This is a genomic window from Vreelandella sp. L-15, from assembly GCF_056857635.1.
On the sequence record NZ_JBSXNN010000105.1, the window covers coordinates 55,319 to 112,989 of the forward strand.

The 57,671-nt window shown below is 56.0% G+C and carries 49 protein-coding genes (2 of these 49 running past the window's edge); 17 read left to right on the forward strand and 32 right to left on the reverse strand.

Annotated features, from left to right (window positions below):
- Nucleotides 1-510, reverse strand: partial view of a type III pantothenate kinase gene (locus AC13CY_RS17565; protein WP_054644986.1) — the 5' portion only. 330 nt of this gene lie to the left of the window's left edge; only the first 510 of its 840 coding nucleotides appear in the window; its start codon is at nucleotides 508-510; the stop codon falls past the left edge of the window.
- Nucleotides 507-1,490, reverse strand: coding sequence for a biotin--[acetyl-CoA-carboxylase] ligase (locus AC13CY_RS17570; protein ID WP_074211191.1), 984 nt, complete (start codon nucleotides 1,488-1,490; stop codon nucleotides 507-509). Before AC13CY_RS17570 ends, AC13CY_RS17565 begins: the two co-directional genes overlap by 4 nt.
- Nucleotides 1,491-1,653: 163 nt before the next feature.
- Between AC13CY_RS17570 and typA the strand changes: the two genes are divergently transcribed.
- Nucleotides 1,654-3,480, forward strand: coding sequence for a translational GTPase TypA (gene typA / locus AC13CY_RS17575; protein ID WP_062362766.1), 1,827 nt, complete (start codon nucleotides 1,654-1,656; stop codon nucleotides 3,478-3,480).
- Between the two features lie 16 nt (nucleotides 3,481-3,496).
- Here typA and AC13CY_RS17580 read toward each other — a convergent pair whose 3' ends face one another.
- Both AC13CY_RS17580 and AC13CY_RS17585 read right to left on the reverse strand, forming a co-directional pair.
- Nucleotides 3,497-3,757, reverse strand: a complete 261-nt coding sequence (locus AC13CY_RS17580; protein WP_062373733.1) for a hypothetical protein — start codon at nucleotides 3,755-3,757, stop codon at nucleotides 3,497-3,499.
- A 147-nt stretch (nucleotides 3,758-3,904) separates the two neighbouring features.
- Complete coding sequence (locus AC13CY_RS17585; RefSeq protein WP_044630330.1) at nucleotides 3,905-4,153, reverse strand: hypothetical protein; 249 nt, start codon at nucleotides 4,151-4,153, stop codon at nucleotides 3,905-3,907.
- A 66-nt stretch (nucleotides 4,154-4,219) separates the two neighbouring features.
- Here AC13CY_RS17585 and AC13CY_RS17590 point away from each other — a divergent pair, with 66 nt between their 5' ends.
- Nucleotides 4,220-5,023 (forward strand): redoxin family protein, encoded by an 804-nt coding sequence (locus tag AC13CY_RS17590; RefSeq protein ID WP_044630329.1) that lies wholly within the window; start codon nucleotides 4,220-4,222, stop codon nucleotides 5,021-5,023.
- Between the two features lie 113 nt (nucleotides 5,024-5,136).
- Nucleotides 5,137-8,082, forward strand: a complete 2,946-nt coding sequence (rapA, locus tag AC13CY_RS17595) for an RNA polymerase-associated protein RapA (protein WP_476294488.1) — start codon at nucleotides 5,137-5,139, stop codon at nucleotides 8,080-8,082.
- 25 nt (nucleotides 8,083-8,107) lie between these two features.
- Here rapA and AC13CY_RS17600 read toward each other — a convergent pair whose 3' ends face one another.
- Nucleotides 8,108-9,010 carry a TIGR01777 family oxidoreductase gene (locus AC13CY_RS17600; protein WP_062373737.1) on the reverse strand — a complete coding sequence of 301 codons (903 nt, stop codon included), beginning with the start codon at nucleotides 9,008-9,010 and terminating at the stop codon, nucleotides 8,108-8,110.
- Nucleotides 9,011-9,700: 690 nt separating this feature from the next.
- Here AC13CY_RS17600 and AC13CY_RS17605 point away from each other — a divergent pair.
- Together AC13CY_RS17605 and phrB are read left to right on the forward strand one after the other, a co-directional pair.
- Nucleotides 9,701-10,621, forward strand: coding sequence for a MerR family transcriptional regulator (locus AC13CY_RS17605; protein WP_201786213.1), 921 nt, complete (start codon nucleotides 9,701-9,703; stop codon nucleotides 10,619-10,621).
- Nucleotides 10,622-10,654: 33 nt separating this feature from the next.
- Complete coding sequence (phrB, locus tag AC13CY_RS17610) at nucleotides 10,655-12,067, forward strand: deoxyribodipyrimidine photo-lyase (protein WP_044630325.1); 1,413 nt, start codon at nucleotides 10,655-10,657, stop codon at nucleotides 12,065-12,067.
- Nucleotides 12,068-12,236: 169 nt separating this feature from the next.
- Here the strand turns inward: phrB and AC13CY_RS17615 are convergent, their stop codons facing one another.
- Nucleotides 12,237-14,075: a putative bifunctional diguanylate cyclase/phosphodiesterase gene (locus AC13CY_RS17615; RefSeq protein ID WP_213262451.1), complete on the reverse strand. Its 1,839-nt coding sequence runs from the start codon at nucleotides 14,073-14,075 to the stop codon at nucleotides 12,237-12,239.
- A 270-nt stretch (nucleotides 14,076-14,345) separates the two neighbouring features.
- On the opposite strand from AC13CY_RS17615, the gene fabA reads away from it, so the two are divergent.
- The gene (gene fabA / locus AC13CY_RS17620; protein ID WP_289136518.1) at nucleotides 14,346-14,861 is read left to right on the forward strand and encodes a 3-hydroxyacyl-[acyl-carrier-protein] dehydratase FabA; all 516 of its coding nucleotides are present in this window, start codon (nucleotides 14,346-14,348) and stop codon (nucleotides 14,859-14,861) included.
- Between the two features lie 12 nt (nucleotides 14,862-14,873).
- Complete coding sequence (gene fabB / locus AC13CY_RS17625) at nucleotides 14,874-16,091, forward strand: beta-ketoacyl-ACP synthase I (protein WP_289110571.1); 1,218 nt, start codon at nucleotides 14,874-14,876, stop codon at nucleotides 16,089-16,091.
- A 61-nt stretch (nucleotides 16,092-16,152) separates the two neighbouring features.
- Here the strand turns inward: fabB and AC13CY_RS17630 are convergent, their stop codons facing one another.
- The 4 genes from AC13CY_RS17630 to AC13CY_RS17645 all read right to left on the reverse strand — a co-directional run bounded on the left by AC13CY_RS17630 (nucleotide 16,153) and on the right by AC13CY_RS17645 (nucleotide 19,902).
- Nucleotides 16,153-16,887 (reverse strand): lysophospholipid acyltransferase family protein, encoded by a 735-nt coding sequence (locus tag AC13CY_RS17630; RefSeq protein WP_062360475.1) that lies wholly within the window; start codon nucleotides 16,885-16,887, stop codon nucleotides 16,153-16,155.
- Nucleotides 16,884-17,777, reverse strand: coding sequence for a sugar nucleotide-binding protein (locus AC13CY_RS17635; RefSeq protein ID WP_062360473.1), 894 nt, complete (start codon nucleotides 17,775-17,777; stop codon nucleotides 16,884-16,886). Before AC13CY_RS17635 ends, AC13CY_RS17630 begins: the two co-directional genes overlap by 4 nt.
- Before the next feature lie 75 nt (nucleotides 17,778-17,852).
- The gene (gene ssb, locus AC13CY_RS17640) at nucleotides 17,853-18,443 is read right to left on the reverse strand and encodes a single-stranded DNA-binding protein (protein ID WP_062360470.1); all 591 of its coding nucleotides are present in this window, start codon (nucleotides 18,441-18,443) and stop codon (nucleotides 17,853-17,855) included.
- 79 nt (nucleotides 18,444-18,522) lie between these two features.
- Nucleotides 18,523-19,902 (reverse strand): MFS transporter, encoded by a 1,380-nt coding sequence (locus AC13CY_RS17645; RefSeq protein WP_058579861.1) that lies wholly within the window; start codon nucleotides 19,900-19,902, stop codon nucleotides 18,523-18,525.
- Nucleotides 19,903-20,073: 171 nt separating this feature from the next.
- Here AC13CY_RS17645 and uvrA point away from each other — a divergent pair, with 171 nt between their 5' ends.
- From uvrA to AC13CY_RS17675, 6 genes are all read left to right on the forward strand, one after another.
- The gene (uvrA, locus tag AC13CY_RS17650; RefSeq protein WP_044630317.1) at nucleotides 20,074-22,923 is read left to right on the forward strand and encodes an excinuclease ABC subunit UvrA; all 2,850 of its coding nucleotides are present in this window, start codon (nucleotides 20,074-20,076) and stop codon (nucleotides 22,921-22,923) included.
- A 242-nt stretch (nucleotides 22,924-23,165) separates the two neighbouring features.
- The gene (locus AC13CY_RS17655; protein WP_044630316.1) at nucleotides 23,166-23,846 is read left to right on the forward strand and encodes a heteromeric transposase endonuclease subunit TnsA; all 681 of its coding nucleotides are present in this window, start codon (nucleotides 23,166-23,168) and stop codon (nucleotides 23,844-23,846) included.
- Nucleotides 23,839-25,767, forward strand: a complete 1,929-nt coding sequence (locus AC13CY_RS17660) for a Mu transposase C-terminal domain-containing protein (RefSeq protein ID WP_016916422.1) — start codon at nucleotides 23,839-23,841, stop codon at nucleotides 25,765-25,767. Before AC13CY_RS17655 ends, AC13CY_RS17660 begins: the two co-directional genes overlap by 8 nt.
- Nucleotides 25,764-26,648 (forward strand): TniB family NTP-binding protein, encoded by an 885-nt coding sequence (locus AC13CY_RS17665; RefSeq protein ID WP_044630314.1) that lies wholly within the window; start codon nucleotides 25,764-25,766, stop codon nucleotides 26,646-26,648. Before AC13CY_RS17660 ends, AC13CY_RS17665 begins: the two co-directional genes overlap by 4 nt.
- Nucleotides 26,648-27,736, forward strand: coding sequence for a TniQ family protein (locus AC13CY_RS17670; protein WP_483052837.1), 1,089 nt, complete (start codon nucleotides 26,648-26,650; stop codon nucleotides 27,734-27,736). Before AC13CY_RS17665 ends, AC13CY_RS17670 begins: the two co-directional genes overlap by 1 nt.
- An 806-nt stretch (nucleotides 27,737-28,542) precedes the next feature.
- The gene (locus AC13CY_RS17675) at nucleotides 28,543-29,160 is read left to right on the forward strand and encodes a hypothetical protein (protein WP_232068200.1); all 618 of its coding nucleotides are present in this window, start codon (nucleotides 28,543-28,545) and stop codon (nucleotides 29,158-29,160) included.
- Nucleotides 29,161-29,286: 126 nt separating this feature from the next.
- On the opposite strand, the gene AC13CY_RS17680 is transcribed toward AC13CY_RS17675, so the two are convergent.
- From AC13CY_RS17680 to AC13CY_RS17695, 4 genes are read right to left on the reverse strand one after another with little or no spacing between them, the layout of a single operon-like run.
- Nucleotides 29,287-30,330 carry a L,D-transpeptidase family protein gene (locus AC13CY_RS17680; protein WP_016916424.1) on the reverse strand — a complete coding sequence of 348 codons (1,044 nt, stop codon included), beginning with the start codon at nucleotides 30,328-30,330 and terminating at the stop codon, nucleotides 29,287-29,289.
- A gap of 53 nt (nucleotides 30,331-30,383) precedes the next feature.
- Nucleotides 30,384-31,916 (reverse strand): apolipoprotein N-acyltransferase, encoded by a 1,533-nt coding sequence (gene lnt / locus AC13CY_RS17685; protein WP_022521287.1) that lies wholly within the window; start codon nucleotides 31,914-31,916, stop codon nucleotides 30,384-30,386.
- A gap of 4 nt (nucleotides 31,917-31,920) precedes the next feature.
- Complete coding sequence (gene lspA / locus AC13CY_RS17690) at nucleotides 31,921-32,424, reverse strand: signal peptidase II (RefSeq protein ID WP_022521288.1); 504 nt, start codon at nucleotides 32,422-32,424, stop codon at nucleotides 31,921-31,923.
- Nucleotides 32,421-34,607 (reverse strand): heavy metal translocating P-type ATPase, encoded by a 2,187-nt coding sequence (locus tag AC13CY_RS17695; protein ID WP_054644987.1) that lies wholly within the window; start codon nucleotides 34,605-34,607, stop codon nucleotides 32,421-32,423. The genes lspA and AC13CY_RS17695 overlap by 4 nt, the downstream gene beginning before the upstream one ends.
- An 86-nt stretch (nucleotides 34,608-34,693) precedes the next feature.
- Between AC13CY_RS17695 and AC13CY_RS17700 the strand changes: the two genes are divergently transcribed.
- A complete protein-coding gene (locus tag AC13CY_RS17700) occupies nucleotides 34,694-35,152 on the forward strand; it encodes a MerR family transcriptional regulator (protein WP_022521290.1) in 459 nt (152 codons plus the stop codon).
- 28 nt (nucleotides 35,153-35,180) lie between these two features.
- Here the strand turns inward: AC13CY_RS17700 and AC13CY_RS17705 are convergent, their stop codons facing one another.
- From AC13CY_RS17705 to AC13CY_RS17720, 4 genes are all read right to left on the reverse strand, one after another.
- Nucleotides 35,181-35,963 (reverse strand): ZIP family metal transporter, encoded by a 783-nt coding sequence (locus tag AC13CY_RS17705; RefSeq protein ID WP_016916429.1) that lies wholly within the window; start codon nucleotides 35,961-35,963, stop codon nucleotides 35,181-35,183.
- A 112-nt stretch (nucleotides 35,964-36,075) separates the two neighbouring features.
- A complete protein-coding gene (locus AC13CY_RS17710) occupies nucleotides 36,076-37,065 on the reverse strand; it encodes a M23 family metallopeptidase (protein WP_022521291.1) in 990 nt (329 codons plus the stop codon).
- Nucleotides 37,065-37,742: a DsbA family protein gene (locus tag AC13CY_RS17715; RefSeq protein WP_035556050.1), complete on the reverse strand. Its 678-nt coding sequence runs from the start codon at nucleotides 37,740-37,742 to the stop codon at nucleotides 37,065-37,067. The genes AC13CY_RS17710 and AC13CY_RS17715 overlap by 1 nt, the downstream gene beginning before the upstream one ends.
- 113 nt (nucleotides 37,743-37,855) lie before the next feature.
- Nucleotides 37,856-38,770 (reverse strand): cation diffusion facilitator family transporter, encoded by a 915-nt coding sequence (locus AC13CY_RS17720; protein ID WP_035556048.1) that lies wholly within the window; start codon nucleotides 38,768-38,770, stop codon nucleotides 37,856-37,858.
- Nucleotides 38,771-38,974: 204 nt separating this feature from the next.
- On the opposite strand from AC13CY_RS17720, the gene AC13CY_RS17725 reads away from it, so the two are divergent.
- Nucleotides 38,975-39,895 (forward strand): bile acid:sodium symporter family protein, encoded by a 921-nt coding sequence (locus tag AC13CY_RS17725; protein ID WP_027957952.1) that lies wholly within the window; start codon nucleotides 38,975-38,977, stop codon nucleotides 39,893-39,895.
- 110 nt (nucleotides 39,896-40,005) lie between these two features.
- Here AC13CY_RS17725 and AC13CY_RS17730 read toward each other — a convergent pair whose 3' ends face one another.
- Nucleotides 40,006-41,775: a hypothetical protein gene (locus tag AC13CY_RS17730; RefSeq protein ID WP_153016730.1), complete on the reverse strand. Its 1,770-nt coding sequence runs from the start codon at nucleotides 41,773-41,775 to the stop codon at nucleotides 40,006-40,008.
- Nucleotides 41,776-41,849: 74 nt separating this feature from the next.
- Between AC13CY_RS17730 and AC13CY_RS17735 the strand changes: the two genes are divergently transcribed.
- Nucleotides 41,850-42,017, forward strand: coding sequence for a hypothetical protein (locus AC13CY_RS17735; protein WP_371827811.1), 168 nt, complete (start codon nucleotides 41,850-41,852; stop codon nucleotides 42,015-42,017).
- Between the two features lie 9 nt (nucleotides 42,018-42,026).
- Here the strand turns inward: AC13CY_RS17735 and AC13CY_RS17740 are convergent, their stop codons facing one another.
- Together AC13CY_RS17740 and AC13CY_RS17745 are read right to left on the reverse strand one after the other, a co-directional pair.
- Nucleotides 42,027-42,782, reverse strand: a complete 756-nt coding sequence (locus AC13CY_RS17740) for a hypothetical protein (protein ID WP_058577015.1) — start codon at nucleotides 42,780-42,782, stop codon at nucleotides 42,027-42,029.
- Nucleotides 42,783-42,840: 58 nt separating this feature from the next.
- Nucleotides 42,841-44,952 carry an adenosylcobalamin-dependent ribonucleoside-diphosphate reductase gene (locus AC13CY_RS17745; protein ID WP_054641156.1) on the reverse strand — a complete coding sequence of 704 codons (2,112 nt, stop codon included), beginning with the start codon at nucleotides 44,950-44,952 and terminating at the stop codon, nucleotides 42,841-42,843.
- 194 nt (nucleotides 44,953-45,146) lie between these two features.
- Between AC13CY_RS17745 and AC13CY_RS17750 the strand changes: the two genes are divergently transcribed.
- The gene (locus AC13CY_RS17750) at nucleotides 45,147-45,737 is read left to right on the forward strand and encodes a hypothetical protein (protein ID WP_058577014.1); all 591 of its coding nucleotides are present in this window, start codon (nucleotides 45,147-45,149) and stop codon (nucleotides 45,735-45,737) included.
- 143 nt (nucleotides 45,738-45,880) lie between these two features.
- On the opposite strand, the gene AC13CY_RS17755 is transcribed toward AC13CY_RS17750, so the two are convergent.
- The 11 genes from AC13CY_RS17755 to AC13CY_RS17805 all read right to left on the reverse strand — a co-directional run.
- Nucleotides 45,881-46,552, reverse strand: a complete 672-nt coding sequence (locus AC13CY_RS17755) for an OmpA/MotB family protein (protein WP_062360456.1) — start codon at nucleotides 46,550-46,552, stop codon at nucleotides 45,881-45,883.
- Between the two features lie 4 nt (nucleotides 46,553-46,556).
- Complete coding sequence (locus tag AC13CY_RS17760; RefSeq protein WP_062360455.1) at nucleotides 46,557-47,372, reverse strand: motility protein A; 816 nt, start codon at nucleotides 47,370-47,372, stop codon at nucleotides 46,557-46,559.
- 39 nt (nucleotides 47,373-47,411) lie between these two features.
- A complete protein-coding gene (locus tag AC13CY_RS17765) occupies nucleotides 47,412-48,113 on the reverse strand; it encodes an RNA polymerase sigma factor FliA (RefSeq protein ID WP_044629552.1) in 702 nt (233 codons plus the stop codon).
- A 26-nt stretch (nucleotides 48,114-48,139) separates the two neighbouring features.
- Entirely contained in the window at nucleotides 48,140-48,490 is a 351-nt protein-coding gene (locus AC13CY_RS17770; protein WP_228219021.1) for a flagellar protein FlhE, read from the reverse strand.
- A 171-nt stretch (nucleotides 48,491-48,661) separates the two neighbouring features.
- Nucleotides 48,662-49,261, reverse strand: a complete 600-nt coding sequence (locus AC13CY_RS17775; RefSeq protein WP_044629553.1) for a hypothetical protein — start codon at nucleotides 49,259-49,261, stop codon at nucleotides 48,662-48,664.
- A complete protein-coding gene (flhF, locus tag AC13CY_RS17780; protein ID WP_063610138.1) occupies nucleotides 49,258-51,447 on the reverse strand; it encodes a flagellar biosynthesis GTPase FlhF in 2,190 nt (729 codons plus the stop codon). Before flhF ends, AC13CY_RS17775 begins: the two co-directional genes overlap by 4 nt.
- A gap of 52 nt (nucleotides 51,448-51,499) precedes the next feature.
- On the reverse strand, nucleotides 51,500-53,581 hold the full coding sequence (gene flhA, locus AC13CY_RS17785) for a flagellar biosynthesis protein FlhA (RefSeq protein ID WP_058577010.1): 2,082 nt from the start codon (nucleotides 53,579-53,581) through the stop codon (nucleotides 51,500-51,502).
- Nucleotides 53,578-54,744, reverse strand: a complete 1,167-nt coding sequence (gene flhB, locus AC13CY_RS17790; RefSeq protein WP_253027596.1) for a flagellar biosynthesis protein FlhB — start codon at nucleotides 54,742-54,744, stop codon at nucleotides 53,578-53,580. The genes flhA and flhB overlap by 4 nt, the downstream gene beginning before the upstream one ends.
- Before the next feature lie 133 nt (nucleotides 54,745-54,877).
- Nucleotides 54,878-55,573, reverse strand: coding sequence for a protein phosphatase CheZ (cheZ, locus tag AC13CY_RS17795; RefSeq protein ID WP_172515209.1), 696 nt, complete (start codon nucleotides 55,571-55,573; stop codon nucleotides 54,878-54,880).
- 42 nt (nucleotides 55,574-55,615) lie between these two features.
- Nucleotides 55,616-56,005 (reverse strand): chemotaxis response regulator CheY, encoded by a 390-nt coding sequence (gene cheY, locus AC13CY_RS17800; protein WP_044629557.1) that lies wholly within the window; start codon nucleotides 56,003-56,005, stop codon nucleotides 55,616-55,618.
- Between the two features lie 53 nt (nucleotides 56,006-56,058).
- Nucleotides 56,059-57,671, reverse strand: the 3' portion of a protein-coding gene (locus AC13CY_RS17805) for a methyl-accepting chemotaxis protein (RefSeq protein ID WP_172515208.1). The gene runs 91 nt beyond the window's last position; the window shows 1,613 of its 1,704 coding nt (coding positions 92-1,704); its start codon lies beyond the right edge, outside the window; the stop codon is at nucleotides 56,059-56,061.

The following is a 57,671-nucleotide window of genomic DNA, read 5'->3' on the forward strand; positions in this document are numbered from 1 at the left end:
CAATGCATCGGCTTCGCTTTCCGGGTCGATGGCGACGTTGCGCGTTCCTAGCTTCAGACTCTCTTTCATGAGCCGTAGGCCGGGAATAATGAAACCACCCAGGTGCACACCGCCAGGTAGTACGAAGTCAATGGTAATGGCGCTACCGCAATCCACCGCGCAGCAACCACCCGCCAGCTGGTAGCCCGCCAGCGCTCCCATCCAGCGGTCAACGCCCAACCGGCCCGGCTCTTCATAACCATTGACCACGCCGAGCGCTTCTGGCGTTGAGCGCGCCACATAAACGTGACGCACCTGACGGCGTAGCAACGTCACAGTCTCATCCAGCACAGCAGCCCTGGCTACACTGGATATCCGCACGGCTTCGACGACATCCAGGTCGGGAATATCCGCCCCCGGGCGCCACTCCTCCCGTGTCCACACGGCACCTCGCGAGCGGATCTCACTGCTCTCGGCATCTTTAAGCCGCCATTTCGACAGCGTGTTGCCGATATCCAAATCCAAAATCATAAGCGCCTACGTACGCTAATCTCACCGCCCGATAGGCGTCGCGAGTGACCGTTTTCAGTAACCCACAGGTTACCACTCTCATCCACATCTCCCGCCACAGCATCGCTTGAGCGCTCACCTTGAATCACTCGGATGGGTAGGCCTGCATAAGCATGGCGCTGATTCCACGCATCAAGCCAAGGCGCAAAGCCACTGTTTTCAAAGCCCGCCAGCATATCCAACAGCCCCGACACCATATCGGCAGCCAACTGGTTGCGGGAAATACCTGCCTTGGCATCAAACAGCGCCGCCACCGGCTGGTCAATGGTGGCCCGCAGGCTATCCGGTAGCGACAGGTTCATGCCCATGCCAATCACTACTTCACAAGGGCCTGCCGCATCACCGGTCACTTCAATCAAAATACCGGCTAACTTACCAAGCTCGCTGCCCTGCTCGGCTAGTAGCACATCGTTCGGCCACTTTAGTTTGGGCGATACGCCATACTGCTCAAGCACCTGAGAGACCACCACACCCACCGCCAGGCTTAATCCCTCCAGAGCATTGATACCTGATTCGAAGCGCCAGCCCATTGACACCATGAGGCTCTGCCCCCAGGGCGTCGACCACACCCGGCCACGGCGGCCACGCCCAGCCGTTTGCAGCTCGACGAAGCAGACCTCGCCATGCCCTGCCCCTTGAGAGAAGCGCTCGCGCAGGTATTCGTTGCTTGAAGGAAGCTGATCTTCCACGAACAGTCGCGCCAGCAGGTGGCGGGCATCGGCGGGCAGTCGCTCGACGATTTTGGCGCCATCCAGCGGCTCTAACGGGTGAGCCAACCGGTAGCCACGCCCTTTCACAGCGACCAGCTCTACGCCCAGCGCCTCTAATTTTTTTAGCTGTTTCCACACGGCGGCTCGGGAAACGCCCAGCGCTTCGCCTAATTGTTCACCGGAATGAACCTCGCCATCGCTTAACAAACGCATCAGGTTACCGATGGTCATGTGCTTGCCCCAACTGGGAAAACGCCTATCTTAACGGAAGCGCCACAACAGCGAAAACTGCCGCGTTTAGGTTATTGACTTGCTGCTTTATTTAAGACAGCGCTGGTAGTGGACCACCCCCAGACCCTATAATGCCGCCCTATTTTTCCAGCAGGATCGCGTCGTGATCGAGAATCTTCGCAACATTGCCATCATCGCCCACGTTGACCACGGTAAAACTACCTTGGTAGACAAACTGTTAAGCCAGTCCGGCACGCTCGACCGTAAGGCCGAAGGCCAAGAGCGTATCATGGACTCTAATGACCAGGAGAAGGAGCGTGGCATTACCATCCTGGCCAAAAACACCGCTATTCAGTGGCAGGATGGTAATGGTACGGGCTACCACATCAACATCGTGGACACCCCTGGGCACGCCGACTTCGGTGGCGAAGTTGAGCGTGTTATGTCCATGGTGGACTCGGTTCTGCTGCTGGTTGACGCCGTAGACGGCCCGATGCCACAAACCCGCTTCGTTACCCAGAAAGCCTTCTCCCAGGGCCTGAAGCCGATCGTGGTGGTTAACAAAATCGACCGCCCCGGTGCACGCCCTGATTGGGTTATCGACCAGATTTTTGATCTGTTCGACAACCTGGGTGCCACTGACGAACAGCTCGATTTCCCGATTATCTACTGCTCGGCGCTGAACGGTATTGCTGGTATGGATCCGGAAGCGCTGGCCGACAACATGGATCCGATGTTCCAAGCGATTGTGGACATCGTTGAGCCACCGAAAGTTGAAGTAGATGGCCCCTTCCAGATGCAGATTTCTGCCCTGGACTACAACAGCTACGTCGGCGTTATCGGTCTTGGCCGCATTAAGCGCGGTTCTGTGAAGCCTAACCAGCAGATTTCAGTCATCAGTGTTGATGGTACGACTCGGAAAGGCAAAATCGGTCAGGTCATGACCCACATGGGCCTTGAGCGAGTTCAAACCACCGAAGCCACCGCTGGCGATATCGTATGCATCACAGGCATCGAAGACCTGGCCATCTCGGACACTCTGTGTGACCCGAGCGCCGTTGAAGCGCTGCCGCCGCTGTCTGTTGATGAGCCGACCGTTTCTATGACCTTCCAGGTCAACGACTCGCCATTCGCGGGTAAAGATGGCAAGTTCGTCACCAGCCGTAACATCAAAGATCGTCTGGAGCAGGAACTGATTCACAACGTCGCCCTGCGCGTCGAGCAAGGCGAAACACCCGAGAAATTCAAAGTCTCTGGCCGTGGCGAACTGCACCTGTCGGTACTGATCGAAACCATGCGTCGTGAAGGCTTCGAGCTGGCCGTTGGCCGTCCGGAAGTTATCATCAAAGAGATCGACGGTGTTAAGCAAGAGCCCTACGAAGAAGTCATCATCGACTGTGAAGAACAGCACCAGGGCTCCATCATGGAAGAGCTTGGCTACCGTAAAGGTGAGATGACCAACATGAACCCGGATGGTAAAGGCCGAGTTCGTTTGGACTTCATTATCCCGGCGCGTGGCTTGATCGGTTTCCGTGGCCAGTTCCTGACGCTAACTTCCGGCACCGGCATCCTGACCAGCCGTTTTGACCACTACGGCCCGCTGAAGCCCGATGCGTCTATCGAGCGTCGTAACGGCGTGCTGGTGTCTATGGTAGGCGGTAAAGCGCTGGCTTACGCACTGTACGCCCTTCAGGAGCGCGGCAAGCTCATCATCGACCACGCGACCGAAGTGTACGAGGGCATGCTGATCGGTATTAACAACCGTGCCAACGACATGGTGGTGAACCCGACCAAGGGTAAAAAGCTCGATAACATGCGCTCTACCGGTAACGATGAGAACATCGTTCTAACGCCGCCGATCAAGTTTACCCTTGAGCAAGCCATCGAGTTCCTGGACTCCGATGAGCTGGTAGAAGTCACGCCCAGCCACATCCGCCTGCGCAAGAAGCACCTGACCGAAAACGAGCGTAAGCGCGCTAGCAAAAAGTAAGCTAACCCCGCCTCATTCACGAGGGCGCTGATTGAGCGGTCTGAAGGTACTGGCTGTTGGCATTGCTTATCAGGATTCGCATCTTCAGCGCGAGTGGCTGTTGAGTAATGCCAAAACGCTGGAATTTTCCCGCTTTCTTATAGCTCTTTGGAATCAATTGCGGCCGTCCAAGCAGCCGCGACAGCGTGGCTTGAGACGGCCGGTCCTGGACCAGGGGCGTCATGCCGCGTGCATCGCCGTTGCATGAGGGCGTCCAGATGGATAGGCTTTCACCCATAGCGGATGGCTCTCTTGGTTCAGGTTCTTGGCGGAACACACTGAATTTTCAAGAGAATACCATTCGCTATCTTCGTTATCAGGTCGGCCTCATGAATAAGCCGGGCTTAATCTGGAACCGTCACGCCAAAAACACAAGCAACGGTTTCTAACACTCGTGGTTTTCTGACGCCGACGCGTCTAGTCGCTCTGCCAAGCGCTTCTGGCGGCGCTTGTTGCGGTACATACGCACCAGCGCAATGACCAGTGCACACGCCACCATGGCGGCCAGCACGCCGCCCTGCCAGGGGCGTGCTGCGTCGCCGAGGACGGTTTCGAGGGTAATGATGAGCGCCAGGCCAAGTGCCTGGGTACCTATGGCCAGGGCGCGCAGGGTGTCAAAAGAGGATTGCGGCATCGACATCTCCGTCATGTGAAGCGTGCATGGTATGGTTGCCCAGTGTACCTGCTTATCGGAACGACTATGAATGCCATTGCTCTCGGTCCACTGCTGATTTCCACGCCCCGCCTCTATGCCTTTGGCTGTGCACTGCTGCTGCTTGTCAGTAGTCGCTACCTGCTGGGGCTGCCCGCTAAGCAGCATGGCCGTTGGTTTAATGGCTTGCTGGTGGTGTGGCTACTGGGGGCACGCGTGGCGTTTGTGGCCCTTAACTGGGAGAGTTATAGCGCTACCCCGCTCGACGCCCTAAAAGTGTGGCAGCCGGGCTATCACGCGCTGGGTGGACTAGTCACCGGCTTGCTGTGGACCGCCTGGACGCTGCGTGCACGTCTGCTGGCGATGATCGGCGGACTCGCCATGACGGTGGGGGCCGTTAGCCTCTGGTTAGTGTTGGTCACGCTGGCCCCGCTAGGCCAGCAATTTGCCGTGGCATCGCTGCCCGACGTCACCCTGGAAGATCTCGATGGAAACGCGGTTAGTCTCTCCTCGCTGACGAATCAAGATGAGCTCATTATCGTGAATTTATGGGCCACCTGGTGTCCCCCCTGCCTGCGTGAAATGCCGCTGCTGGAAGAGGCCGACCAGCGCGAGGGCGTTACTGTCGTGGTGGCCAATCAGGGCGAGGACTTACTACCTATCGCACGCTACCTAGACGAGCAGTCGCTGAGCTTTCGCTACCCGTTGCGCGACCCACAGCAAACCCTAATGGCCCAGTTTCAAGCCCCAGGCCTCCCCACTACTGTGCTATTTGACCAGACAGGCAAGACGCTGGACGTTCATGTGGGAGAGCTCACTCGAGCGCAGTTAGAGCGCTGGTTAAGCGATTGACCACGATAGACCTTAATACCCCCGCTGCTTTGCGTTAGAATCCCCCGCCCTGTTTGCCACTGGTGACCTGCCCAGCGGCGCACGACCGATTTTGACGACTTCCTCGAGGCATCATGAGCGATTTTTCTCCCGGCCAGCGCTGGATTAGCGACGGCGAGGCTGAGCTTGGACTCGGCACCGTGCTTAACTGCGACGCCCGTAGCGTTACCATCTTGTTCAGTGCCAGCCAGGAAACCCGCACCTACAACACCCGTCAAGCACCGCTCACCCGCGTCATGTTCGGCAGCGGCGACCGCGTGCTCTCTGCCGACGGCTGGCAGATGATCGTTGATGACAGCAAAGAGACCCGCGGCCTGATCACCTACATTGGTGAAGATAGCGAAGGCAACCCGCGCGAACTGCCTGAGGCGAAGCTGGCCGACACCATGCAGTTTGACCAAGCCCGTGACCGCCTGCTGACCGGTCAGGTAGACCGTAACGACTGGTTTGATCTGCGCTTTCGTACGTTGCACCACTATCAGCGCATTGAGCAGCACAGCGCGCTGGGCTTTGCTGGGCCGCGTATTGATCTCATTCCCCACCAGCTCTATATCGCCGACGAAGTGGCCGGACGCCATGCGCCGCGGGTACTGCTGGCCGACGAGGTAGGCCTGGGCAAAACCATTGAGGCGGGCTTGATTCTCCACCGCCTGCTGCTGGCAGGCCGGGTAGAGCGCGCGCTGATTCTGGTGCCCGACAGCCTGACCCACCAGTGGCTGGTAGAGCTGCTGCGCCGTTTCTCACTAAACGTGACACTGCTGGACGAGCACCAGAGCCAAGCCCACGGCAGCACCAACCCGTTCGAGAGCGCCCAGCTCGTGCTGGCCAGCCAAGGCTGGCTGTTCGCCAACATTCATCGCCAGGACCAAGCCCTGGCCAGCCGCTTCGACCTGCTGATTGTCGATGAAGCGCATCACCTGGACTGGAGCCCAGAAAGCAGCGGCCCCGGCTACCAGTGCGTGGAACAGCTCGCCTCTGAGATCCCGGGCTTGCTGCTGCTCACCGCCACGCCAGAACAGATGGGGCTGGAGAGCCACTTCGCGCGCCTGCGCCTGCTGGATGCCGAGCGCTACCACGATATCGAGCGCTTCAAAGAGGAGGAGCAGCACTACGTGGCGGTGGCCGAGGCCATCGATGCTCTCGAGGAACTGCCCCAGACCGCGAGCGCCCGTGAACGCGTCGCCGCCGTAGCCGACGACCGAGATAGCCAAGCGCTGCTCGCCACGCTGTGCCACCCAGAGGCAAGCCCTGAGCAGCAGGACGCCGCCCGCGCCCAGCTGCGCGATGCGCTGTTAGACCGCCATGGCACCGGCCGCGTGATGTTCCGCAACAGCCGCCGTCACGTAGGCGGCTTCCCCGAGCGACGCCTGCATCAGGCATCACTGGAACTGCCGTCGGCTTACCGCCGCGTGCTGCGCCGCCTGGAGCGCGACGACGACTACCTGGACGAGCTGCTGATCGAAACCGGCATGGACCACCCGGATGTACTGATCTACCCGGACGCCATGTACCGCGAGTTAAGCAACGATCCGCTGAACACCGAGTCCTGGTGGCATATCGACCCACGCGTCAACTGGCTGCTGGAAAAACTCAGCGACGACAGTGAATCCGGCTTTGCCAACGACAAAGTGCTGGTGATTGCCCACCATCGCGAAACCGCCGAAGGGCTCGCGGAGGGCCTGCGGGTCTTGGGCGGCTACCATGCGCCGGTCTTCCACGAAGGCCTGTCACTGATAGAGCGCGACCGGGCCGCCGCCGCGTTTGCCGATGAAGAGGATGGCTGCCAGGTGTTGGTGTGTTCTGAGATTGGCTCCGAAGGGCGTAACTTCCAATTCTGCCGCCACCTGGTGATGTTTGACATGCCGCAGCATCCCGACCAGCTAGAGCAGCGCATTGGCCGTCTGGATCGGATCGGCCAGCGCCATGCCATCGAGCTGCACGTGCCCAACTTCACCGGCAGCCCCGGCGAGCGCTTGCTGCGCTGGTACCACGAAGGCATGGACGCGTTCAGCGCGCCCCATGGGGTGGGCAGCGACCTGTTCGATGCCTTTGGCGATGCCCTGGCCGATGCGCTGCTCGACGATGAAGCGCTCGACGAGATTATCGAAGAGACGCGCGAGATGTTCACTGCCAAGCTCGCCGAGCGGGATGCGGGTCGCAACCGCCTGCTGGAGCTTAATGCTTGCCGCCCAGCACGAGCACAGCAGGTGATTGAGGCGGTACGCGAGCTGGACGAGGACCCGGCACTGCCCCGCTACGTGGAGCGCGCGCTGGATATCTTCGGCGTCGATAGCCAGGAGATCGGCAATGGCCTGCTCTACCTTCAGCCCAGCCAGCACATGCTGGATGGCCTGCCGGGGCTGGTCAAAGGCGAAGAGGGCTTTTCCGCCACCTATAGCCGCGCTCAGGCGCTGGCACGGGATGATGTTCAGCGGCTCTCCTGGGAGCACCCGCTGCTGCGCGAAATGATGGGCCGCATTCTCGACGGCACCATGGGCAACACGGCGCTGGCGCTGCTGCGCCACCCAGCGATCCCCAGCGGGCGCTTAATGGCGGAACTGGTGTTCCGCACCCACTGCCCGGCACCCAAATCGCTGCACCTGAACCGCTTTTTGCCACCCACCGCCGTGCGGGTACTGTTGGATGAATCAGGGGCTAACCTGACCAGCAAGATCTCCTTCACCGGGCTGGGCAAAAATCTGCAGAAGGTGAACAAGTCGCTGGCGCGGGACTTGATCAAAAGCCGCCATGACCAGTTACGCGAACTCCTCACCCAAGGGGAAGGCGAAGCCGAACGGGAGCTGCCGAGCATTGTTGAGGCCGCTGAAACCCGTATGCGTGCCCAACTGGATGCCGAACTGGCCCGCCTGACGGCGCTGGCAGAGCACAATCCGGCAGTACGCAGCGAAGAGCTGGAAGCGCTGAAACAGGAGCGCCAAGCACTGAGCAACGCGATTGAGAATACCCGCCTGCGGCTTGACTCCGTACGGGTCATTATCACCGTCGACCCGAACGCTTAAACCAGGCAAGTACCCGCTGGTGGCGCTATAAAATTGCCGCCAGCGCTTGCTTCAGCGTCGGGTATTGGAAATGAAAGCCTGCCTCGCTCAAGCGCGCCGGGCGCATATCCGCACCGGTAAGCAGCAGTTGTGACATCTCCCCAAAGCCCGCTTTCAGCACAAAAGCGGGCACCGGAAACATGGCCGGACGATGCAGCTGCTTGGCCAGCGCTTGGGTGAATTCGGCGTTGGTCACCGGATGCGGTGCGCTGCCGTTAAAGGCACCTGACAAGGTCGGCTCGTTGATCAGAAACATAATCGCCGCTACCAAGTCATCCCGGTGAATCCAGGGCATGAACTGTGTGCCATCGCCAAATCGCCCGCCTAATCCCAGCTTGAACGGTGGCAGCATTTTCTGCAGCGTACCGCCTCCCGCCTCTAGCACTAAGCCAATCCGTAAAACTGCTAGCCTAACCCCCATGGCTTCAATCGGTTTTGCCGCGGCTTCCCATTGGGCGCAGAGCCGATGGGCGAACTCATCATGAGGGGACGTGGATTCATCCACCACTTTGCTGCCCTGATCACCGTAATAGCCCATGGCCGAACCGCTCACCATCACTTTCGGTAAGGGCTGACCATTGGCCGCCAGCTGCTCACAGAGCGCAATCAGCTGCTGAGTACTTTCCACCCGTGAACGAATCAGCCGCTCTTTCTGCTCGGCGCTCCAGCGCTTTGCCGCGATGGACTCCCCCGCTAGGTTTACCAACGCATCCGGCGGTGTATCCACAAAGGCTTGGGCACTATCACGGATATCGCATGCCTTGGGTAGTTTTCCCCGCACGTCGTGGGGCGTGCGAGATACCACCTGTACATCGTGCCCCTGGGCAATGAGCTGTTGGCAGAGCCGTTGGCCTACAAAGCCGCTTCCCCCGGTAATTAATACCCGCATGGTGTCACTCCTTTGGCGTTGGACGTCACTTGCGCCAGCGTAGTCGCCACTACTGATCCATCAGATGGTTGATATCAAAAAGTGGTCACCGCACCGTCGCGCACGTTGCATAGCGCTTAATTGTACAATATTTATACATAACTGCTACAATAAATTTAGTTGAGCACTACCTTACTCGCGAGGATTTATGGCTGAACCGGCAAGTGTAACCTTCACTCCCTCCACCGCGCCCACCTTTGCGAGCAAAGTTGCCGACTGAACAGTATGGCCACTTCGATCATGTGGTGATCAGCGCGCCGCCTCCCCAGGCAAAAGCGCTGCGGGCAGTCAGTCATTCTTATACAGCGAGCGCGGTTTATGGCTATACGGCGGCAGCTTTCGTGGCAGCCGCGTGGAGGATGCATGGCTCTCCGATGACGAGTTGGGAGAGGCATTATTAGGCCGGTCGGTCTAATGGAAGCTAACGCGAGGCTACACCCAAAGGGACACAGCAAAGGTTGTACCTAGTAGCCACAAGTTGTACAAAGGTGCCTATAATAGCGTGACCCTATCTAACCGATTAGGTGCTATTCAGCAAACCGCTACACGACTAAGTGGCCTAGCGCCGAACTGGCGCGACAACACGGCCACCGCAATTATTGACAGACCCCTGCAGCGCTTGTTGCAGGCAACCAAGAGGCAATGGCGCCCATGAGCAACAAGGCGACCCACCCACCCGATACCCCGCTCTATCCGATTCGGGAAGTTTCCCGCTTAACGGGTGTGAACTCGGTCACCCTGCGCGCCTGGGAGCGACGCTACGGATTAATTCGCCCACAGCGGACCCCTAAGGGTCACCGGCTCTATGCCCAGGACGATATCAGCCGTATTGAACGCATTCTCCAGTGGCTCAACCGAGGCGTGCCGGTCAGCCAGGTCGCCGACCTGCTTGACCAGCCCGAAACGGTAGAGGCCCCCGCCCCAGATGCCGGGGACTGGTCTAGCCAGCGCCAGCAGCTTCTGGCGGTCATTGAAGCCGTCGACCTTCCCAAGCTGGAAGCGCTCTACCATCAAAGCCTAGCGCTCTATCCGCTAAGCGTGGCGATTAACGAGCTGTGGCAGCCCGTCATTCTGACCCTAGAAGCTAAATGGGCGGCGCAGCCAGATGATTTGGTGCGCCGCACCTTTGAGGCCTTTTTGCGTAGTCAGGTGGGTACTCGCCTGCACTACGCCAACCAGGCAACCCGCGGCCCGCTGATTCTGCTCAGCGCCATGCCCGACGATCCTGGCCCGCTGTGGGTACTGATGAGTGCACTGATGGCCAGCGAGCAGGGCTACCGAGTCCAGCTGTTTGATCATTCGCTGGCACTCGAAGACCTTGCACAAGCGGTGTCTCGCCTGCACTCCTCAATGGTTCTGCTCTCTAGCGGCCAGCGGGAATGCGACAACTATATTCGCGTAGCGCTACCCAAAGCCGCTGAAGCGCTGGGCGTGCCTATCGGCGTATGCGGTGAAGTCGCGCGCCTGCGTGAGAACGATCTGCGCGATGGTCCTGTTCATATGCTGGGCGACGATCTACCCCAGGCGATCGCCCGGCTACGCCCTCTTCTGCGTGAATCAGGCATTCTTTAAGCGTACGAAAAGTCGCCACCCTAAGGACTTTGCATGAACCTGCAGCTTGTTTGGTTTCGCAGCGATCTACGTATTCATGACAATTCCGCACTCGCCGCCGCTGCCGCCAAAGGGCCGGTAGTGGCGGTTTTTTTGCGTAGCATTGAGCAGTGGCGTGACCACGGCCACGGCGCAAATAAGCTCGATTTCTGGGCGCGTGGTGTTAGCGCGCTTAAGGCCTCGCTCAATGGCTTGAATATTCCGCTGTTGCATCGCGATATTGGGCGTTTCGACGACGCCCCCAAGGCGCTTTTAGAGGTTGCCCGCGAACATGGCATCAAGCAGCTCCACTTCAATTATGAGTATCCGCTGAACGAGCAGCGCCGCGACCAGTCGGTACTGGAGGCTTTTCAGCAGGTCGGTATTACCGCCCAAGGCCATCACGACGCGGTGGCGTTTGCCCCCGGTACCTTGCTGACAGGCAAAGGCGACTACTACGGCGTCTTCACCCCGTTTTCAAAAGCGTGGCACAAGCAAGTTACCGCCGAGCAGTTAGCCCTGCGCGACACGCCCAGCGCGCAGTCACCGCTAGCCATTGACAGTGATCCATTACCAGCACTGCCAACGCTAGAGGATGAGCCGCTGGATGGGCGTCTCTGGCCTGCGGGTGAAAATGCTGCCAGCGATAACCTTGAGCGCTTTTTACGCTTTCGGGGGCGTCACTATAAAGATCAGCGTGACTTTCCTAAGGTGCGCGGCACGAGCGAGCTTTCGCCCTACTTAGCGCTGGGCGTTATTTCCCACCGCCAGTGCCTGCAAGCGGTCATGAGCGAAAATGGCGGGCACCTTGCCGATGGCGATGCAGGCCTTACCACCTGGGTAAACGAACTCATCTGGCGCGAGTTTTATCAGCATGTCGCGGTCGGCTTTCCTCAGGTATGCCGCTACCAGCCGTTTCAAGCGCACACCAAGCAGTTGCAATGGCGGGATGACGACGAAGGGTTTGCCGCCTGGTGCGAAGGCCGCACCGGTTATCCGATTGTGGATGCCGCCATGCGCCAGCTAGTGACGACCGGCTGGATGCACAATCGTCTGCGAATGATTACGGCCATGTTTCTCAGCAAGCATCTGCTGATTGACTGGCGGCGGGGCGAAGCCTTTTTTATGCGCCACTTGGTCGATGGCGAGTTTTGCGCCAATAACGGCGGCTGGCAGTGGGCAGCCTCAACGGGTACCGATGCGGCACCTTACTTCCGCATTTTCAACCCCACGACCCAATCCACGCGCTTCGACCCAGGCGGCGAATTTATTGCTCAGTGGCTACCCGAGCTCAAGACGTTGCCTGCCAAAGCGCGCCATGCGCCGCCTCAGGACATGCTCAACCCGATTGACTACCCAGCGCCCATCGTTGACCACAAAGCGGCTCGCCAGCGGGCGCTGGATGCCTTCAAAGCGCTCTCCAAATAACGTTAACCTCAGCACCTCTCCATAGCGGCGTCCCGCCGCTATTTTAGGCGGTGCAGCGCTAGCAAACGTTAGCTTGGCACCGTGGCTACTTCCAGCACAGGCCGTCATCTGGGCAGCGCTCTGCTGGGGCATCAGCCGTTACATTCAGCGTTTAGCCGCTAGCGATTAATTAATATGCGCCTTCTGCCTGCGTTAGCGGTGCCCAGCGCTGCTCAAGCTCGGCGGCGGGCATCGGTTTAGCAAAGTAAAATCCTTGTACCAGGGTGCAGCCTGCTTCTACCAGGAACTGACACTGGGCCTGGGTTTCGACTCCTTCGGCGATCACTTCCAGCCCCATGCCTTTTGCCATGGCCAGTACCGCTGTAACAATCGCGGCATCTGCTTGGTCGTTGGGCAACTCGCTAATAAAAGCGCGATCTAATTTAATTTTATCTACTGGTAGCCGCTTCAAATATCCCAGCGACGAGTAGCCGGTGCCAAAGTCGTCAATAGCGATTGAGTAGCCAAGCTCTCTTAGTGCCTGCAGACGTGGCCCCATGTCCCCTGCTCGTTCGTCTAGTAACACCGATTCGGTCAGCTCCAAACCAAGTTGTGACGGCTCTAACTGGTAACGCTCAAGACAGGTGGCAAGCTGGGTTTCTAGATCGCCCTGAAAGAGCTGAAGGGCAGAGATATTGACCCAAACAGTGGTCTTCGGCATGCCGCTATTTTGCCAATGCGCTTGCTGAGCACAGGCCTTTTCGATCACCCAACTGCCTAACTCTGCCATCAAGCCGTGACGCTCGGCCAGGGGAATAAACTCTCCCGGCGATATCATGCCACCTTTGGGGTGACGCCAGCGCAGCAGTGCTTCCATACCTACCAACTCACCGCTACCGGGATGGTGTTGGGTTTGGTAGTGAAGCTCTAACTGGTCACCGGAGATCAGCGCGGCACGCAGGTCGCTGACTAATGCTAATTGGGGATTATCCTGTTTATCCAGCGCGGGGCAAAACCGCAGGCTGTGGTTGCGACCCAGCCGCTTGGCGCTGTAAAGCGCTGACTCTAAACGCTGAAACAGCACGCTGGAATCTTGACCATCTTCCGGCGCACGGCAGCTACCAATGGTGAGGCCTAATCGTAGCGACTGTTCATTAATCTCGAAGGGGCGGCACATATGGTCGCGCAGATTCCCTAGCCACTTGTCGTGGTCATCAAAGGTGGTGGTGCGAATCACCATAAACTCATCACCACCCAGCCGCCCCACTACGCTTCCCGCCATATAGCTGGTGAGCCGCTGGGCAAATCGAGCCAGCAGCCGGTCGCCCTGCTCAACGCCTAAGCTATCGTTAACCGACTTAAGTCCGTCAATATCAATCAACGCCATATCCAAGCTTTCACCTGCACGCAGGTGGCGCAGCCTGGACGCCATTAAGTCATGCAAGCGACGCCGGTTAGGTAGGCCTGTTAGCGGGTCTTCATAGCCGATACGCCTTAAATCGTTCTCACGAGCTTTTTGTGCCGAAATATCGGAGAACCAGCTGATAAAGTGGGTGATTTTGCCTCGCTTGTCGGTGACGGCACGCACTTTGAGCCATTCAGGGTACTCATCGCCATGTTTGCGACGGTTCCACATTTCGCCTTCCCAGCGCCCAGTGGCTTTTAGGGTGCTCCAAAAGTTTTCATAAAACGCTTTGTCATGGCGCTGAGCCGCCAGGGTGTCTAGTTTTCGGCCTATCATCTCTTGGCTTTCATAACCGGTAATTTCGGTAAACGCCGGATTCACCGCTAGCACACGGTTTTGGACATCACTAATGACCACCGCATCACCAGACAACCCCAACGCATCCTGTGAAAGGCGCAGGCGCAGACGCTGCTGACGCACTTGGTTCCAAGCATCCCACAAGCCTAAAGTAACGAAGCTAGCCGCGACCATACGCAGCGCCGCACCGGGGATCCACACGCAGGCAGGTAGCGCCATCAGCGCCACCCATACCAACGGGCGATTAAGAGAGACAGGCAGCCACATGGCGATTCTTGTTGTCCTGATCAGTCACTAACAAAAACAAACGATGACGACATCATGCCGTCTCACTAAAATCTTGGATAGAGCATATTACGTCAATACACCGTTTATTGGGCGAATTCACTAATCCGAACAACACAATAAGGCAACCTGGATTATCGACAACCCATTAAAAAGTGTTAGAACGTTACGATAAGCCGCTCGCGACGTGCATTCAGCGGTTTCGGGAAGTAGACTAGGCGCAACAATCATCTTCATACTCGGAACGACTCAGTGACCAAGCAACATTCCTTTGATCGCGAAGAACTGCTGGCCTGCTCGCGCGGCGAACTATTTGGCCCCGGCAATGCACAGTTGCCAGCTCCTAACATGCTGATGCTTGATCGCATTAAGCACATTCACGAAGAGGGCGGTGAGCATGGCAAGGGCGAACTGATCGCCGAGCTGGATATCGCACCTGATCTGTGGTTTTTTGATTGCCACTTCCCAGGAGATCCAGTGATGCCCGGCTGCTTAGGGCTTGATGCGATGTGGCAGCTGGTGGGCTTCTATCTGGGATGGCTTGGCCATCCTGGCCGTGGCCGTGCGCTAGGCTGTGGCGAAGTGAAGTTCAGCGGCCAAATTTTGCCCGATGCACAAAAAGTGACGTATCGCATTAATATGAAGCGCGTCATCACTCGTCGGCTTATCCTAGGCATTGCTAACGGCACCGTGTCCGTTGACGGACGCGACATCTACCAGGCTAATGACCTGCGCGTTGGCCTATTCACCTCCACTGCGAATTTCTAACAGGAGGCTCCCATGCGACGAGTGGTAGTCACCGGCCTTGGCATCGTGTCGTGCTTAGGCAACGACCAGCAACAGGTCCTAGACGCGCTCAAAAACGGGCGCAGCGGTATTCGTTTTAAGGAAGAGTACGCTGAGCGTGGCTTCCGTAGCCATGTAGCAGGCAGCGTTGATATCGACTTGGACGCGTTAATCGACCGCAAACTGCGCCGCTTTATGGGCGACGCAGCAGCCTATGCGTATGTCTCCATGGCTCAAGCAGTCGAAGACGCCGGGCTAACTGAAGCCCAGGTTTCTGACGTGCGTACGGGGCTGATTGCAGGCTCGGGGGGGGCATCAAGCGCCAACCAAGTTGAAGCTGCCGACGCCATGCGCGAGAAAGGCCTGCGCCGCGTAGGCCCCTACCGTGTTACCCGCACCATGGGCAGCACAGTGTCTGCGTGCTTGGCAACGCCGTTTAAAATCAAAGGTGTGAATTACTCAATCTCTTCCGCCTGCGCAACCTCAGCTCACTGTATCGGCAATGCCATGGAGCAGATCCAGCTAGGCAAGCAGGACGTCGTCTTTGCTGGCGGTGGCGAAGAGGAGCACTGGACGCTGTCGTGTCTGTTCGACGCCATGGGTGCTCTCTCTACGCACTATAACGACACGCCTGACAAGGCTTCTCGCCCCTACGACCAGGCGCGCGACGGCTTTGTGATCGCTGGCGGCGGCGGCATGCTGGTGCTTGAAGAGCTGGAGCATGCCAAAGCTCGTGGCGCGAAGATTTACGGCGAGCTGGTGGGCTATGGCGCAACGTCTGATGGCTACGACATGGTGGCTCCCTCTGGCGAAGGTGCTACACGCTGTATGCAGCAAGCGATGGCGACCGTGCAGGGCGATATCGACTATATCAATACCCACGGCACCTCTACGCCGGTTGGTGATATGGCTGAGTTGAAGGCCATCCGCAATGTGTTTGGCAACTCAACGCCTGCTATGAGCTCGACCAAGTCGCTAACGGGCCACTCCCTAGGAGCAACAGGCGTACAAGAAGCCATCTACTCACTGTTGATGATGCAGCACAATTTTGTAGCTGCCTCGGCAAACGTTGATCAGCTGGATGAGCAGGCCGATGGCTTCGATATTGTGACCCAGCGTCGCGATAACGTCACCATCGACCGCGTGCTGTCTAATAGCTTTGGCTTTGGCGGTACGAACGCTTGCTTAGTCTTCCAGCGCTATAACGGTTGATCAGCACTTAAGCAGCATAAAAACGGCGCCTTTCGAGGCGCCGTTTTGCGTTATAAAACGATTAGCGAGACGCTGGCCGTGGCACCTCTGAAATTTCCTGTAGCTGACCCTCTATCCAAGCCTCTACATCTTCCAAGACTTCATCGGGCGTACGCCCGGAGGTCTCAATGGGCTCTCCAATGCGCACCCGCAGTACACCCGGGCGCTTGACCCAGTGACGACCAGGCCAGCGCTCACCGGCATTGTGAGCGACGGGAAGCACCGGCACACCGGCTCGGCAAGCAACGACACTACCGCTTTTGTTATAGCGCTTGCGCACGCCAGGATCTACCCGCGTGCCCTCTGGGAAAATCAGGACAGACAGGCCAGTGCCCAGGCGTTCGACGCCCTGCGTCAGCACCTGTTTCATGGCTCGCGCGGGCTTGGAGCGATCCAAACTGATCGGGCGTAGCAAGCGCAGCCCCCACCCAAAAACGGGAATGCGCAGCAGCTCGCGCTTGAGCACGGTGCACACCGGCGGCTTCATCACCTGCAGAAAGAGCGTCTCCCACTCACACTGGTGATTGGCTTGAATGACGCAGGGCCCTGACGGGATATTTTCCCGCCCCTGAATCTCATAGCGCACACCGCAGGCAATGCGGAACCACACCATCAAGAAGTAGTTGTAGAGATTCAACAGCCGATAGCGAGCCGCCAGTGGCAGAAACGGTGCGATGGGTAAAAAAAGCACCCCAATGAGCAGCATGGCAGTGAAATAACCTAAATAAAACAGCAGGCTGCGACCCACATTGATCAAACTGACTCTCCTGTCCCAACGTCATCACGCTGCTGGTCACGGGTTAAGCACCACGCATCTAGCATGCGTCCCACTTCCAGCCGCCAAGGTTTTTGATGCACACCAAAAACATCCAACACTCGACGGCAGTTTAATACCCGACGCAGCTTGGCGTCGTGATGATGATTAAGGGCCTGTATCTCCCCTAAATCAATATGTTCGCCACGCCCTTCTAGGTGAGTGGCCAGCTGAGTACGCACCATTGATGTAAAAGTGAACGCACTGACCGGCTCAGTGCCCGCCAAATGATAGGCTCCCCAGGCGTCAGCGCCGCAGGCCTGCTGCTGTAGCATGCCAATCAACGCCATGGCGACCGCGTCGGCAGAGGTGGGGCAAAACACTACGTCCTCTGCTGCGCGCACCGTCTGCCCCGTGATAAAGCTGTCGATAATTTCACTTAGCCAGGCGTGGCTACCTTCCAACGCAAACAGCGGCCCTAAGCGCACAATCAGATGGCGATGGTATTCGGCACGGATACGATCGCCTGTTTGCACCAATCGACGCAAACACTCATCACGTGGGGCAGGCACGACATGCTCATCAATCGGGATATCAAATCCCTCTTCATAAAGCTGATCCGAGACACACCACACCAGCGCCACGTCTTGGGCTTGGCAGGCATCCACACAGCGATCAACAGCATCCGCATGGGCTTTCACCTCGGCGGGCGTCATGCTCAGCGGGTGCGCCAGCGGGGGAATGAGCACCGCATCGGGCGCTATCGCCTGTAGCTGACTCGGCGAAACAGCAAGGCCTTGCTCAATGACTAGCTCGGTATCCGCGCGCCGGCTCGCTTCACGGGCTAGCGCTAAACTTAAGCAGTGCCCGGCATCTAGTATCAGCAGCTTCAAGACAGCCTCTCCCCCTCAACCCAAAACCGTGGCGGCAACTGCGCCACGCATCGACGAACGTGTGTAAGGTACTTTTTAGAACGGAATTTCGTCGTCGAAATCATCAAAATTACCCGGATCGGGGGCGCCATAGCTGTTGTTTTGGTTATTCGGTGCCGGCTGCTGCTGCGGCGCGGGCTGTCCACCTCGCTGAGGGGCCCCACCCTGAGGCGGGTAGCCGCCCTGCTGGGGCAGGTTTTGGCCATAGTTCTGTTGAGGAGGCGCTTGCTGAGCCGGGGCCTGCTGAGCGTAGCCACCCTGCGGGGCACCACCGCCCTGGAAGTCGCCGCCACGGCTATCCAGCATTTGCATATCGTTAGCCACGATCTCCGTGCTGTAACGATCTTGACCGTTCTGGTCCTGCCATTTGCGCGTTTGCAGGCGGCCCTCAATATACACTTTTGAGCCTTTTTTAAGGTACTGCTGGGCGATTTCAGCGGTTTTGTTGAATAGCACCACGCGATGCCACTCGGTGCGCTCCTGGCGCTGGCCACTTTGGCGATCCATCCAGGTATCGGAAGTGGCTAGGTTTAAGTTTGCTACCGCTGTGCCAGAAGGGGTGAATCGCACTTCAGGATCTTGGCCCAGGTTGCCAATCAAAATAACTTTGTTAATACCGCGCGCCATGAGGTCGCTCCTTTACGTAATCGGACAAATAACTGAGTAGGTCGCTACCTGCTGTTTTTAGCAGGTGAGCGCTCATTCTTTAGGGTCGCGGCGGTGGAATCAGTTTTGCCAGCGCCGCTTGATCGAGTTCTTTGCGGTTTACCTTCAAATACATGAGGCGCTCCTCCGGCACGACCATCACATCTTCCACACCAACCACGTCGGCAAGATGCTCCATCAATAAGTTGATCGCATCAGGCTGCGTATCGTGTAACGCCACCACCTCGCTGGAGAGCGGCGGAGGAGAAGGCATCCGCCACATGGCTACCCACCACGCCAGCGCTAGCACCGCGCAACCAATAAATACCGCGTTAAGCCCCCAGGTATTCGCCAGCAAGCCGCCCAACGTGCCACCTAAAAAAGCGCCGAGAAACTGGCTGGTGGAATACACCCCCATTGCGGTGCCCTTAGCACCCGCTGGGGCCAACTTGCTAAGCATGGAAGGCAGCGTTGCCTCCAGCAAATTAAAGCCGGTAAAGAAAACAAACAGCCAAACAAACAGCCAATGCCCCTGGGAAAGCGACAACCCTAGGCTGGCTAGGCTGGCAGCGATGGCTCCAATCGCCAATAGGCACATCAGCCTCATACGCTGGCGCTTTTCCGCTATGATCACCAGCGGCACCATCGCCACAAAAGAGAGTGCCATAATGCCTAGGTAGGCTAATCCATGGTACTCCACTGCTACCCCCGCATTGAGTAAGCGGAAGGGGATAGCCACAAAGATTGCCATGAGGACAAGATGCAGCGCAAAAATCGATAGATCAAGCCGCCACAAATCCGGCCGGGTAATCACACTTTTAAACTGCTTCCGGTCCAGCCCTACGTCACGGTGGCGTAACCGGCGCGGCGCAGGCGGCACCCAGCGCCAAAGGACTAACAGTCCCACCAATGTTAGGAGTGCGGTAAACCAAAACACCCCAGAGAGCCCCGCCCAGGAGGCTAACCAAGGACCAAGCACCATGGCAATGGCAAACGATACGCCGATCGAAAGGCCAATGGTGGCCATGGCCGCCGTGCGTACCTGCTCGCGGGTTTGATCTGCCAATAGAGCCATTATGGCGGCCGCCACGGCACCGCCCCCCTGAAGGGCGCGACCTAAAATTACCCCGCCAATGCTATCTGCCATGGCCGCTACCACGCTGCCAAAAGCAAAAATCAGCAGCCCCATCGCAATGACACGCTTACGACCAATGCGGTCAGAGAGCAAACCAAACGGGATTTGCAGCGTCGCCTGGGTTAAGCCATAAATGCCTAACGCCACGCCAACCAGTAGCGGCGTAGCGCCTGTCAACGTGTCGGCATAAAGCGCGAGCACCGGCAGAACCATGAACAGTCCCAGCATACGAGACGCATAAAGGCCGGCCAAGCCGCTGATTGCACGGCGTTCAGCGGCCAGCAGCAGTGCGGAAACCTTGCGCATAGTGCCCTTGTGTATGGTGGATGGGCCAGAACGGCCTGAGGTAACCCCCCATTCTAGCGCTTTGTCATCACGCTGGAAACGCCAAGCGCGGTGACGCAGGCAGAGACAGTTTTGCCGGGAAGGGGACAGCAATCGTATAATTACGCTTTTGCCACGCGATTCGAGGTGTTGATGGACAGCATTCTGGTCAGGGGTGCCCGCACCCACAACCTCAAGCAGATCGATGTGGAGCTGCCTCGCGACAAGCTTATCGTCATTACCGGGCTTTCCGGTTCCGGTAAGTCATCGCTGGCGTTTGACACGCTCTATGCCGAGGGGCAGCGTCGCTACGTGGAGTCGCTCTCTACCTATGCACGCCAATTCCTCTCGATGATGGAGAAGCCCGATGTGGACCACATCGAAGGTCTCTCTCCTGCGATCTCTATTGAGCAGAAATCCACCTCCCACAACCCGCGCTCAACCGTGGGCACTATCACCGAAATCTACGACTACCTGCGTCTGCTGTTTGCCCGCGCAGGCACGCCCCGTTGCCCAGAGCACGGTGAAGACTTAGAAGCCCAGACCATTTCGCAGATGGTCGATCAGGTAATGAACCTCGCCGAGGGCACCAAGCTAATGCTGCTGGCCCCTATGGTGAAGGGCCGCAAAGGCGAGCATTTACAATTGCTCAGCGAGCTGCGTGCCCAGGGGTTCGTGCGGGTGCAGATCGACGGTCAAGTGCTCGAACTCGACGACATCGCACCATTGGATAAGCGTAAAAAACACGATATCAGCGTGGTAGTGGACCGCTTTAAAGTGCGCGACGATATCGCCCAGCGCTTAGCGGAATCGTTTGAGACCGCGCTAAACCTGGCCGACGGCACGGCGATGATTCACTTTATGGATGGCGAGCAGGAAGACCTCGCCTTCTCCTCGCGCTTTGCCTGCCCGGTATGTGGCTACTCGCTCTCAGAGCTTGAGCCGCGCATGTTCTCTTTTAACAACCCTGCGGGCGCCTGCCCTACCTGTGATGGCCTCGGCGTTCAGCAGTACTTTGACCCAGATAAGCTGATTAGCCATCCAGAGCTTTCCCTCGCAGAAGGCGTCATTAAAGGCTGGGATCGGCGCAACATTTACTATTTCACCCAGTTGCAGGCACTCGCCAAGCACTACCGCTTCGAGCTGGAAACCCCCTGGCAGGAGCTGGCTCGCCACGAGCGTGAGATCATCCTCAACGGTAGCGGCAATGAGCAAATTCCGTTCGTGTACGTGGGGGATCGCGGCCGCAAAGTCACCCGGGAGCATGCCTTTGAAGGCGTGCTGCCCAACATGCAGCGCCGCTATCGGGAAACCGAATCCAACATGGTGCGTGATGATCTCGCCAAGTATATCGCCGTGCAGCCGTGTACCACCTGCGGCGGCTCGCGGCTGCGCAAAGAGTCGCGCCATGTGTACGTGGATGACCACAACATTGCGGATATCGTTCACCTGCCGATTGGCGACGCGTGGCGCTACTTTGCCGAGCTGGCCCTGCCGGGGCGTAAAGGCGAAATTGCCGACAAGATCGTCAACGAGATTCACGCGCGCCTAGAGTTCCTGGTCAACGTGGGCCTGGACTACCTGAACCTAGAGCGCAGCGCCGACACCCTCTCCGGCGGCGAAGCCCAGCGTATCCGTCTGGCTAGCCAAATCGGCGCGGGGCTGGTGGGCGTCATGTACATTCTGGACGAGCCCTCTATCGGCCTGCATCAGCGGGACAATGACCGCCTGTTGAAAACCCTGGAGCGACTGCGCGACCTGGGCAATACCGTGATTGTGGTCGAACACGACGAAGACGCCATTCGCGCGGCGGACCATGTGCTGGATATCGGCCCCGGCGCCGGTGTTCATGGCGGTGAAATCGTCGCCCAAGGCACGCCCCAGCAAGTGATGGATAACCCCAACTCGCTCACCGGTCAGTATCTTTCCGGCACTCGTGAAATCGCCGTGCCGCCCTACCGTATTCCCAGCAATCCGGAAAAGCAGTTGGTCGTGCGCGGCGCGACAGGCAATAACCTGCAAAACGTCACGCTGAGCCTGCCTTTGGGGCTGTTTATTGCCGTGACGGGGGTTTCTGGCTCGGGTAAATCAACGCTGATTAACGGCACGCTGATGCCCATTGCCGCCCGTGAGCTTAACCGCGCCACCACCTTGACCCCAGCGCCCTATGAGAAGGTTGAAGGGCTTGATCAGCTCGATAAAGTGATCGATATCGACCAGAGCCCCATTGGCCGTACGCCGCGCTCTAACCCTGCGACGTACACCGGTATTTTCACGCCCATTCGCGAGCTATTTGCGGGTACCCAAGAGGCGCGCTCGCGGGGCTATAAGCCGGGCCGCTTCAGCTTTAACGTTAAGGGCGGGCGCTGTGAAGCGTGTCAGGGCGAGGGCATGATCAAGGTAGAGATGCACTTCCTGCCGGATATCTACGTACCCTGCGATGTATGTAAAGGTAAGCGTTACAACCGCGAAACGCTGGATATTCACTATAAAGGCAAGACCATCCACGAAGTGCTGGAAATGACCGTGGAAGACGCGCTGGCATTCTTCAGCCCGGTGCCCGCCATTGCCCGCCGCCTGCAAACGCTAATGGACGTAGGGCTCTCGTATATTCGCTTAGGGCAAAGCGCCACCACGTTATCCGGCGGTGAAGCACAGCGTGTCAAACTGGCCCGAGAGCTAGCTAAGCGCGACACCGGCAAAACGCTCTACATTTTGGATGAACCTACCACAGGCCTACATTTTGAAGATATTCGCCAGCTGCTGACCGTACTCCACCGACTGCGCGATCACGGCAATACGATTGTCGTGATTGAGCACAACTTGGATGTAATCAAAACCGCCGACTGGCTCATTGATCTTGGGCCGGAAGGTGGCTCTGGCGGCGGGCAAATTATTGCTGAGGGCACGCCCGAGCAGATTGCCAAGCAGAGCGTTTCGCATACCGGGCGCTTCCTGGCGCCACTACTGGAGCGGGCCAAACGCGCATCATCCACTTCCTAGCGCTTAGCTACCCGGTGCCCGAAGCCAATCACGATATTAGTGGCCAATTCCGCCTGCCGCTCTCCCAGGAGCAGCTGGCGGACATTCTAGGCTTAAGTCCAGTTGTCATTTTCAGCAATTAGTGCGACCCTCAGGGCGTAATATCGGGCTATTATGGTAGTCTATGCAGGATTGAATGCGACAGAATTAATAGCAATTGCTGCGACAGGCCACGTTTTATTCAACATTTGGTGCGACTGCTCATGCCACTGCCTACATCTGTTCGTAAAATCGGCCCTACCCGACGAAGTGTGTCTGGCTACTATGCCTTTCGCGGGGAGGAGTCTATTGCGTTCGAGTCGACGCTCGAACGTGATTTCCTCATAAAGGCTGACTTTGATGTGAGCGTCCTTGGTGTGATATCCCAGCCGTGCGAGATCTCGTTTCATCATCCAGTGACCGGTAGGCGTTACACCTACACGCCGGATTATTTAGTTTATTACCGTCTCGGTAACCGTCATTACAAGGACTACCCGAAACCTCTCCTGGTGGAAGTCAAACCACGGGAAAAGTGGCAAGCACATTGGCGTGAATGGTCGCCTAAATGGAAGGCGGCGATACGGCATGCCAACAATGAGGGCTGGGCGTTTCGCATTCATGATGAAAGCCGCATTCGTGATAAGACCTTGGACAACATTACCTTCCTAGCGCGCTACAAGCGGATGGTGTTTCCCTCTGTCGAAAGCCAGGCAGTCCTCAACACGGTGAGGGAAATGGGGGTGGCGACCTTGGATTACCTGCTTTCTCGGCACTTTATGGGCGATATTTACCGGGCAGAGGGGATTGCGCATTTATGGCATCTACTGGCGACTCGGCAGTTAGATTGCGATATGGCCCAATCCTTCAGTCCTCTATCGGAGGTATGGGTACCCGATTATGAATAACCATCGTGGCAGCGCAACTGAACCCAATAACGGCGTCGCCCAAACACGCCAACACTTGCAGATTATGGTGGGTGAGCAGGTTCAGAAAGATGGCACCGTTTACCGAATTTCCCAGGTGCTCGATTTTGAGACAGTCATTGGCATTGCCGTTGAGTCCGGGCGTAGTTGCCCGCTTCGCATCAAAGAACTAGCGCCTCTCAATAGCGGGTCCGTATCCCCTGAGCAGGATATGTCCGAGATTGGGGATGCCGATTGGCGGGAGGCCGAGCATCGCTTTTCCATCATTAAGCCCTTGGTGGATCGCCATACGGTGGGGCGGGATGCAGCGGAGGAGCGTGCGAAACAAACGGGGGTTGATACGGCTACGATCTACCGTTGGTTGAAGCGGTATAAAGCGACGGGCTCGGTGCTCGCATTGATTCCTCAAAAGCCAGGGTGGAAGAAGGGAAAGTCGCGTATTCCCGCGCATGCCGAGGCAGTGATTCAGGAAGTCATCAAAGAGGTGTATTTGACGCTGCAGCGTCCGTCCGCACAAAAAGCGGTACAGGAAGTCATGCGGCGCTGCCATGAACGGCGCATCGACCCGCCGAGCCCTGGTACCGTTCGTGCTCGTCTGCGTGATATCCCAGAGCGTGACCGGTTGCGTGGCCATGGTTTTAGAGACAAAGCCATTAACAAGTTCCAGCCGGCTGCCGGAAAATTTCCCAATGCGGACTATCCGTTAGCCGTTATGCAGATTGACCACACGCCTGCCGATATTATTTTGGTCGATGACGTGTATCGCAAGCCGATTGGTCGCCCATGGATTACGTTGGCCATGGACGTGTTTACTCGCATGGTCACGGGGTATTACTTGTCGTTTGACCCGCCCTCTGAAACATCTGTCGGCATGTGTGTGGCGCACTCCATGCTTCCTAAAGATGAGTGGTTGCTACTGCATAATGTGGAGGCTGAGTGGCCGGTATGGGGCACACCCGCCACGATTCATGTCGATAACGGCCCAGATTTTCGCTCTGAGACGTTTCGGCGCTCATGCCTAGCCTATGGGGTCAACCTTGAGTTTCGGCCTGTTAAGCAGCCTCGTTATGGTGGCCACATTGAGCGGGTACTGGGCTCTCTTCTAAAGGAAATCCATAACCTGCCTGGGACGACCTTCTCCTCCATTAAAGAGAAAGAGGGATACGATCCAGAGAAGCACGCGGCCATGACGAAAAGCGAGTTTGAAGAGTGGCTGGTGACGTTGATTTGCAAGGTTTACCACCAGCGCCTTCATTCTGGGATTGGTATGTCGCCGATGAAAAAGTGGGAAATTGGTGTGTTTGGCAATGCGGATGTGCAGGGAGTGGGATTAGCGCCGAGGCCTGCTGACAGGCTCTCTGTATTGCTCGATTTTTTGCCCAGCTTTCAGCGTACGATCCAGACCTTTGGTGTGACCATCGATGGCATAAACTATTACGATGAAGCGCTAAGACCTTGGATCAATGCCAAAGATCCAGACATGCCAGACAAGAAACGCACCTTTGTTTTCCGGCGCGACCCTCGCGACATTAGTGTCATTTGGTTCAAAGACCCGGAGCTCGGGCACTATTTTCGCGTGCCCTTTGCCAATCTTGCCCTCCCCTCGATGAGTGTTTGGGAGTATGCCCAAGCTAAAGCGCGCCTTCGGCAGGAAGGAAGAAACTCGGTCAATGAGACTGAAATTCTACGCGCTATTAGTGAGCTGCGAACCCATGTGGAGGAGTCGCAAGCACGTACTAAGCGAAGTCGCCGTCAGGCACAACGACGTAAAGAGCATGAGAAGAAGGTGACGCCTGCAGATCCCCTTTTACATGCGCCCTCAACTGCGGCCCCTAAAGAGACACCCGCTCAAGGGGACGGTCTTTTAACGGGTGATATCGATGTGAACTGGGACATAGCATGAGCACACACCTTCATCCTGATCTTCGTCACGTCTTGGGGCTGTCCGCTAAAGAGCGAATGGAGTTTATGGATCAACCGCGCTGGTTGGGCTATCCATTGGCCAATCGTGTCATTGAGGTCATGCGTGGGTTGATGGAGAAGCCCAGTCGTCCTCGTATGCCTAACCTCTTGCTCGTGGGTGACTCCAACAACGGAAAGACAACCATCGTTCAACGGTTTCGTAAGCAGTACGGTGAAGGCTACGTGAATGAAGACGTAGAGCCCGTGAAGCCTGTTGTTGTCACTCAGGCTCCCCCGAGTGCCGATGAGAAAAGTCTGTATATCGCAGTGCTAGAGAGTTTCTGGGCTCCCTACCAGCCTACAGATCCTGTTCCCAAGCTGCGCTACCAGGTGATTCATCAACTGCGTGCTTGCCATACGCGCTTACTGATCATCGATGAGTTTCACTCTCTGTTAACCGGTGGTGCTGTTAAGCAGCGCGAAACGATGAATGCCATTAAGCTTTTATGCAATGAGCTAATGATTCCCATCGTTGGTGTGGGGACGCAAGATGCTGTGCGTGTGCTGCATTCAGACCCACAGCATGCGAGTCGCTTTGATGTGGTCGCGTTACCAAAGTGGGAGCTCAATCAGGAGTTTCAGAAGCTGCTCGCTGGCTTTGAGAAGATATTACCTCTCAAACATCCTTCCCAACTGCATGAGCCCCAATTGGCGACCCAGCTCCACGCGATTTCTGGCGGTAATTTGGGTGACCTGCACCGGCTGCTGATTGAGTGTGCAAATGCCGCTATTTTGTCTGGAGCTGAGTGCATCGATGAGAAAATTATTCAGAGTAAATCATGGGTGCGGCCCACCCGTGGCATTAGGGAAGTGATGCTGTAATGACCTGGGCGCTGAGTGTGCCCCTGCTGCCTGAGGAGTCCCTTTCATCATGGCTCGTTCGGGCGGCGTTGCGACAGGGGTGTGATCCTTTGTCGCTCACCGGGGCTATTTGGCCAACATGGCGTATATGGACGAGGGACATTGATAGGGAAATACCCCTCGCAAGAATGCGCCCATTAGTGAATGCCTCGGGGATATCTTCCGCTAAGTTTCAGAAAGCGGGGATGCGGGACGATTGTGAGAAAGTGGTCGGTTACTCGTTACCGGAAACCCGGACTTGGCCCTGGTTGTTGGCACTCGGCAGCCGAAATCGAACCCGCCATGGAGGACAACAGGTATGCACGTTGTGCTTGGCAGAGGACTCAACCCCCTACTTGCGCCGGCACTGGCGATTCGCTTGGCACACTGGGTGCCGCTTTCATGGGGTGCAGCTGGTAGATGAGTGCCCAGCATGCAAGGCCCCTATAGAGCCCCATCGCCTGACAGCGGAAGATCAACATTTAGCTCAATGCAGCCGGTGTCATAACGATTTTAGAAAGGCGGTATGCACGTTGCCTTTACCTGAAGCGTTCAGTGTTCAAGTGATGGCTGATCGTGTGTTAGAACAGGATAAGGTGACGTTTAGGCAGGCCTCTATCGCACCCGCCGATTGGTTTTCTATGGTGGCCTTTTTTATTGGCGTTATACGGCGTGCAAGTCGGCGGCCTGTGTCACCCCTGGCCGATGCGCTTCTTTCATTGGGCATTTCGGTTACGGATTGCCGAATGCCTGTGTCTGGCCTGGCGTTTGAGCTGCTGGCTGTCAGCGAGCGTAGTGCCTTATTGGTAGCGTTGGAACGCTTGCTCAGTATGGGCCTTGAAGAAACGTTCAGCGTTCTGGTCGCGTGCAATGTCAAAACGAGCGCGCTTCATGATCCCCGAAGGTCGCCCCCCGTTGTGTTGTTGCCGCTGCTATCACGGTTATCTCACCACCCTCATGGGCCGCATCGCCGCCGTGTTCCCCCGGCTTGTCGCCCCATGTCGGAACGCGCTGTTAGAGCCTCATGGGCGCGTTTAAAACGCAGAATGAAAGCGGAGCCAACCTCTTGAATCAACACCAAACGGTCGACTGCGATGAGTGTGGCCGAGAAGTCTCCAAATTGTGGCGACGCCATAAAGGGCACGGCTACTGTTCAACTTGCTATGCTCGTGTGTTTAAGCGGCGGATGTGCCCACGATGTGGTGAGTTAGCCCGTCTGCCTAAGAATGACCCAGACGCCGTCTGTCGTCAGTGCAACGTTGACAAACCGTGTGCACGATGTGGAAAAGCCAGTTCAGACTACAACATCGGCAAGGTCACTCCCTACGGCCCTGTCTGTATCGCCTGCGCTCCCTATTTCAAAGAACCAGAGCCCTGCGAGGCGTGTGGGAAAGCATCTCAACGTCTTACCCGAGTGGCGCGTATGGGGCATGATCATCGCTTATGTCCACGCTGTTCGACAGCAGACCACGGTACCTGTTCTGCATGTCGTCGACATCGTTTATTGGTGGTGGCACCCAACGGGGATGCGTTGTGCAAAGCCTGTAATGAGCAAGGGGAAATTGCCTGCCCATCGTGTGGTAATCCCATGCCAGCGGGTCGAGGTGATGCCTGTGAGCCCTGCTATTGGACGCGAACATGCCGTAAACGCATCACCATTGGCCAAGCCGGTATCACTACCAAAGCGTTAAGTGAGGCCTTTGGGGAATTTGGTGAATGGCTGATTCGTATCACTGGGCCGCATAAGGCTGCCCTCAAGATCAATCATTTCTTCTCGTTCTTCCTTGAGCTCGACCAGGCATGGTCACGGATACCGAGCTATTCGGAGCTACTTCATCACTTCGGGGCGGAGGGCTTGCGGCGTGTGAGGCTTCCCATGCGATGGTTGCATGAAGAGCAAGGGGTAGAGCCGGATCACCAAGCAAAGCGGATCGACTCAGAGAAAAGACGTATTCAAGCGTGTCTCAGTTCTATGCCGTTCGCTTCGCTATCAGACCAAGTGCTGCAAGCCTATTGGCTGCAATTGGAAACCCGTATAGAGGCGGGCAAAACGTCCCACACCTCCGCACGACTTGCACTAAGAGCGGCAGCCGCATTGCTACTCGCTACTGACCGGGAGGGGCAGCGACTGCCTCAACAGGGCGATGTGGACAACTATTTGCATGCGGTGCCCGGACAAGCAGCCTCGGTCACGGGGTTTACTAATTTCTTAAATCGCCAACATGCCACCACGTTGGCTCCTCGGGTGGATGTAAAACGGGCAAGAAAGCGGCGAAAAGAAACACTAGCCCGCACCCTGATGACGATGGCCCGGTGTGCTGATCAAGGAGAGGCCTGGAGGGAGGCATGGATCGTTGCTGCCATGGAGTATTTCCATGACACAAAATTAACGCAGAAAATGCTTCGACAACAGACCGTAGAGCGGACGACAGACGGGATACAGGTGGTAGTGGGTGGCGTTACCTACTGGCTGCCTCTGGATATTGAGTGCTAAGACACTGATAGCGCGCAGTCACTTGGAGGGCCCCGCGACTCTGTAGGCGAATGTCGCCCCGCCGTTTGGACGGGGCTATGGCTCTCTACCTATATGCCAGGGCTCAACGGGGTGCCAAAAGGCGTGTCATGACCGTTGAGATGACGTCAAAACCAGGTCTTCATAAATGCCCTTGATAGCCTTCTCTTCTGGGCTGTGGCGCTGTGGCTCCTGTTCCTGCTTTGGATGTAGTGGGGTTATAAGCCCGTTAGAGAGTGACAGGACATCGCTGAGCTGCTCGTAATCGAGGTTTACGTTATCGACATTGTATTGGTTAAGGCGTGTCATGGTCTCTGTGAGTGCGGTCATACTGTGCTCTTCTTCTCCAAGCGGCGGAAAGGCTTGAATCAGCGGCTGACCGCCTTCCCAACCTATCTTGATCGGCTGATTGATGATGTTGACTTGGGTGCCGGGTGGAATGCGGTCAAATATAGATTCGATGTCTTTGGGTAACATGCGGATACAACCTCGGCTTGCGCGCATGCCAATGCCATCGGGCTGGTTGGTGCCGTGAATCAAATAGCCATCGAAGCCTAGGATGATGGCATGGTCTCCTAGCGGGTTATCGGGGCCGGGCGGTACAACGCTTGGTGCGGTTTCGCCGCGTGCTTCCGCTTCACGTTTTACCGACTCAGGCGGGTACCATGCGGGGTTTTTAATGTTCATGGTGGTCTCGGTCACACCAAGGGGTGTATCAAACCCTTCGCGACCGATGCCGATAGGATAGGTCTCAACGCGCGGTGTCTCACCGGTTTTGACATCTGGGTAGTAGTAAAGCCGCAGCTCGGCGATATTGATGACGACCCCAGTACGCTCGACATTCGGCAGGATGAAGCGTCCTGGAATGGTTACTTCAGTACCCACTCCGGGCACCCAAATACTGACCTCTGGGTTAGCACGTACAATCTCCTGGTAGCCAAGGTTGTGACGTCTGGCAATATCAATCAGAGTATCCTCGTAATTCTTCACGATGAAGGTGTCAGCCTCTCCGATAATATTGCCTTCCTCAGGTAGCGGGTAATGCCCCTTGGGCCATTCCGTCTCCTGGGCAGTGGAAGGTTGTGCCGCCATGGCGACAGGGAGCCATGCCAGAAACGAAACCATCACACTCACGATGAAGCCGATCTGCATTGGCCATGGGAGGAATCTCTTAAGTATTGCTGCGTTCTTTGCCAAGAGCATCGCTAGGTTCCTTTTTCATCTAATGCGTCGTTTTTTGATCGAGATAAGTTCAGTTGTAACCCGAGCAGTGTCAGCACCGCAGCGAGTATCCAAGCGGGGCCACTACCGGTGCGTGTGAAAGGAGTTAGGCCCTGCATCGGGGTCACCTCGCCCGTTAAACTGGCCTGTTCAAACTGTGGGGCACGGGCTGTGACGTGACCTTGTGAATCGATGATGGCCGTCACGCCATTACTGGTAGCTCGAAGTAGGTGACGACCATTTTCTAAGGCACGTAGACGCGCCATTTGAAGATGTTGGTGTGGGCCAATGGAACGCCCAAACCACGTATCGTTGGAAACCGTTAATAGCAGCTCGGCATTACGCGCCTGCTGGGCGACATGGTCGGCAAAAATGATTTCGTAACAAATGGCATTGCCAATGGTGGCTCCAGCCACGTGTAACGGAGCCTGTTCGCCTGACCCTGGGGTCAGGCGAGGTACTGGCAAGTCGAAAAAAGCAAGGGTGCCAGCGAGGAGACTTTGGAATGGCAAATACTCGCCAAAGGGCACCAAGTGCGCCTTCTGGTATTCGCCCTGCACATCATTTAGCCCTATGACGCTGTTATAAGAGCGCCCTTCACTGTCGCGTTGCAAAATGCCGGTCAACAAGGCGGTGTCAGGCCCCAGGTCGGACGCTACTTGCTCAAGTATTTGCTGTGCTTCCTGCTCAAGCATGGGAAGGGCTGCCTCGGGCCAAACGATGAGATCGATATCCCTTGCTTGCTCCCGTGTCATCGCCGTGTAGATACTGATCGCCTCGCGCTGCCCTTGGGCAGTCCACTTAATGCGCTGGTCAAGATTCCCTTGCAGCAATGCCACCCGGATGGGCTTGCCAGCCGGGGTTGTCCATTGGGCGGGCAATAGGAATGGAACGATCCACAAGGCGGCCATTGGGACAAGGAAACTCCAGCGGCGACGCAGTACCTCTACCCCTAACGTACCTGTCAGCGCGGTCATGAGTGACAGCAAGTACACACCACCAACGGGCGCCCATGGGGCTAGTGGAGAATCAATCTGAGAGGTGCCCAGCAATAACCAGGGAAAGCCGGTGAGCATCCAAGTGCGTAGCCATTCGCTCACCACCCACATACCGGCAAAGCTAAGAAAGGCGAACCGTGGCCCCGTGATGCGTCGATAGAGCCCAAAGGGGACTGCAAAGAAGAGCGCCAGGACGCTGACAAAAAGAGTGGTGAGGAACATCGCCACCAAGGCCCCGGTGCCACTGAAATCGTGAATAGCAACGAAGACCCACGACGTGCCTGAACCGAACAGGCCTACCCCATAGCACCACCCACGCAGGGTGGCCATGGCGGGCGTTAGCAACTGTATCTTCCAATAGACCAGTGCCACGGCCACTGGGCCAAGCCACCATAGGGAAAAGGGGGCGGCACTCAAGGTGGTCAGCACCCCAGCGGCGAGCGCTACAACGCAATCGACTATTGGTGAGGAGCGCCCAGCAAAAAGCGTATATTCTTTATCTTTATCGACCACATCCATAGCGTTACTCAGAGCGCTTAAAAGCAGGACTTTCACGCCATAACGCCACCGCGAACATCAATACACCGGCAAATAGCGCGATATCGGCCATGTTAAAGGCGGGCCAATGCCATTCGCCCCAGTAAATGTCCAGATAGTCGACGACGTACCCTCGCGCTAAGCGATCAACAGTATTACCGAGCGCGCCGCCAAGAATCAGGCTGTACGCACAGGCCTCCAAGCGCGACAGGGGTTTGCATAGCTGCACAACCAATACGACGACCACCACCAACGCTAAACCAAGAAAGAGGTAGCGCTGCCAACCCCCTGCTTCTGCGAGAAAGCTGAAAGCGGCTCCTGTGTTCCCGGTATAAACCCAGTTAAAAAACGGCGTTAGCGGAATGACTTGGCCAAACGACATCTGAGCATGCACAATTTCCTTGACCAGTTGATCGGCTAGAGCCATCACGCAAGCTAATGTGAACCATGGCCAGCGACGTGAAGGGCTATCGTGTTGCACTGTTCTCATGAGGTTACTTTTCCTTGTGACAGGCCTGTCATTGCGGTACTGGGCGAAAAGCGGTAACCCAGCAGTCGCATGGCGTTCAACGTCACCAGGACGGTAGCACCGGTATCGGCCATCACCGCAATCCACATGCCGGTAATACCCAGCGCCGTTGTAACTAGGAAAATGGCTTTTAAGCCAAGGGCGAGAACAACGTTGGTTTTCACATTGCGCAGCGTGGCACGAGAGAGGTCTATCAGCTCAGCGATGCCGGTAACGCGGTTCTTGAGCAAGGCTGCATCGGCGGTTTCCAACGCCACATCCGTGCCGCCCCCCATCGCGATACCCACATCGGCTGCCGCGAGTGCCGGTGCATCGTTGATGCCATCGCCTACTTTACCGATGGGGCCACGGCCAGCCGCTTGCCAGTCTCGAACATACGCTGCCTTGTCTTCAGGCATTAGTTCGCCGTACGCTTCAATGCCTAAGCGACCCCCCGTGGCAGCGACGGTGCGGGCATTATCACCGCTGAGCATGACCGCCTGTACGCCTAAACGGGATAGCGCCGCTAGGCCTTCAATGGCATCTTCGCGTGGCTCATCGCGAACCGCGATCAAGCCCAGTAAACGCTCGCCTTCGACGAGGAGAGCGAGGCTCTTACCGGCTTCTTCTAACGCGACAATCCGAGCACTGAGACTTTCCTCAAGGATGACTTTCTCGTGAAGGTGACGAGGCGTCATTAAGCTCAGCTCGCGACCCTCCACCTGGCCGGAAACACCGCGCCCCGCCAGAGCGCGGCCGCCGGTGACGGTGGGGAGGTTGATGCCCGACTGTCGGGCATGCTCAACGATAGCCGTGGCGATAGGGTGACTGGAATCCCGCTCTATTGCGGCGGCGAGCCGCAATACGCTGTTATCGTCTTCCTCAGCAATCCAAGACTCCACATCTGTGACTCTTGGGGTACCCGCAGTGAGGGTGCCCGTTTTATCTAATGCCACCAAGCGAAGCTTACCTAACTGTTCAAGAACGGCTCCCCCTTTGATCAGTAGTCCGCGCCGAGCTCCCGCCGAGAGACCGGCGGCGATGGCGGCTGGGGTGGAAATGACTAACGCGCAGGGGCATGCGATTAACAGCAATGCTAACGCACGGTAAATCGACTCCGACCATGCCATGGTCGATACCAGCGGTGGCACTATCGCCATCAGTAGGGCGAGTAAGACGACGGCGGGCATATAGTAATACGCAAAACGATCAATAAAGCGTGCTATCGGTGCCTTGGCGGCCTGTGCTTCTTCAACCAGACGAATAACGCGTGCGATCGTATTGTCATCAGCGCCTCGTGTTACCTCCACCTCCAGGGCGGCATCAAGATTCACTGTGCCAGCAAAAATGTCATCACCAGGCGCTCGCGAACGGGGTATGGACTCGCCGTTTACCGGCGACTCGTCAATGTCGGAGGTGCCCACCAGGATGCGTCCATCGCAGGGTACGCGATCACCGGGCCGCACCAGCACACGCTGCCCGGGTTTAAGTGACTCCGCCGAGACGTCACGCAGATGGCCGTTGTCCATCAGCCTCGCCGTTGAGGGTGTTAAATTTGCCAAGGCTGAGATACTGCGGCGCGCTCGTGAAGCAGCTACCCCTTCGAGTAGCTCACCTACGGCGAACAAGAACACGACCATCGCAGCTTCAGCGGCAGCATTGATGGCCAATGCGCCAAGCGCAGCGATGCACATCAGCATCTCTATGGTAAAGGGATTGCGCATTTTGAGGGCGCCCCAGGCACTCTGCGCAATGGGTATTAAGCCGACTAGCGTGGCCAAAATGAAAGGCATATTACCCAGCGCAGGCCATGCTAAACGAAGCGCGAAGGCCACTATCAGCAGATTTCCTGTGATAATGACCAAGCGCCCTTTAGCGGTTTGCCACCAAGAGGATGAAGCACCAGATGCGCGTGTTTGGCCATCATGGGAAGCCACTTGATAGCCTAGTTCGTTCAGGATGCCCTCAATGGTCTTTCGCGAGGGGGCCCCGTGATCGTGGTGGTGAATCTTCACTGATCCCGTGACCGAGCTTGCCGTGACTTCCTCAATGCCTTCCAGTCGCTCTAGCGCCGACACAACCTTGCGCTCACAACCGCCGCAGTCCATGCCTTCAACACGCAGCGTCAAGGTGGTAGGCGCTGTTGTCGGCGTTGATGTTTTCATGGTGCCTCTCCTGCCAATGGGCTATGGTTTTTAAGTGTAAACCTTGTAGCAACTACAGCTTCAAGCCCTGCGTAAGGAGTTTTACCATGTCGATGATCGGCCAAAGTATCAGCATTGGTGAGTTAGCACGACGAGCCGATTGCAAACCTGAAACGGTTCGCTATTACGAGCGTATTGGGCTGTTGCGCGATGCGACACGAACCGGTGGGGGGCAGCGCCGCTATGGAGACGACGCTGTGCGGCGCTTGACCTTTATTCGTCATGCCCGTGACTTTGGCTTTTCGGTGGAGTCAGTGCGAGAGCTTTTGGCCATGTCAGATCAACCTGATATGCCTTGCCAAGAAGTCGATGCCATCGCCACGCATCACCTAAAGAAAGTGGAGTCCCGCCTTCAACGACTGTCCATACTGCGTGAGGAGCTTCAACGGATGGTCACACAGTGTGCCGGTGGTAAAGTGGAAAGCTGCCGAATCATTGAGGTCATCAGTGATCATCAGCTCTGTATCACTGAAAAATCGCACGGAGGGGCTCACGACTTGGGTTAGCACTAACGCTACGCCCCACGCCCAATGGTTAGCCCAGCGAAACATCCAAAAACAGCATGAGTACCAATCCGATGGAGAGGCCCAGCGTGGCCTTTTTTTGGTGCCCGCTTCGATGAGTTTCGGGAATAATCTCATGACTGATCACATACAACATCGCCCCCGCTGCAAAGGCCAACCCCCAGGGCAGTAGCGCTTGTGACATGCTGATGACTCCAGCGCCTAATAAGCCACCTAACGGCTCAACAAGCCCCGTAAGGGCGGCAATCGTCCATGACCGCCAACGTGAATAGCCCACGCCTAGCAGTGATACTGCTACGGCCAGTCCTTCTGGGGCATTCTGAAGTCCAATGCCAATCGCTAGTGGAATGCCTCCTTCGCTTCCCCCTGCGCCGAAGGCCACGCCAACGGCCAGCCCCTCTGGCAGGTTGTGTATCGTAATGGCAATAATAAACAACCAGATACGACGTAGTGAGGCAGCCTCTGGCCCTTCTCGCCCCTGTTCGAAGTGCTCATGAGGTAAGAGTTCGTTCAGTAGTGCGACCATTCCAATCCCTAGCAAGATGGCCGCACAGGCAATGGCAGCAGGTACCACGCTACCTCCGTAACGCAGCTCCGAGGCTTCTAAGGAGGGTATGATCAGTGAGAAGAAAGAGGCCGCTAGCATGACGCCAGCGGCGAACCCCAACGCTAAATCGCGAACACCACGATTCGGTCTTTTGGTAAACAAGATAGGAAGCGCCCCGACAGCCGTCATCAAGCCCGCGGCAAGGCTTCCCAATACCCCCATTGTGACGAGAGAAACCTCTTCCATACCGATTACCTGTCTTGTGGTAGATGAGTGATCACAGCGCTAGGGTTCCATAACGAGGCAAGCACACGTTCACGTTACTAACAATCCATGCAACGTTGCTAAGCACGGGTGGTTACGGCTCGTTAAACGAGATCAAGTCATAAATGGACGCCGTGCCGATAGCTTGTTCCAAGCGATCTCTTGCCTCGTAAAGTGACGCTTGATATTCACCTTGAGTCGGCTGCTCACCCAACATGATGCGTTGACCTTGACCAAGGGGATCAACAGGCTGGTTATTGACTCTCACTTCGTAATGCAGGTTGGGGCCCGTGGCGACCCCGGAGGAACCTACCTCTCCGAGCGACTCTCCCGCATTGACTAAATCCCCAACCACTAGCTGTGGGGAGAATCGGCTAAGGTGTGTGTAGCGACTAATGGCCCCTGTGTCGTGCTCCACCTCGATCACCTGCCCATATCCCCCTTGGCGACCCATAAAGAATACGCGCCCAGGTGCGGTGGCAATGACCGGCGTTCCTGTCGGCGCAGCCAAGTCAATTCCATTATGAGGACGCATCCCTCCATACACAGGATGTCGCCGATTCCCAAAGCGAGACGTTAAGCGGGCACTAAGCACGGGCAACCGCAACGTGCCTAGCAGGGTGTCGCTTTTGAAAAGAGCTACGTCCCCCTTTTGGGTGACCGGCCATATGACCTCCAAGGGCTCTGCCTGATCAGGCAGAGCGGCATAACTGAGGCGTGGTGGCCCAACACGGGCGCCGTCCTGGCGTCGATCTTCCTCCCACACTAATTGAATACGTTCACTGCCAGAAAACTCCAGCGGCGCTGCGATAAACTCGCTGAGCAGTGTTTCCAGTTTAGTGGCGAAACGCGTTGGGACACCTTCTGCTGCCAAGGCCTCGTAGAGGGTGGTATCAATGACGACATCACGCCCAAAGGTTAGGGTATCAACGCTATCGAGCGGTAATGTGCCTTCTTGCTCGCTAGCCGCCTGTAACTTGACAGGGCTAAGTTCAGACGGAGGCAATGACAGATGCGTTTGCCAATTGGCTTCGGCTAGCAAGGGGTAAAAGCCCACCAAGCCTAGTAACCACCAGCGCTGCATCACTGGCCATCCTCTTCCCCAGAGATCTCCGCTACTTCACTCTCGACGGCATCAATCAGCTCTTGCATACCAAAGGGGTCTAAAGGCTCGCCATTGACAAAAAAGGTAGGTGTTTGGCGAATCTGATTGGCTCTGACATCCGCCATGTCTTGGTCAATCACCGCCTGCACCTCAGCAGAAGTCAGTTGCTCTTCGGCAGCCGCTAAATCAAGGCCTCCTTGGCTCGCGATATCGAGGATAGCGGATTCATCAAAACTGCCATGTGAAGCCCATTGATCCTGGCGAGCCAGCAGCCTCTCCAGTACCGGTTCAAAGACGCCCTGACGACGAGCAACTTCTAATACCCGAATGGCCTTGTCCGATACGTCGCCGTGGAAAGGAGTGTAGCGCACGATGAGCCGCACTTTTTCTGGGTAGGTTTCCAGAATACTTTTTGTCAGGGGATAGAAAGCACGGCAGGCTTCGCAAGCCGGATCGAAGAATTCCACAATCGTCACCGGCGCGTCTTCTCGTCCCAAGAAGGGGGAGTGTGAACGCACCAAGGAGTCCTCGGCCTGGACACCGCTCTCTTTTGCTGCCTGAGCTTGCATGTCTAAGAGGGCAGGCTTCGATACGGCGACGATCGCAGCGGTCAGCATTAACGTACCGGCCAATATAAAAGACGCTTTTTTGAACATGTTTCTCTCTCTGTCTCAACGATGGGGTGGAAAAGTAGGGTTGAAAAATAAGCCAATCGCTATGGGAGTAAGCTGCTCGCTATCTACCTGAGCTGGGAGCCGGCCTCGGTCTGTCACTCATGCCCATATAGATTGGCATTTTGATGCGCGTGGTCACTATGCTCAAACTCTAGGCTGGAATGAGCAATACTGAAGCGCATTTTAAGCTGCTCCTTGATCTCTGCTTTGACGGATTCAAGCTGCTGCCAGCCGGTTTCTGTCAGAACCACGTGGCAGTCAAGGGCTGCCATGTTTTCCTGCATCTGCCATAGATGCACATGGTGAATATCCTGGACTCCCTCGATATCTCGTACGGTCTCAACGACTGCCTGCCCGTCAATGTCCGGGGGAGATCCCAGCATTAGCGTACGGATAGGGCCGCCAATTTCAGAGAAGGCTAGGTAAAGAATATATAGCGCAATCCCTATCGTGATCGCGGGGTCTACCCAGCGCATGTCGTACAGTAAAATAAGCGAACCACCGATAATCACGGCGATGGAGGCAAACGCATCCGATAAGTTATGCAGAAAAAGGGCGCGGATATTGACACTCTCTTTTTGCATTGACCACGTGAGCATGGCGGTAAGGGCATCGACGACGAGCGCGACGCCACCAATAATCACGATCGTCCATCCCTCTATCTCAGGGGGATCGACCATCCGCATAGCGCCTTCGTAAATCAGGTAGACACCGACAATAATGAGGGTGGTGTAATTGATGAGTGCTGCCACTATCTCGATGCGGCCATAGCCAAAGGTCATATGCACATCGGCAGGCCGTCTGGCGATTTTACGAGCAGCAAAGGCAATGACTAATGCTGCCAAGTCAGAAAAGTTATGTAACGCATCAGCGATCAGCGATAGGCTCCCCGCCATAATGCCACCGACGATTTGAGCGATGGTTAAGAGCCCATTGGCCCAAATGGAGATGCTGACGCGCCGGTCGCCAGAGGCAGGATCAATGTGGGGATGATCATGATGATGTCCCATCTGTTACCCTCTCTCGAATTATCTGTTCTTGGTACTATAAAACCTCTAGCAACTAAAGCTTCAACCCTTGAGCATTATCTATTTGCATCGCTGGATTGGGAAGCACGTCCCTAGCTACCAAGGAGCCTTTGTGTGCTGGGCCGAAGGTGATCATGTTTTAGGTGCGGGGCTCAATCCACTTCAACCGGTAACGTCCAATCCACCATGGGTAGATTCATTTATTTTGTCGAGGCGCACCTTGTCTGGTTTGTAATCGTCGTCGCGGGGGGAGGCTTACTCTTTCCGGCCACCGGAATAATGCTTAAGTTCGCGATTGGGCCATTACTGGCATTACTGATGTTGATTATCAGCCTCACATTCGATGCGCATGCAGTGCGCATCGTGTTCCGAAAGCCGTCACGGCAGTTGTTGGCATTGGGGCTGGTCTATGGGCCTATGTCGATTGCCGGGTGGCTAACGGGCCGTCTATTTTTTGGAAGCGGCCCGCTGGCTGCTGGCCAAACCTTGCTCGGCACGCTGCCGACAGATGTGTCTTCTCCTCTTTTGGTACTGATGGCGAAAGGCAATGTGGCGCTTGCCGCTGTTTTCAACGCAGTCAACACCGCGTTATGTCCGTTTATTGTTCCCTTCCTGTTTTTATGGCTCACCGGCCTTCAGTTAGACGTGCCGCTTGGATCAATTATTCTTGAATTAACACTAATCGTGCTTCTTCCTACCGTGATTGGGGTCAGCTTGCGTACAAGGTTCTCGGCTTTCTTTGCACGGCATGATTCAGCGTATGCAGGGATAGGGTCGATTCTGTATCTGCTGATCCTACTCGCCGTGGTCGGGCCGAATGCCACCACGATCATTGGCTATGGCTGGTATGCGTTTGTGATTGCGGGCGCGGCCCTGTGCCTCAATTTGATTGGGTACCTGGTAGGTATGTCCTCACGGTTACTCACCTCTGATCGCAAAGAGGTGATTACCTATCTTTTCACGGTCAGTAAAAAGGAATTCAGCATCGCTGCAGCGTTTGTCGCTGCTTCTGGCTTGCCATCAGAGATCGCAATTCCAGCCGCTTTTTTTGCCGTGATTCAAATGATCACTTCGCCCATCGCAGCGAAGATCCTCGCCCGCCACTGAAGGGATGGCCGTATCGGCTCTTCGTCAGAAGAGCAACCTGCACACGGGGTGTACAGGTTGCTCTTAGCGACAAAACAGACACCGCTACTCATAAAGGTGGCAAATAGTACCTATGCTAAGTCACTGCGACCAATACTGACCTTGCTAAAAGCATTTAACACAGAGGCTTCGCAGGGTATCTGTTCCTTTTTGGATTTAGGGTGCTTGAACGTATCGGCGAATCCTGGGCAGTGACCAACTAGTTTTTGGACAACACCTTCTACGTGCCGCACGTTAGACAGCACTTGGCGTAACCACTGCTCGAAGCTGCCTTGGTGGCTCAGCGTGAAGACTAAACCTTTATAGGAAGGAGGCTTGGATGCCTCCTCGCTACCGCCAGCTCTGGGTTTTGGAGGGCGTCGTTGGATCTCCATGAGATAGAGCGTTTGATCTAACACATGCACCCGAACGACGAGCACCCCGCGAGGTACCTTGGTCTGAGTATCAATGTAAACCCAATTAGCGACTGACGTTTCCACCTCCTCGTCTATTTCGAAAGGTTCGAGGCTGATTAACCGAGGGTCAGGAGAAGTGCTGAATCCGTCTTCAAAGGTAAACCAGCTAACGCCACGAATCGTTGCGGGATAGGCCGATTGTAAATAGAGAAGCGCATTCCACATATCACGTAGAAAGCCCTGTGATTCCAGTGTAATAGGAGCATGAATAGACGCTTGTCCCACTCCCTTCCCTGACCCATGTGGCTCCCCAGTGGAGAAAATGGTTTCGTCACCCGGAACGGGGACGCCTCGTGTATCGGGCACGTTTTTTCGGGTATATCGTTTATCCAAGACGGCGCGAGGCTTACCTAAAATAACGAATTCGTCCTCAGTAAGGTCTAGCCAGGAAGAACCATGGTCGGGCTCGTCATCATCCGTCAGGTCAATGACATCGGGGATGTCTTGAAGCTGATGATAGGGGAACTGAGAGGGGGCATCGTCGCCATCGGTGGCTGGTACTGTCGTTGATTTCTCTCTTTCACGGTGGATCGTGGCACCATCGGGCTGCGTACAGCCTAATATCTGCAAGCCTAGGAATGTGTTGCCACCATCAATTGGAACGCCAGAAACAGAGATTTCCCCGCTGCCTTGAAACCATGGGGTGGCTTTTAAAAGCATCTCATCTGGCGTGGAGCTGGTTTCAAATTGTGAATATATATATTTTGCAGCGCGCTTGGCATACGGATCGTACAACATATGCGCGAGCAAAATGGCATCGTGTTTATGAACATGATAGGTAAATTTGACAGGCCACGTACCTGGGGATGCAGGCGCATCAAGCGGTCGATAAAGACGTTTTTTGACTTCTTCCCAAGGGTAAGTGGCGAGCACTCGCTTGATTTCAGAAGATCGGCCGTAAACGCGAATAAAAAATTCTGTGCAAGGGATGAGCAAGTGTTTGCCATCTGGAAGGTCAAATTCAATCAGGTATGTTTTGTGCTGATTTTTCTGGGGTAAGTAGTTCGAGTCATGAAAAGCGGTATAGAGGCTTCGTCCTGATTGTCGTAAATCATCTAAGGTGACAATTCGCCAGCCGCCTGGAGAAAAAGAAACGGAGAATTTTCTTTCCTCGTAGGCAATACGCGAGCTACTCACGCCCTTTTCCCATACTGACCCTATTCTCAATAGCCCAAGATGCGTTAAGACAGTCTCACGTCTCATCACGCCTCCTAAGTTATTTTCATGGTCGATGGTTCTTAAGAAGATATGGATTTTAGGGACGCTTCGTAAGCGATTGTTCTTAAATATAGGCCCGTACCACCAAACGACCAAGCGCTCTGCCTCGTTTTTTAGGGTGCCATCATGGAAGCTAAAGGTTCTGGATTGTTTAAGAGAAACGGTCACAAAGGCGCACTCTATGTAAACTCAACATAGAGATTGTCGCAGCAATTATTGTTTAGTCGCAACAATTGTTGGAAATGACACCAGTACACGTGATCCGTACTTTTAGTGCGCTCAGCGAAGATGGGCTGGTGTTTCGCGACCGCCATCATGTCTCAATCCCCAACCTTGAAGCGCTGGCCACGGAAGGGGAATTTGATGACTGCTACCTTACCGATAATATCAGGCCGTTATTTGACGAGTGATGCCAGCGGCTAGCCGCACTTTGACCAGCCGCACCCGGCATAACAGGTTGGACAGCCATCCATCATGATCAAATCACCCCGACACTCAGGGCACGTGCCTACCGTAGCGGGGCCACCGCTTGCTTCACCAGAAGACGATGCGCCGGCAGAGTCTTCAGCCGCCGGGGGCTCCTCCGGCTGCCAGGCATGTCCATGCTGCATGCGGTGCGCATAGCGTGCAACCAACGTCTCCACCGGCACTTGGTTGCCCTCCTGATCTAAAAAACCGCGCCGATAGAGAATCCGCTGAATCGACCAAGCAATCGCCGCCACTTCCGAGTCGTGAAACATAGGCTTGTTCCAGCGATTCATGCCACAGCGTACCAAGCCTTTGTCCCAGGCGACTTTGCGCAGGTCTGCCACGGCTTGAGTGACATAGCCCCCACGCGCTGCAAGCGACAGGCTGCGCATGGTCGCAGTAATCCACTGGTGCTCGCTGGAGAGCTGGCCCGAGGGAAAGAAGAACTCCACCGGACGCTCAATCACCACACGCTGGCCGCCAATCACGCCTTCCACTGGCATAAACGAGACCAGCAAGTAGACCTTCTTGCGCCCTTCAGCCCCCACATAAGAGATTTTTTCAGACACTGCTTCCAGTGTGCCTTCCGGGCGCGATGGAATGCGGACCGTTAATGGGTCTTCATCTGGTAGCTCCGGTGCAGGCGCGGGCTGCCCTTGTTGCTTAATACGGTAACCGACAATTTTCGACGTAATTTCAACCGCCATAACGTTCTCCCCAGTTCTTTAGACAGCTCATCAAGCTAAGCCTTGCTTGCGCTTACGATTACCATTTGCCGTAGGTGCCCTCTTTCAAGGCATCAAACAGGTTAGCGGCGTTATGCTCTTCACCGTCGTAAAGCACCTTCTCATCGCCGGTTAGCTCAAGGGTTTCACCATTTTCCAGCTCAAACACATAGGTGGTGTTTTTCAGGTCATCCTCACGCACCAACACGCCTTGGAAGGCTTCCGGGTTAAAGCGGAAGGTAGTGCAACCTTTCAAACGGCTCTCGTAGGCCTGCAGATAGAGGTCTTGGAACTGCTCAAAGGGGAACTCGGTGGGTACATTGACCGTTTTGGAAATCGCCGAGTCCACCCACTGCTGAGCTGCCGCTTGAACGGCGACGTGCTGCTCGGGAGTGACCGCGTCAGCGGTAATAAAGTAATCCGGCAGATCGCTCTCTACCGCATCGGCAGCGATAAAGTGGCGGTAGGCCGCTAGCTCAAACGACACGACCTCCACCTGCTCCTTGGTCTTTTTACCGGACTGAATGATGTTGCGGAAATAGCGATGGGAGAACGACGGCTCGATCCCGTTAGAGGCGTTGTTGCCCATGGAGAGCGAGATGGTACCCGTGGGGGCAATCGAGCTGTGGTGGGTAAACCGCGCGCCGTGCTCGGCGAGCTGTGCCACTAGCTCCGGCTCAAGCTCGGCCACTTTGGCCATGTATTGGCTGTAGCGGGCGTGCAGAATCCGCCCCGGCACCTTGTCACCTACCTCGTAGCCGTCGCTGGCGAGCTGAGGGCGCTCGCGCATCATCTTAGGCGTAATGGTGTGCTCCTCTTCAAGCACTGGCGCCATGCCCTTCTCTTTAGAAAGCTCCAGCGCCTGCTTCCACCCTTCCAGGGCCAAATGACGACTGACCTCTTCAGTGAATGTCAGAGACGCCTGGGAGCCGTAGGGAATTTTCAGCATGGTCAGGGTCGAACCAAGACCTAAAAAGCCCATGCCGTGGCGGCGTTTGGCTTCAATTTCCCGCTGTTGCTGGGGGAGCGGCAGGCCAGCAATTTCCACCACGTTATCGAGCATACGGGTGAAAATCGCTACGACTTTGCGATAGCGCTCCCAATCAAACCGCGGCTCGGCGCTAAACGGTTCGATCACAAACTTGGTCAGGTTGACCGAGCCCAGCAGGCAAGCGCCCTCTGGCGGTAGTGGCTGCTCGCCGCAGGGGTTAGTCGCGCGGATATCTTCGCAGAACCAGTTGTTGTTCATGCGGTTGACTTGATCGATTAGGATAAAGCCCGGCTCGGCGTAGTCGTAGGTGGAGGACATAATCGTGTCCCACAACTCGCGAGCTTTAATCACCTCGACAACACGGCAGGCCACGCGCCCTTCGGCATCCACCGTGTAGCCCTCTTCCACCACCGGCCAGTCGCGGTAAATCACCTCTTCGACGCTCACATCCTCTTTCTCACCAGGATGCAGTGGGAAGGCCAGCGGCCAATCGGCGTTGTGCTTCACCGCTTCCATAAACTCATCGGTAATGAGTAGGCTCAGGTTAAATTGACGCAGCCGCCCTGCTTCGCGCTTGGCTTGAATAAACTCGCGCACGTCCGGGTGCCCCACATCGAAGGTACCCATCTGGGCACCGCGACGGCCTCCGGCCGAGGCCACGGTGAAGCACATCTTGTCGTAGATATCCATAAACGCCAGCGGGCCATTGGTGCCCGCTCCTGCGCCAAACACAAAGGCACCTTTATGGCGCAGGGTCGAGAAGTCGTAGCCAATACCGGCGCCCGACTTCAATGTCATACCCGCATCGACCACGGAGTCGAGGATATCGCGCATAGAGTCACGAATAGTGCGAGAAACGGTGCAATTAATCAGACTGACGGCGGGCTTGTAGGCTTCGGCTCCCGCATTAGAGAGAATTCGCCCAGCGGGAATAGCACCATTTTCCAGCGCCCAGCGAAATTTGGGTAGCCACTCATCGGCCTTTTCACCCTCTACGGCAGCTAGGGCCCGGGCCACGCGCTCAAAGGTCGCTGCGACATCTTGATCCACCGGTTGGCCATGACGATCTTTTAACCGATATTTGGCATCCCAGATTTCCCTAGATGGAGCCTGCATAGGGACTTCACTGGATGTCTTCATCGCCTTGGCTGCGGTACTCATGTTCACGAAACTCCTTCACGATGGGTAGCGATCGCGCTAAAAAACGGGCCGATTATACGCGGCATCGTAGGGGAGTATAGCCCCGAATTTCTACTATATGGGCCGTTTTTTTGATGCCAACAACACTAGATATAGAAAAATCAGCACCTTGCCCTTTTGCTTATTCCCAACACGCTATAGGCTTAAAGTTTTCGATGACGATACGACCTATGAACTTCCTGAAAACATCAACTTTCGCCGTCACCGCCATGCTGCTTGTCACAGCTCCCCTTTCATTGGCCGCTACATTTAATGTGGAAACAGTGGCTACCCATGGGCACTGGCAATCCATGGCGCTGACCCTAGGAGAAGAGCGCCACTTTCGTGCTGTAGAGACCCACAGCTACTCCGATGCCACGCTAAGCATAAATGCTACTCAAGGAGTCTGTGATTTACCGTGGCTGGAGATGCGCGTCACCCTAGCGCAGCAGCAGGGTGAGAGCCGAGCGGTGAATCTGGTACCCACTCGGCTGCGGATTGGTGACAACCCGATTGTCGATACCATGGCGGAGTTTATTACCGAGCGGGGCGATGACGGCTTTTATGCCCATTTTTATTTGAGCGATATGGAGACGCTGATCGCTGAGATGCAGTCGGGCGAGCAGCTGTTTTTAGGATTTGACCAGGGTGAGCAGGAACCGTGGTACATGACCTTTAGTTTGGAAGGTGCTGGCGATGCCATTCAACGCATGCAGTCGCTGTGTAGCGGCGCCTCTATCACAGAGGCACCTGCTCCTCCGGGTTAAGCGCACGCTCTTCCGCAACCTCTACTCGATTACGGCCGCTGTGCTTGGCTTGATACATAGCGGCATCGGCCCGGGCCATCAGCGTTTTACAGCTGTCAGTAGCGAATGATGCTTCGACACGAAGATAGCCTCGAGATATCTCTTTACCCCTTGACCTGTTGCTTCAGCAACAGCTCAACGCGTCGGTTGGCAGCTCGCCCTTCCGCAGTAGCATTACTTTCCATGGGTTGGGTGTCGGCATAGCCGACGGCCCGCATACGTGAAATGGCAATACCTTGCCGCTCTAACTGGCGTACCACTGCGATAGCTCGTCCCACTGAGAGTTCCCAGTTAGACGGAAACCGAGCGGTCGCGATCGGCACATTATCGGTGTGGCCCTCAACGGAAATTTGACCATCAAAAGCCTGTAGCACCGGAGAGAGCCGTTCTAACACAACTTGCCCCTGGGGCGTTAGCACATCATTGCCACTGGGAAATAAAAGGCTATCGTCAATACGTAGCGTAACGCCCTCTTGCCCCTGGGAGACACTCACTCCAGGGATATCAAGCCCTGCCATTTGGGGATGTAAGCCATCGTGGCGGGGAAGTATTCCTGTGGCTAGGCTAGCCAATGGCAGTGACGTAACGGCATTCGAGGGATCCATGATACTGCTTTCACTCCCTTCGCCACCGCCGGATGGCGTAAGCGCCAACAGCAGTACAAACAGGGTAATCAGCAGCGTCAATACATCCAGGTAACTGGTCAGCCAGCTCTCGTCACTCTCCCCCACTTCGGCGGGAAGCTCCAAAGCATGCCGTGAGTCGCGGTCGAGCATGGCGCTACCCTTTTAATGCGGAACCCATATCGGGCCGAGGCTTAACGTTCGAGTCACGAATTTCGTCGTGGTAATTCGCTACGAAGGAGTTAAGCGTCTCTTCAATAAACGATGGCAGACGGCGCTTGGTAATTAGCGAAATGCCTTCCAGCACCATGTTCATAGTGATAAGGCGCTCTTCCGTACGCCGCTCTAGCTTCACGGCAATCGGTTTAAACACCAAATTGGCCAACAGGATGCCATAGAAAGTAGTCAACAGCGCCACTGCCATCCGGGGCCCAATTACTTCCAGGTCACCCGCATCCATCACTTCGAGCATGTTGACCAAGCCTACCAAAGTACCAATCATGCCAAAGGCCGGTGCATAGGTGGCCATGGTGCGGAAAATTTGGGCTTCAGCATGCTCGCGGGCTTTCAGCCGCGCAATACGCCAGCGCAGCATGTCGAAGATTTCATCCTCTTTTGTATTCGCAATGACCAGTTGAATACCGGTGCGCAAAAACGGATTACGGGTATGTTCCAGTTCTTTCTCAACCGCTCTAACATCCCCCTTAAACCAAAGGCGCGACATGGAAACCAACTCATTGATGTCATCTCGCACATAGGTGTTTTCACGGCGGAAAACTAAACCAACCAGACGCACCACACGCAGCACTTCTTTCAGCGGATAGCTGATAAACGTGGCCGCCAGCGTGCCAGTGACCACAATGGCAAGCCCCGGTAAGTTAATAAAGCTCTCGGGAGACTCTGCGGTAAAAAATAAAACGCTTACCAACAACAGCATGCTGGCAAATATACCGATCAGCGTAGATGGATTCATCAACGGCTCCTCGCCGGTTATGGTTAGTGAGTGAGAGGATTAATTAGTCTCATGTAGGCGAGCACGCAGCCGACTCACCGCCTGGCTGTGAAGCTGTGAAACCCGTGATTCGGTGACACCGAGCACAGCGCCCACTTCTTTTAGATTCATCTCTTCTTGGTAATACAGCGCCATTAGCAGCTTCTCGCGCTCGGGCAGTGCTTCAATGGCGTCGATCAGCGTTTGCCGCTGCTGTTCATCCAATAATTGTTCAAACGGCTGTCGGTGAGTGTCGTCCCCCGCAGGCTCGCCGCCATCCGCAATGAGCTCTTCGAACGGCAATAATTTCCCGCTATTGGTATCGTTGAGCAGTTGCTGGTAATCACTTAGCGGCATCTCCAGTTCACGGGCAATCTCCCCCTCTTCCGGGGGGCGCCCCAGCTGCTGCTCTAAACGACGCACAGCATCATCTACCGCCCGTGCCGAGCGGCGTACGCTGCGGGGCAGCCAGTCACGAGTGCGCAGCTCGTCCATCATCGCGCCACGGATGCGCTGGCTTGCAAAGGTAGCAAATGTTGCTCCTTGGGCAGCATCAAAGCGCCCTAATGCCTCTAACAAGCCCACCATACCCGCCTGGATCAGATCATCCAGCTCAATACTCGCGGGCAACCTTACCTGCAGCGTTAAGGCCTGACGTCTCACCAGTGGCATGTATTGAGTTAACAGCTCACTCTGTTTGATCCTGCCTTGTGCTGTATACATCCTCGTGCCTCGCGGCTTAACAACCTTTACTGATAGTTCACGATCACTTGTAACCCCTGTACTCGCACAGGGCGTTGCCCTGGCTGCAGCGTAAACCGAAAGTACAGCGGTGCGCTCGCCAACATTCCCGATAGAGCGGTCGTGCTACCGCGCATGCCTGATAGTGCAACACAGCGTTCAGGATGACATAGCCAAGCGTTCACAGGCGTTCCCGGCGGTGATTCAAAGCGCCATTGAATTCGCGACAGCACAGCATTACGCAGTGGGACGCCCGCTGGCGGGGTTATCGCCTGGCTGCTGCTGGTACGGTCGCTCATTGCTACCATCACACTAGGCACTTGGCTGCTCCAACTGCCGGTTGCGGCCTGCGTATTCAACGCGAAAAGCCATAACCCTGCTACTAGCCCTAAACAGCCCATTTTTCTTACTGTTAACAACTTTGCAGGTTTTATCAACGCCTCAATAGCCATCTGCTTAGCGTTACTTACCCAACTCGCCAAACTCTGCATAACTCTCCCCTTGAGCGACACATGCACCCTGGCCCGCCGCTAGCGCGCCAGCAGCAGAAGCTCAATATCTAAATAACGAGCGGAAGCATTGCCCAAATTATCCAGCAACCCCCGGCGCGGCAGGTGGGGTTCATGAAGGGCTAGAAGACGCTGCGGACCACCATGCTCGCGTAATTGGCGCAACACTCGGTACATGGTGGCAAAGGCGTCAGCATCACTGTTGATCCACAACGCCCAGCGTGAGTAACGCTCGGCTAAGTCAGTCAGCGAGGCGCTGTCAGGCATGACAATATGAACATCCCAATCCTGTGGGTCTCCTGCCCATTGCCTCCCAAGGGCCGACCATTGCCCCAGCCGACCTCGCACTTTGTCCACCTGCGCTGCGCCAGCATGAGGTAAGCCTACTACCACTAACGTTTTTTTCGGTCTTGGAGGCGCCACGGTGGCAGGCTCGGCAGCAGCAGCTACCGTCGGTGCCATGGCCTCCTGGGTATACGCGGCGGCTTCCTCTTCGTTAACGGGTGCGGCAGGCACTGTCTCGTCACTTTCCACGTTATGGCCGACTTCATCAGCACCGCGCTGCTGGCGCTGTAAATCGGCCCATTTGCGCAGGCCAGCCGCCTGATCCTGGCCACTCATACCACGCCCTCACGACTGACGCTACCTAGCTGACGAATGGCATCGCGCGCCATCAGAACGTGTACTAATGCATCAAGCAGTGCCGTATCACGCCGCTTGCGCTGGGTTCCTAACAAGCGCAGCAAATCGGCTCGCAGGGCCTGAGCGTCCTCATCGTCAACGATATCTAGATGGCCAGCTACTGCAGCCGCGCCGCTGGCCATCAGCAGGCGCAGCTCGCTGCTGACATCACCCCCATCGGCCTCTTTAAGCTGCTGCCAAGCACGCTTGGTGAGCGATGCCAGTCCGTCACTCTGCAGTTGAGTGATTAAAAGCGTTAACACATCGCTGCCCAAACGTGCAGGCGTTAGCCAGTAGCGGCGCACGATTCGCTTAGTGCTTTCAGGGTCGCTTACCTCACCGACCCACGCCAATACGGGGTTACCTGATACGTCCTGCGCTTCAACATAGGCGCTGGAAAGCTGCATGCTTTGCCCGCGGAAACGGATGCCCACGCTATGGGTTAAGGTGCTTTCTTGGAACAGGGAACGCAGGGTATAGCGCTCGCCCTGGCAGTATACCCGCTGGCTCGCGGGCACCATGCTGACCCACGTCAGATGCTGAGCGTTTAGCCAAGCCAGCGCCTCAGCGTCTGGCAGGGTAGGCAGCAGATGAACCGCAACATCTCCTGCACAACGCACCAAACGTGGCTGCCAGCCCGCTAGCTGACGGTGCTGAAGGCGAGTCAGTGCCAGCCAAGCACCTTGCTCATTCAAGGCAACATCTGGCATCGACCAGTCACAACCTCGCTCGTTGCGGCGGGGCGACCAAACCACCCCTAACGCGTCACGAGTGGTGGAGGCTCCGGCTAACAGCTCATCTAGGCGCTGGTCTTGTATCACCCCCGGCAACGCTGCGATGTCCCAGGCGGCTTCCAAGCGGTGAAAATCGACGACACGCTGACGCAAGCGGGTTAACACCGAGGAGAGCCTGCGCCCCTGCCCTAACACATCCCGCGACCAGCGTGGCAAGCTGAGTGGGGCTGTTTCAGCACGCGCGCTACTCGAAACGTTGGCCGACAGTGCTTGATCAATCAGTGCGGGTGGTGTCGCGACCACCATATCTTCTGGCACCTGCTGGCCATAGGAGCCAAACAGCACCCTCATACCGTGGCGCATGACGATGTCTAATACCGGCGCAAGCCGCCCAGCTTCGTCTTGCTTCGTGATGATACAGTCGTCTAACTCGGCACCTGCAGCTCTCGCCGCTTGGCGGTAGCGCAATACGACTTCTTCTAGCGTTTCCGGCTGACTGGCGGCGTTGAGCAACAGCACCAGACGCACGGTGGACTTCCCACCCTGTAAATGGGCGATCTGTTCAATCACCCGCTGATCCCGCTGGCTCATCCCCACGGTATCAATAATCACCCACTGCTTACCTTGTAGCCGACCAACCAATTCATCAATCGGCTGTTCAGCGTCTAGGGCATACATGGGCGTATCCAAGAGCCGTGCATAAATGCGCAGCTGCTCATGAGCGCCGATACGGAAGCTATCGGTGGTCACTAGCGCCACTGGGCGAGTGCCGTGGCGCATCACAAAGCGTGCCGCAAGCTTCGCAGTAGTGGTCGTTTTACCCACCCCAGTGGGGCCAACCAATGCGACGATGCCCGTTTGATCAAAGAAGCTCTCTTCGTGCTGCAGCACGTTAAGCCGTGCCATTAACTGCTCACGCAGCCAGTTAAGCGGCGCGTCGTTAGTAGCCTCGAGCGCGCTCAACTCATCTGGCAATGCTTCCAGCACCTCTTCGCTCAGCTCTGTACTGAAGCCAACCCGGGCCATCAACTGCCGTAGGTGCTCGTAGGCGGTGTCTGCACCGCTTTGAGTCGTTGGCAACGGCTGGCGGCGGGCCAGTAGTTCGCGCATATCTTGCATTTCCCGAAGCAGACGCTCACTCATCGCCTCTAGGGGGTCTGGTTGCTTTGGCAGTGAAAAGACAGGCGCTGGCGCGGGGCTAGCCTTCGGCTCCTCCGCTGGCGTCGTCGGCGACGGGTCGAACTGGTCAACGGCGTCATCCGCCATGGCGAGAATTTCAACGCCGCCTTCGGTGCGACGGTTGGCGACAATAAGTGCATCATCACCTAACACTTCGCGCACTTGGCGCATTACGTCGCGGCTATTTGCTCCGACAAAACGTCTAACGCTCATGTTTCACCTGTTGCCAAAACGTAAAAGGCTATTACCGCTCGAAGTGTGGCCATTAGCGACCACCCACCAGCGTGGTAACGCGCAGGGTGCGGTCGTCGGGAATTTCCGCTTGAGACATCACCACTAAGTGGCGCATGCGGCGGCGCAGGAAGCGCGACAACACGGCCCGTAGCGAGTGCTGAACCACCAGCACAGGCGCTTCACCACTGCCTTCATGTTTCTCTAACGCTTGCTGCGCTTGATTCATCAAGGTATCCGCCAGCCCTGGCTCCATCGCACCATTGCCGTTCATTGCTTGCAACAAGACTTGCTCTAACTGCGCATCCAGCCCCATCACATGCAGCGTATCTTGGCCCGCGAACCACTGCTGGGTAATGGCCCTGCCCAGCGCAATACGCACCAGAGCCGTTAGCTCGTTGGGGTCTTTCTGCTGACCCGCATGCTCTGCCAAGGTGTCCAGCACGGTACGCATATCACGAATCGAGACATCCTCATCCAGTAGGTTCTGCAAAATGCGCTGCAGCACGGTGAGGGAGATGGACTTCGGCACTACTTCTTCGACCAGCGATTTTTGATCTTCGCCCAACTTGTCCAGCAGCTTTTGAACCTCCTGGCGGCCCAGCAGTTCAGGCGAGTGACGGTGCAGCAGATGGTTAAGGTGCGTGGCGATGACCGTACTGGCATCCACGACCGTGTACCCGTATACCTGAGCATGCTCCCGTTGGTTAGCGTCAATCCATACTGCTGGCAAGCCAAAGGCAGGGTCTTGGGTCGGTGTACCCTGAAGCTCCCCCGAGACCTGACCAGGATCAATGGCTAGCCATTTACCGGCCTGCGCCTCAGCGCGGCCAATTTCCGCTCCCTTCATGGAGAGCACATAGGTATTGGGTGGTAGTTCTAAGTTATCGCGAATGTGCACCACGGGCGGCAGGAAGCCCACTTCCTGGGCAAACTTCTTGCGTACGCTTTTAATACGGTCCAGCAGTTCACCCTTCTGCCGGGAATCCACCAAGGGGATCAAGCGATGCCCCACCTCTAAACCAAGCATGTCTACCAGTTGAACATCTTCCCAACTGGCTTCAGGTGTTTCCTGGATGGGCGGTGGTGCTGCAGAGATCTCTTCCTTAACCAAGGTCTGCTCTTTTCTACGCATTAGATACCAGGCTAGGCCGCCCAGCAGCGCCGTGAAAATAAGGAAAACGAGGTTGGGCATACCGGGAACAAGGCCTAGCAGGCCCATTACCATGGCTGCCAAGATCATTACTTGAGGGTTCACAAACAGTTGGCTGATCATCTGCTGACCAACATCCTGCTCGGTGTTGACGCGTGAAACAGTCACACCTGCCGCCGTAGAGATCACCAGCGCCGGAATCTGGGCAACCAAGCCATCACCAATCGTTAGCAGCGTATAAGTGCGGGCAGCATCGGCAAACCCCAGGTCGTGTTGCATCATACCAATCAGTAGGCCGCCGATAATATTAACCACCATGATAACCAGGCCTGCCACGGCATCACCGCGGACGAATTTACTGGCACCGTCCATTGAGCCATAAAAATCCGCTTCCTGGGCAACCTCGGCACGGCGCTTTTTCGCTTCGTCCTCACCAATCAGGCCAGCGTTCAGGTCGGCATCAATCGCCATCTGCTTGCCGGGCATAGCGTCAAGCACGAAGCGGGCCCCTACCTCGGCAATACGCCCAGCCCCCTTGGTGATTACCATAAAGTTGATAATCACCAGGATGAGGAACACGACCAAGCCTACCGCGAAATTACCGCCTACCAGGAAGGTGCCGAAGGCCTCAATGACCTTGCCCGCCGCATCGCCGCCTTCGTGGCCTTCCATCAATACCACACGGGTCGAGGCGACGTTCAGCGAAAGACGCAGCAACGTGGTAAACAGCAGCACGGCCGGAAACGCGGCAAAGTCCAGCGGCTTCTCGGCGAACATGCTGACCAACAACACCATAATCGATAGCGCAATATTGAAAGTGAACAGCAGATCCAGCGCGAACGGCGGAAGGGGCAGAATCATCATGCCCAGAATCATTAAAATCAGCAGCGGACCGGCGAGCAGCTTCATGCTCACATCGTTCATCCAGTTACGCTGATTGATCAACTGGCTTAAGCCTTTCATGGTTGCGCCTCATTGCCATCGGCACGACGGCCGGGACTATCCATTTCCGGGGGTACCGGTAAATTATCGGGTGTGGGGGGCACCTCGCCTCCTTGTTGTGCAACATGTTTCAGGCGGTAGGCCCAGGCCATCACTTCGGCCACGGCAGTGTACAGTTCGGCGGGCACTTCAGCTTCTAAGTCGACATGATGATACAGGGCGCGCGCCAGAGGTGCTGCCTCCAAGCGCGGAACACCTGCTTCCTCGCCAATCTCACGGATTCGAGCGGCAACAGCATCGGCCCCTTTGGCCACCAACCGAGGAGCCCCCATACGCCCCTCCTGGTAAACCAGCGCCACTGCATAGTGGGTTGGGTTGGTAATAATGACATCAGCTTCAGGTACTTTGCTCATCATGCGCCCGCGGGCCATGGCCTGCTGCTGCTGGCGAATACGGCCCTTCACATGGGGGTCGCCCTCAGAGTCTTTATGCTCTTGCTTCACCTCTTCTTTGGTCATACGCAGCTGTTTGGCGTTATTCCACAGCTGAAATGGGACATCAATGAGAATAACCACGATCAGTGACAGGACGATGAGGCCCGCCACCAGCGCTGCCATATTCAGCGCACTGACCAGTCCCTGCTGCACGGGCTGGTCCATTAGCCCCATAAATTTGCCAATATTAAAATATAAAAAGCCAGCTGCCACACCGCCCACCAAGATGGACTTAGCAATCGCCTTAGCCAGCTCAGCAAGGGCCTGAACAGAAAATATCCTTTTTAACCCTTTCACTGGGTTTAATTTTGAAAATTTAGGCTGCAACGATTTTGAAGAGATTAACCAGCCACCTAGCAGTGCCGGTGCAACCAGTGCAATCACCGTGAGCAGTAAAAATAAGGGAAGCATAGCGATGAGGGTTCGCTGGCCAAGATCCAGCGCATTCACCAACATAGGCGTGCTTTCCATGGCATGGCGGCGCTCAAATAAAAACGCCTGCTCCATCACCATCCCAAGCTGGTCATAGAGCATTTGCCCCATACCCCACAACCCCATCACCCCACCCAGCAGCATCATGAAGGTAGTTAGTTCGCGGGATCGAGGCACCTGACCCTCTTTGCGGGCTTTATCTAATCGCCTGGGCGTGGCCTCTTCGGTTTTTTCCTGATCGCTGTCGTTATCTGCCATGCTGTTATCCGGCTGACGAGTGGCCAGTTGACCAAAATAAGGCATACCATAAACTCAGCCGCCCTAAAGGACGGCTGAACAGTCTACCTATTTTGCCAGATGCAGCGGCTTACAATGAGCTAATAACCCAGCATTAAAAGCCTAATTCGTCCAATAAGTCGTCTACCTGATCCTGGCCGGTAACGATATCAGGGGCGTTCCCTTTCACCTGCGGCCCATTAAGAAGATCTTCATTGCGGCGAGCTTTCTCATTTTTCCACTGATCTTCGGCCTTGCGCTGCATCGTTTCACGAGCTTCAACACCGGGAACATTGTCGATGAGTACCTGTACCAGCTGATGCTCGATCTCACGGATCACATCCATCATTTTCTTGATGACTTGACCGGTAAGATCCTGGAAATCCTGTGCCATCATAATGTCCATCAGCTCCTTGTTGGTCGCTGAGGTAATTTCTGGCACGTCGCTCAGGTAGGTGCGCGTCTCTTTTACCAACACCTTTGCGTCGTCTAGCTCTTTTGGTGCTTCGAACCACTCGGCCCAACGCTTGTCGAGTGCTTCCGCACGCTCAGAGAGCTGATCTTGCAGCGGCTGCGCACGATCAATGGCGTTCAACGCCCTGTCTGCAGCCTGCTCGGTCATCGTCGCCACGTAGTGCAGCCGGTCACGGGCGTCGGGGATCGCTTCAGCGGCCTTTTCAATCTCTTTGTCTAAGCCCAACTCGCGCATATTGTCACGCAGCATGCGGGTAAGCTTACCAATACGAAAGATAAGGTCTTCTGCGGCTTCTTCAGACAGTTGGGCAGAACCACCCTGCTCATTCTGACTCATTGTGTTGTCTCCTCGTTAACCGAGCGCCTTGGCTCAGCCGCGTCATTTACCCATTTTCTCGAAGATTTTATTCAGCTTCTCTTCTAGGGTCGCGGCAGTGAACGGTTTGACGACATAACCATTGGCACCCGCTTGTGCGGCAGCAATAATATTCTCTTTCTTTGCTTCGGCCGTTACCATCAGTACTGGCAAGTCTTTTAGCGCATTGTCCTGGCGAATCTCTTTCAGCATTTCCAGGCCATCTAGGTTGGGCATGTTCCAGTCGGAAACCACAAACTCAAAATTGCCCGCGCGCAATTTATTAAGCGCATCTTGACCATCTTCGGCTTCTTCAACATTAGTGAAGCCCAGCTCTTTCAACAGGCTACGTACGATCCGGCGCATAGTGGGAAAATCGTCTACTACCAAGAAACTCATGTTCTTATCAGCCATTGGCCATCCTCTCAATAACGACATCTATAGGGTGACTGGGAATTCAGTCAGGGTTAAAATTCTTCCCACTCTTCGTGGTGCTGCTGGGCAGTTGCTCGACGATTCGGCGGTAAAGCCGTTGACTGAGCAGCAGACGCCTTAGGAACCGACGTGTGCGATGCTGATACACGCGTAGGTAACGCATGTGATGCCTGCTGAGCACTTAGCACCTGAAAGACCGCGACCGCCTCTTCTAAGCGATTTGCTTGCTCTTCTAGTGAAGCGGCCGCTGCGGTTGCCTGCTGGACTAACGCGGCATTTTGCTGAGTCACCTGGTCCATTTGCCCCACTGCCTGACTCACCTGCTCAATACCGTCGCTCTGCTCTTGGGACGCCGCTGAAATCTCATCCATGATATCTGTAACCCGGCGCACCGCGGTGACGACTTCCGTCATTGTCTGGCCCGCCTTTTCTACCAGAGATGAACCCTGGTTGATCTGACTAACAGACGCCTCAATCAGCGTTTTAATCTCTTTTGCCGCATCCGCACTGCGGCTAGCGAGGTTACGCACTTCCCCGGCCACCACCGCAAACCCGCGCCCTTGCTCGCCAGCCCGCGCTGCCTCAACCGAAGCATTCAGTGCCAGAATATTGGTCTGAAACGCGATGGAATCGATCACATTAGTGATATCTGCCACTTTTTGAGAGCTGGTGGAGATACCGTGCATGGTTTGCACCACTTGTTCAACGACTTGACCACCCCGTTCTGCTGTGGTGGAAGCATCAGCGGCTAGCGTACTGGCCTGTCGAGCGTTGTCAGCATTCTGTTTCACGGTGGCTGTCATCTGCTCCATACTGGCCGCCGTTTGCTCAATGGACGCTGCCTGCTGCTCAGTACGCGATGAAAGATCAGCGTTGCCGCTGGCGATTTCTCGGGTGCCGTGGTGAATCTCTCGACTCCCCTCGCGCACGCGTGCCACCGTTGCGCTAAGGTTTTGCTGCATGGTGGCCATAGCCGAAAATAAACGGCCAATTTCGTTTTTACCGGCCTCTGGCAGCGGCTGCGTTAAGTCTGCCTCGGCAATGCGATCAAGCCGCTGAACGGCATTGTTAAGTGGCGCAATGACTGTGCGGCGTAAACCGATATAAATGGCCAGCGTCACTATCAGCGCAAGGCCTACCGCTAGCGCGTTGATTAAGGTAAACAGCTCTCCCTGAGACTCAGCATCCACACGGATTGTATCAACACGCCCAAAACCATAATCGACGAAGGCATCAATACTTTCGGAGAGTGCGTTTAGTGGCTCGGCCAGTTCGCCTCGTAGCTGGTTAAACGTATTGATATCCATGAACTCAAAGCTAGCGTGTTGCTGCTTTACCAGATCAAGCACAGCGCGGAAGTTTTCATCGACAGCGCTTCCCAAAACTTCATCCCGTGCTGTACGCGGCGCGGCCTGATACTTCTCAAAGCGACGCTCGGCCCGTTCGATACGATTTGCCGCCACCTCTACCTGCTCATTAGATTGGCGAGTCTGCCCCACCATCAGTAAATTAGAGGCAGTCTCCATGGCTAGCATGGCTTGGTTGAGTAGAGAGTCGGCGCGGTTCAGCTCGTTAAGCTGTTCATTTCCAATAAGATTCAGCGTCGCTAAGTTACTCTGAGCATTACGGTCAGCCACGACGCCAA

Coding starts and splice junctions, on each gene's coding strand:
- AC13CY_RS17755 (WP_062360456.1), bottom strand. CDS start 46,552: ATGCTCGACCGCGACTCACGGCATGCTTTGGAGCTTCCCGCCGAAGTG.
- AC13CY_RS17740 (WP_058577015.1), bottom strand. CDS start 42,782: ATGGCGGTTGAAATTACGTCGAAAATTGTCGGTTACCGTATTAAGCAA.
- AC13CY_RS17720 (WP_035556048.1), bottom strand. CDS start 38,770: ATGGGACATCATCATGATCATCCCCACATTGATCCTGCCTCTGGCGAC.
- AC13CY_RS17600 (WP_062373737.1), bottom strand. CDS start 9,010: ATGCGGGTATTAATTACCGGGGGAAGCGGCTTTGTAGGCCAACGGCTC.
- rapA (WP_476294488.1), top strand. CDS start 5,137: ATGAGCGATTTTTCTCCCGGCCAGCGCTGGATTAGCGACGGCGAGGCT.
- AC13CY_RS17590 (WP_044630329.1), top strand. CDS start 4,220: ATGAATGCCATTGCTCTCGGTCCACTGCTGATTTCCACGCCCCGCCTC.
- uvrA (WP_044630317.1), top strand. CDS start 20,074: ATGGACAGCATTCTGGTCAGGGGTGCCCGCACCCACAACCTCAAGCAG.
- AC13CY_RS17660 (WP_016916422.1), top strand. CDS start 23,839: ATGAATAACCATCGTGGCAGCGCAACTGAACCCAATAACGGCGTCGCC.
- AC13CY_RS17675 (WP_232068200.1), top strand. CDS start 28,543: ATGCGATGGTTGCATGAAGAGCAAGGGGTAGAGCCGGATCACCAAGCA.
- flhA (WP_058577010.1), bottom strand. CDS start 53,581: ATGAAAGGCTTAAGCCAGTTGATCAATCAGCGTAACTGGATGAACGAT.
- cheY (WP_044629557.1), bottom strand. CDS start 56,005: ATGGCTGATAAGAACATGAGTTTCTTGGTAGTAGACGATTTTCCCACT.
- AC13CY_RS17615 (WP_213262451.1), bottom strand. CDS start 14,075: ATGTGGCTGCCTGTCTCTCTTAATCGCCCGTTGGTATGGGTGGCGCTG.
- AC13CY_RS17570 (WP_074211191.1), bottom strand. CDS start 1,490: ATGACCATCGGTAACCTGATGCGTTTGTTAAGCGATGGCGAGGTTCAT.
- flhB (WP_253027596.1), bottom strand. CDS start 54,744: ATGGCAGATAACGACAGCGATCAGGAAAAAACCGAAGAGGCCACGCCC.
- AC13CY_RS17725 (WP_027957952.1), top strand. CDS start 38,975: ATGGGTAGATTCATTTATTTTGTCGAGGCGCACCTTGTCTGGTTTGTA.
- AC13CY_RS17585 (WP_044630330.1), bottom strand. CDS start 4,153: ATGCCGCAATCCTCTTTTGACACCCTGCGCGCCCTGGCCATAGGTACC.
- phrB (WP_044630325.1), top strand. CDS start 10,655: ATGAACCTGCAGCTTGTTTGGTTTCGCAGCGATCTACGTATTCATGAC.
- ssb (WP_062360470.1), bottom strand. CDS start 18,443: ATGGCGCGCGGTATTAACAAAGTTATTTTGATTGGCAACCTGGGCCAA.
- flhF (WP_063610138.1), bottom strand. CDS start 51,447: ATGAGCGTTAGACGTTTTGTCGGAGCAAATAGCCGCGACGTAATGCGC.
- AC13CY_RS17715 (WP_035556050.1), bottom strand. CDS start 37,742: ATGTTCAAAAAAGCGTCTTTTATATTGGCCGGTACGTTAATGCTGACC.
- AC13CY_RS17680 (WP_016916424.1), bottom strand. CDS start 30,330: ATGCAGATCGGCTTCATCGTGAGTGTGATGGTTTCGTTTCTGGCATGG.
- AC13CY_RS17710 (WP_022521291.1), bottom strand. CDS start 37,065: ATGCAGCGCTGGTGGTTACTAGGCTTGGTGGGCTTTTACCCCTTGCTA.
- AC13CY_RS17605 (WP_201786213.1), top strand. CDS start 9,701: ATGAGCAACAAGGCGACCCACCCACCCGATACCCCGCTCTATCCGATT.
- AC13CY_RS17670 (WP_483052837.1), top strand. CDS start 26,648: ATGACCTGGGCGCTGAGTGTGCCCCTGCTGCCTGAGGAGTCCCTTTCA.
- AC13CY_RS17695 (WP_054644987.1), bottom strand. CDS start 34,607: ATGAAAACATCAACGCCGACAACAGCGCCTACCACCTTGACGCTGCGT.
- AC13CY_RS17765 (WP_044629552.1), bottom strand. CDS start 48,113: ATGTATACAGCACAAGGCAGGATCAAACAGAGTGAGCTGTTAACTCAA.
- AC13CY_RS17775 (WP_044629553.1), bottom strand. CDS start 49,261: ATGAGTGGCCAGGATCAGGCGGCTGGCCTGCGCAAATGGGCCGATTTA.
- AC13CY_RS17760 (WP_062360455.1), bottom strand. CDS start 47,372: ATGAATCCATCTACGCTGATCGGTATATTTGCCAGCATGCTGTTGTTG.
- fabB (WP_289110571.1), top strand. CDS start 14,874: ATGCGACGAGTGGTAGTCACCGGCCTTGGCATCGTGTCGTGCTTAGGC.
- AC13CY_RS17705 (WP_016916429.1), bottom strand. CDS start 35,963: ATGGAAGAGGTTTCTCTCGTCACAATGGGGGTATTGGGAAGCCTTGCC.
- AC13CY_RS17645 (WP_058579861.1), bottom strand. CDS start 19,902: ATGCGCAAGGTTTCCGCACTGCTGCTGGCCGCTGAACGCCGTGCAATC.
- lspA (WP_022521288.1), bottom strand. CDS start 32,424: ATGAGAACAGTGCAACACGATAGCCCTTCACGTCGCTGGCCATGGTTC.
- AC13CY_RS17750 (WP_058577014.1), top strand. CDS start 45,147: ATGACGATACGACCTATGAACTTCCTGAAAACATCAACTTTCGCCGTC.
- AC13CY_RS17735 (WP_371827811.1), top strand. CDS start 41,850: ATGACACCAGTACACGTGATCCGTACTTTTAGTGCGCTCAGCGAAGAT.
- AC13CY_RS17665 (WP_044630314.1), top strand. CDS start 25,764: ATGAGCACACACCTTCATCCTGATCTTCGTCACGTCTTGGGGCTGTCC.
- AC13CY_RS17655 (WP_044630316.1), top strand. CDS start 23,166: ATGCCACTGCCTACATCTGTTCGTAAAATCGGCCCTACCCGACGAAGT.
- AC13CY_RS17745 (WP_054641156.1), bottom strand. CDS start 44,952: ATGAGTACCGCAGCCAAGGCGATGAAGACATCCAGTGAAGTCCCTATG.
- cheZ (WP_172515209.1), bottom strand. CDS start 55,573: ATGAGTCAGAATGAGCAGGGTGGTTCTGCCCAACTGTCTGAAGAAGCC.
- AC13CY_RS17700 (WP_022521290.1), top strand. CDS start 34,694: ATGTCGATGATCGGCCAAAGTATCAGCATTGGTGAGTTAGCACGACGA.
- lnt (WP_022521287.1), bottom strand. CDS start 31,916: ATGGATGTGGTCGATAAAGATAAAGAATATACGCTTTTTGCTGGGCGC.
- AC13CY_RS17580 (WP_062373733.1), bottom strand. CDS start 3,757: ATGGGTGAAAGCCTATCCATCTGGACGCCCTCATGCAACGGCGATGCA.